At 42.7% G+C, this 57,671-nt stretch carries 42 protein-coding genes (2 of these 42 running past the window's edge); 29 read left to right on the top strand and 13 right to left on the bottom strand.

The annotated features are described in order from the left end of the window. Positions 1-1,453: the 3' portion of an outer membrane protein assembly factor BamB family protein gene (locus tag AC1DUD_RS08165; protein WP_477373435.1), read on the top strand. It extends 758 nt beyond the left edge of the window; the window shows 1,453 of its 2,211 coding nt (coding positions 759-2,211); the start codon falls outside the window, past its left edge; its stop codon occupies positions 1,451-1,453. A gap of 9 nt (positions 1,454-1,462) precedes the next feature. After that, the gene (locus AC1DUD_RS08160; RefSeq protein ID WP_477373433.1) at positions 1,463-1,909 is read left to right on the top strand and encodes a hypothetical protein; all 447 of its coding nucleotides are present in this window, start codon (positions 1,463-1,465) and stop codon (positions 1,907-1,909) included. 161 nt (positions 1,910-2,070) lie between these two features. On the opposite strand, the gene AC1DUD_RS08155 is transcribed toward AC1DUD_RS08160, so the two are convergent. After that, entirely contained in the window at positions 2,071-3,351 is a 1,281-nt protein-coding gene (locus AC1DUD_RS08155; protein WP_477373431.1) for a hypothetical protein, read from the bottom strand. 133 nt (positions 3,352-3,484) lie between these two features. Here AC1DUD_RS08155 and AC1DUD_RS08150 point away from each other — a divergent pair, with 133 nt between their 5' ends. From AC1DUD_RS08150 to AC1DUD_RS08130, 5 genes are all read left to right on the top strand, one after another. Further along, on the top strand, positions 3,485-4,135 hold the full coding sequence (locus tag AC1DUD_RS08150; RefSeq protein ID WP_477373429.1) for a hypothetical protein: 651 nt from the start codon (positions 3,485-3,487) through the stop codon (positions 4,133-4,135). Between the two features lie 16 nt (positions 4,136-4,151). Continuing rightward, positions 4,152-4,799, top strand: coding sequence for a LamG-like jellyroll fold domain-containing protein (locus AC1DUD_RS08145; RefSeq protein ID WP_477373427.1), 648 nt, complete (start codon positions 4,152-4,154; stop codon positions 4,797-4,799). A gap of 8 nt (positions 4,800-4,807) precedes the next feature. Beyond that, on the top strand, positions 4,808-5,644 hold the full coding sequence (locus AC1DUD_RS08140; RefSeq protein ID WP_477373425.1) for an alpha/beta fold hydrolase: 837 nt from the start codon (positions 4,808-4,810) through the stop codon (positions 5,642-5,644). Positions 5,645-5,917: 273 nt separating this feature from the next. Beyond that, positions 5,918-7,126 carry a glycoside hydrolase family 88 protein gene (locus tag AC1DUD_RS08135; RefSeq protein ID WP_477373423.1) on the top strand — a complete coding sequence of 403 codons (1,209 nt, stop codon included), beginning with the start codon at positions 5,918-5,920 and terminating at the stop codon, positions 7,124-7,126. A 15-nt stretch (positions 7,127-7,141) separates the two neighbouring features. Beyond that, the gene (locus tag AC1DUD_RS08130; RefSeq protein WP_477373421.1) at positions 7,142-7,726 is read left to right on the top strand and encodes a TMEM175 family protein; all 585 of its coding nucleotides are present in this window, start codon (positions 7,142-7,144) and stop codon (positions 7,724-7,726) included. A gap of 4 nt (positions 7,727-7,730) precedes the next feature. Here AC1DUD_RS08130 and AC1DUD_RS08125 read toward each other — a convergent pair whose 3' ends face one another. Beyond that, positions 7,731-9,173 (bottom strand): hypothetical protein, encoded by a 1,443-nt coding sequence (locus AC1DUD_RS08125; RefSeq protein ID WP_477373419.1) that lies wholly within the window; start codon positions 9,171-9,173, stop codon positions 7,731-7,733. A 115-nt stretch (positions 9,174-9,288) separates the two neighbouring features. On the opposite strand from AC1DUD_RS08125, the gene AC1DUD_RS08120 reads away from it, so the two are divergent. Then, a complete protein-coding gene (locus AC1DUD_RS08120) occupies positions 9,289-11,271 on the top strand; it encodes a PI-PLC domain-containing protein (protein WP_477373417.1) in 1,983 nt (660 codons plus the stop codon). Between the two features lie 13 nt (positions 11,272-11,284). Here AC1DUD_RS08120 and AC1DUD_RS08115 read toward each other — a convergent pair whose 3' ends face one another. From AC1DUD_RS08115 to AC1DUD_RS08090, 6 genes are all read right to left on the bottom strand, one after another. Further along, the gene (locus AC1DUD_RS08115) at positions 11,285-12,844 is read right to left on the bottom strand and encodes an FG-GAP repeat domain-containing protein (RefSeq protein ID WP_477373415.1); all 1,560 of its coding nucleotides are present in this window, start codon (positions 12,842-12,844) and stop codon (positions 11,285-11,287) included. A 30-nt stretch (positions 12,845-12,874) separates the two neighbouring features. Then, a complete protein-coding gene (locus tag AC1DUD_RS08110; RefSeq protein WP_477373413.1) occupies positions 12,875-14,212 on the bottom strand; it encodes a vanadium-dependent haloperoxidase in 1,338 nt (445 codons plus the stop codon). Positions 14,213-14,362: 150 nt separating this feature from the next. After that, on the bottom strand, positions 14,363-17,674 hold the full coding sequence (locus AC1DUD_RS08105) for a VCBS repeat-containing protein (RefSeq protein ID WP_477373411.1): 3,312 nt from the start codon (positions 17,672-17,674) through the stop codon (positions 14,363-14,365). A gap of 157 nt (positions 17,675-17,831) precedes the next feature. Next, positions 17,832-19,457: a SusD/RagB family nutrient-binding outer membrane lipoprotein gene (locus tag AC1DUD_RS08100; protein ID WP_477373409.1), complete on the bottom strand. Its 1,626-nt coding sequence runs from the start codon at positions 19,455-19,457 to the stop codon at positions 17,832-17,834. Positions 19,458-19,464: 7 nt separating this feature from the next. Then, positions 19,465-22,644 (bottom strand): SusC/RagA family TonB-linked outer membrane protein, encoded by a 3,180-nt coding sequence (locus AC1DUD_RS08095; RefSeq protein ID WP_477373407.1) that lies wholly within the window; start codon positions 22,642-22,644, stop codon positions 19,465-19,467. A gap of 364 nt (positions 22,645-23,008) precedes the next feature. Next, positions 23,009-24,667 (bottom strand): L,D-transpeptidase family protein, encoded by a 1,659-nt coding sequence (locus tag AC1DUD_RS08090; protein WP_477373405.1) that lies wholly within the window; start codon positions 24,665-24,667, stop codon positions 23,009-23,011. 511 nt (positions 24,668-25,178) lie between these two features. Here AC1DUD_RS08090 and AC1DUD_RS08085 point away from each other — a divergent pair. Continuing rightward, positions 25,179-25,823, top strand: a complete 645-nt coding sequence (locus AC1DUD_RS08085; RefSeq protein ID WP_477373403.1) for a redoxin domain-containing protein — start codon at positions 25,179-25,181, stop codon at positions 25,821-25,823. Positions 25,824-25,973: 150 nt separating this feature from the next. On the opposite strand, the gene AC1DUD_RS08080 is transcribed toward AC1DUD_RS08085, so the two are convergent. Beyond that, entirely contained in the window at positions 25,974-26,906 is a 933-nt protein-coding gene (locus AC1DUD_RS08080; protein ID WP_477373401.1) for an AraC family transcriptional regulator, read from the bottom strand. Between the two features lie 155 nt (positions 26,907-27,061). On the opposite strand from AC1DUD_RS08080, the gene AC1DUD_RS08075 reads away from it, so the two are divergent. Both AC1DUD_RS08075 and AC1DUD_RS08070 read left to right on the top strand, forming a co-directional pair. Continuing rightward, entirely contained in the window at positions 27,062-28,564 is a 1,503-nt protein-coding gene (locus tag AC1DUD_RS08075; RefSeq protein ID WP_477373399.1) for an aldehyde dehydrogenase family protein, read from the top strand. Between the two features lie 108 nt (positions 28,565-28,672). Continuing rightward, positions 28,673-29,047, top strand: coding sequence for a DUF779 domain-containing protein (locus tag AC1DUD_RS08070; RefSeq protein WP_477373397.1), 375 nt, complete (start codon positions 28,673-28,675; stop codon positions 29,045-29,047). Positions 29,048-29,166: 119 nt separating this feature from the next. Here the strand turns inward: AC1DUD_RS08070 and AC1DUD_RS08065 are convergent, their stop codons facing one another. After that, complete coding sequence (locus AC1DUD_RS08065; RefSeq protein ID WP_477373395.1) at positions 29,167-30,399, bottom strand: alpha/beta hydrolase-fold protein; 1,233 nt, start codon at positions 30,397-30,399, stop codon at positions 29,167-29,169. A 179-nt stretch (positions 30,400-30,578) separates the two neighbouring features. On the opposite strand from AC1DUD_RS08065, the gene AC1DUD_RS08060 reads away from it, so the two are divergent. From AC1DUD_RS08060 to AC1DUD_RS07995, 14 genes are all read left to right on the top strand, one after another. Continuing rightward, complete coding sequence (locus AC1DUD_RS08060; RefSeq protein ID WP_477373393.1) at positions 30,579-31,265, top strand: hypothetical protein; 687 nt, start codon at positions 30,579-30,581, stop codon at positions 31,263-31,265. An 87-nt stretch (positions 31,266-31,352) separates the two neighbouring features. Then, complete coding sequence (locus AC1DUD_RS08055; protein WP_477373391.1) at positions 31,353-32,894, top strand: MFS transporter; 1,542 nt, start codon at positions 31,353-31,355, stop codon at positions 32,892-32,894. Positions 32,895-33,075: 181 nt separating this feature from the next. Further along, positions 33,076-33,657: a hypothetical protein gene (locus AC1DUD_RS08050; RefSeq protein WP_477373389.1), complete on the top strand. Its 582-nt coding sequence runs from the start codon at positions 33,076-33,078 to the stop codon at positions 33,655-33,657. Positions 33,658-33,900: 243 nt separating this feature from the next. Then, entirely contained in the window at positions 33,901-34,482 is a 582-nt protein-coding gene (locus tag AC1DUD_RS08045; RefSeq protein WP_477373387.1) for an RNA polymerase sigma factor, read from the top strand. Between the two features lie 177 nt (positions 34,483-34,659). Further along, entirely contained in the window at positions 34,660-35,826 is a 1,167-nt protein-coding gene (locus AC1DUD_RS08040; protein WP_477373385.1) for a FecR family protein, read from the top strand. 224 nt (positions 35,827-36,050) lie between these two features. Beyond that, on the top strand, positions 36,051-39,485 hold the full coding sequence (locus AC1DUD_RS08035) for a SusC/RagA family TonB-linked outer membrane protein (protein WP_477373383.1): 3,435 nt from the start codon (positions 36,051-36,053) through the stop codon (positions 39,483-39,485). A gap of 9 nt (positions 39,486-39,494) precedes the next feature. Then, positions 39,495-40,988: a RagB/SusD family nutrient uptake outer membrane protein gene (locus AC1DUD_RS08030; RefSeq protein ID WP_477373381.1), complete on the top strand. Its 1,494-nt coding sequence runs from the start codon at positions 39,495-39,497 to the stop codon at positions 40,986-40,988. 19 nt (positions 40,989-41,007) lie between these two features. Continuing rightward, on the top strand, positions 41,008-41,862 hold the full coding sequence (locus AC1DUD_RS08025; protein WP_477373379.1) for a DUF4843 domain-containing protein: 855 nt from the start codon (positions 41,008-41,010) through the stop codon (positions 41,860-41,862). Between the two features lie 11 nt (positions 41,863-41,873). After that, complete coding sequence (locus tag AC1DUD_RS08020) at positions 41,874-43,310, top strand: PKD-like family lipoprotein (RefSeq protein WP_477373377.1); 1,437 nt, start codon at positions 41,874-41,876, stop codon at positions 43,308-43,310. A 20-nt stretch (positions 43,311-43,330) separates the two neighbouring features. Beyond that, positions 43,331-44,083 carry a basic secretory protein-like protein gene (locus AC1DUD_RS08015; protein ID WP_477373375.1) on the top strand — a complete coding sequence of 251 codons (753 nt, stop codon included), beginning with the start codon at positions 43,331-43,333 and terminating at the stop codon, positions 44,081-44,083. Positions 44,084-44,157: 74 nt separating this feature from the next. Beyond that, positions 44,158-44,307: a hypothetical protein gene (locus AC1DUD_RS08010; protein ID WP_477373373.1), complete on the top strand. Its 150-nt coding sequence runs from the start codon at positions 44,158-44,160 to the stop codon at positions 44,305-44,307. Positions 44,308-44,314: 7 nt separating this feature from the next. Next, positions 44,315-46,192 carry a protein-disulfide reductase DsbD domain-containing protein gene (locus AC1DUD_RS08005; RefSeq protein WP_477373371.1) on the top strand — a complete coding sequence of 626 codons (1,878 nt, stop codon included), beginning with the start codon at positions 44,315-44,317 and terminating at the stop codon, positions 46,190-46,192. Positions 46,193-46,202: 10 nt separating this feature from the next. Next, positions 46,203-46,748, top strand: a complete 546-nt coding sequence (locus AC1DUD_RS08000) for a TlpA family protein disulfide reductase (RefSeq protein ID WP_477373369.1) — start codon at positions 46,203-46,205, stop codon at positions 46,746-46,748. 144 nt (positions 46,749-46,892) lie between these two features. After that, positions 46,893-49,748, top strand: coding sequence for a M16 family metallopeptidase (locus AC1DUD_RS07995; RefSeq protein ID WP_477373367.1), 2,856 nt, complete (start codon positions 46,893-46,895; stop codon positions 49,746-49,748). 67 nt (positions 49,749-49,815) lie between these two features. On the opposite strand, the gene AC1DUD_RS07990 is transcribed toward AC1DUD_RS07995, so the two are convergent. The 3 genes from AC1DUD_RS07990 to AC1DUD_RS07980 form a co-directional block, all read right to left on the bottom strand. Next, positions 49,816-52,314, bottom strand: coding sequence for a TonB-dependent receptor (locus AC1DUD_RS07990; protein WP_477373365.1), 2,499 nt, complete (start codon positions 52,312-52,314; stop codon positions 49,816-49,818). 128 nt (positions 52,315-52,442) lie between these two features. Then, positions 52,443-53,330 (bottom strand): DMT family transporter, encoded by an 888-nt coding sequence (locus tag AC1DUD_RS07985; RefSeq protein ID WP_477373363.1) that lies wholly within the window; start codon positions 53,328-53,330, stop codon positions 52,443-52,445. After that, complete coding sequence (locus tag AC1DUD_RS07980) at positions 53,331-53,858, bottom strand: GNAT family N-acetyltransferase (RefSeq protein WP_477373361.1); 528 nt, start codon at positions 53,856-53,858, stop codon at positions 53,331-53,333. A gap of 72 nt (positions 53,859-53,930) precedes the next feature. Between AC1DUD_RS07980 and AC1DUD_RS07975 the strand changes: the two genes are divergently transcribed. From AC1DUD_RS07975 to AC1DUD_RS07960, 4 genes are all read left to right on the top strand, one after another. Then, positions 53,931-54,794: a LysR family transcriptional regulator gene (locus tag AC1DUD_RS07975; protein ID WP_477373359.1), complete on the top strand. Its 864-nt coding sequence runs from the start codon at positions 53,931-53,933 to the stop codon at positions 54,792-54,794. A gap of 388 nt (positions 54,795-55,182) precedes the next feature. After that, positions 55,183-55,533 carry a hypothetical protein gene (locus tag AC1DUD_RS07970; protein ID WP_477373357.1) on the top strand — a complete coding sequence of 117 codons (351 nt, stop codon included), beginning with the start codon at positions 55,183-55,185 and terminating at the stop codon, positions 55,531-55,533. 115 nt (positions 55,534-55,648) lie between these two features. Continuing rightward, complete coding sequence (locus AC1DUD_RS07965; RefSeq protein WP_477373355.1) at positions 55,649-57,061, top strand: TolC family protein; 1,413 nt, start codon at positions 55,649-55,651, stop codon at positions 57,059-57,061. A 4-nt stretch (positions 57,062-57,065) separates the two neighbouring features. Continuing rightward, positions 57,066-57,671, top strand: partial view of an efflux RND transporter permease subunit gene (locus tag AC1DUD_RS07960; protein ID WP_477373353.1) — the start only. The gene runs 2,571 nt beyond the window's last position; 606 of the gene's 3,177 nt are visible here — the first part of the coding sequence; its start codon is at positions 57,066-57,068; its stop codon lies off the right edge, out of view.

Genomic DNA, 57,671 nt, shown 5'->3' with positions numbered 1-57,671 from the left:
CGCTTACAAAAAGTTTGGCGGAGCTAACAACTGGGCAGGCATGGCTTTGGATGAGAAGCGGGGAATGGTGTATATCCCAACGGGCTCCATAGGTGGCGATTTTTATGGTGGCTTCAGAAAGGGGCAAAACCTGTTTGCCAATTCATTGCTGGCGCTTGACGCTACTACAGGCAAGTTGAAATGGTATTACCAATTTATACACCATGACCTTTGGGACCGTGATTTGCCCGCCAACCCTAACCTGATAACCATTGTTAAAGACGGTAAAAAGATAGATGCCGTAACCCAGATCACCAAACATGGCTATGTATTCATGTTCGATAGGGCTACCGGTAAACCCATATTCCCGATAGTGGAAACCCCTGTGCCAACAAAAGCCCTGCCCGGTGAAGAAGTTTGGCCTACGCAACCCTTCCCAACTTTACCGCAGCCCTTTGCCCGGCAAGCATTTAATCCCGAAGATGTTACGGACCGTACGCCAGAAGTTCACCAGGAAATGCTGGCTAAATATAACCAGGTAAAAAACCGCATTATGTTTACGCCGCCAAGTAAAGAGGGGGGATGGATCTTCCCAGGTTTTGACGGCGGAGGTGAGTGGGGCGGCGCAGCTGTTGACCCTGAAAGCCAGGTTTTATATGTAAACTGTTCAGAAATACCATGGGCACAGGTAATGATAGATGTTCCTAAAACCAATACTAATGATCATTCGGCGCTGGCATTGGGGCATGTAGTGTATAATACCAATTGCATTGGCTGTCACGGCGCCGAGCTGAAAGGAAACGGCACATCTTATCCATCGTTGGTAAACATCGGCAAAAAATACACTGCCGACCAGGTAAGCGGTATTATTGCCAGTGGCCGTAACATGATGCCGTCCTTTAAACAAATTTCGCCTGCAGACAAAAAGAACTTGCTGGCTTTCCTGCTCAAAATTCCGGAAGCCAAAGCCGCAAAAGAAATAGCCAAAGAACCAACCAGTGATCGTACAACCAGTTCGGCAGCGGAGAAGAAAATGGTTGATGAAATACCTTATGCTATGAATGGTTATAACCGCTTTTTAGATAAGGACGGCTATCCGGGCATAAAACCACCATGGGGTACGCTCAATGCTGTCGACCTTACATCTGGCAAACTGCTTTGGAAAGTACCGCTGGGTGAATTTGCCGAGTTAACCAAGAAAGGGATCCCGGTAACGGGTACAGAAAACTATGGTGGTCCACTGGTTACTAAAGGCGGCCTGGTGTTTATTGCGGCAACCAAGGATGAAAAGATCCGTGCGTTTGATAAACGTACCGGTAAGGTGGTTTGGGAAGCACCATTGCCCGCAGCTGGTTATGCTACCCCGGCAACCTATTCAATTGATGGTAAACAGTACGTTGTTATTGCCTGCGGCGGCGGAAAAATTGGAAGTAAGTCGGGAGATAGTTATGTTTGTTTTGGATTATCCGATTAACACCTCATTATGGATTTATTTGAAGCAGTTTTTGATTTATACGAGCAAATAAGGCTAAAGGCCGAAAATAATTTTCAGGACCTGATCAAATGCCAGTACACTCAGCAATGTTACAGCGATAACGGCGCGTTTTGTCTCGTACTGGAGATCTCTGTTTTAAAAAATATCTCCGATGATGATTATGGACTGGTATTTTCCATCAATGCCCAAACAGAGCCTAATCACCCCGATCATAAAAGTGATGCCAAAGGCATATTTTTAATTGCGGATGTACATCATGGCGATAATAAAGTGATCAGTAGTTTGGATCAGCTTGTTTTTGATCCGCAAAATGATGCTGAAGTAAGAGAGGCATATGCAAAAATTGAGCATTTTATTAAACCTTTTACTACAAGTGTGAGCGATTTGCTGGTACAGGGATATGATGTTAAAGTGGAAGATAATTCGGTAAATTAGGGTTCTTAAAACGGAGTCATTGCGAGGCACGAAGCAATCCCAAACTATACAGGGCGGACCTGCTAATCGGAGATTGCTTCGTGCCTCGCAATGACGATTTTTTAAGTCTTTTAAGCCCATCATGTAATACTAACAGTGGAACGCTTGAACTTGTCCGTTTTTTAAAACTGCTCCTCATAAACACCCCCTCCCGGTGTTTCCAGTTTATAGCTTTTAACCTGCCCTGGCCCTTCAAACTCAAACCGGATGCCTACAATGCGGCCCATGGTATGGGCTTGTTTAAATTCAAAAATTTGCTTGTTGTTGAGATAGATCCTCAGGAAATGATCTTTAACGCTGCACCTCAGGTTTTGAAACTGCGACATGTCTGTACCAAAGGCGCTCAGATCATGATCTTTACCGCCAACCCATTCTTCGCCGGTTAAAATACCCATATCGGCTATGCACCCTTTGTTTACTATGGGGATTACAATGGCAGTGCCATTGCCCAAAATGGTAAGATCGGCTTTGGCACAGGCCGATTGACCGGGCGTGGAGGTGTTGCGCAAAGTGCAATCCAGAGTAAAGTTATCGGCATTGATGCCCGGAAATTCGCGGATGTTGGCAAACTTTACCCAGGTATTGTTAAAAACAGGTGTCCCCAGCTTTTGTTGCATTAAATCAGCAGTGATCCCCATAAAGCCCTGCCCTTTAATTTCTTCGGACGAAAGATAAACAGGTATGGGCTGATGGTCAAGGATGCCTTTCCAGCCTTTGGTTTTGATAAACACCGATGTCGTTTTTTTTACATGTTTATCTACAATGAGCTTAGCAATAAAATAGCCCGGATCGTAATAAATTGAGGTAAACTGTTTGCCATCTCCTGGCACCTGCTCCCGGCGACTGGGATCCCACGACTGCTGGATAAAAACACTGTCGGATTGAAATGCCGAAACATCGTAATTAAACACCACGGAGTTGGGCAAATCATCCGAAACCTTTTTGTAGCTGAATTTTATGGAAGCCGGATCAACGGGTTTATTGCGTTTGCTGCTCATAAAAAACAAAGCGCCAAGCACCAGTAGTGCAGCACTGCCTAACCACACATACCGTAAGCGGGGTTTTGGGTGTGGGATCACCGGTGGGGGATTCAGGTCAATGCTTTCAACGGGTTGTTCAACCACGCCGTTAACCTGGTGATGCTGCCTGAAATCGCGCCAGCTGCTGTAGTCAAGGAAACTTGCAAGGGCGTTTAACGTTGCCGCGTTAGGGAAACTTTCGTAGCGTACTTTGCCCCAAATCCTTTTCAGGGTTGATACACTGAGCTGCACCCGTGTTTTATCAAAAATTTGCTGGCTTAGCTGCTCAAAGTCATCATTGCCCCAAATACTGCTATCGCCCCAGTTTAACATTTGCTCAATAAGCTGCCGGCATAGCAAAAGCAATTGTTTTTCCTTTTCCATTGATCTACAGGTAATAATGTGGTTTAAAAATCCCTAAAATGCTTTGAACAAACTTGAACTTAACTTGAAACGCCGCACACGCTTTATTGTAAAGGCAATTTGCAAGTTTTGATTAAAGTTAAAACCAAAAACCATGAACAACAAGATTTTATTGATTGCCATACTAAGCATGACGCTTGGCAGCAATTTTTGTTACAGTCAGCAGAAAAAAGTTACCTATGATATTAACCGCCTGCTCAAGGAAAATAAACTGATCAGGCCCTACACCCGCCAAACCGTTACAGAACTTACCGATGGCAGTAAGCAAGGCCTTACTTTGGATTATATCGTATGGCTTAAAGATGTAAACTTTAAAACAGGCACTATTGATATAGACCTGCGCGGGAAGGATGTTTTTCAGCAGAGTTTTTTAGGCATAGCCTTTCATGGAGTTGATACCACAACCAATGATGTTATTTATTTCCGCCCTTTTAATTTTCAGTCAACCGATACCCTGCGACGCAAACATTCGGTACAATACATGACTGCTCCGGATTTTCCCTGGGATAAGCTCCGGAAAGAACATCCCTTAGTTTATGAAAACGAGGTGAGCCCTTCCCCGCTGGCTACAGCCTGGTTCCATGCACGCATTGTGGTTAATGCCGATGATATTGTTGTATACGTTGACCATTCAGACAAACCATCGCTTACCGTAAAAAAACTGAACAACCGGCAGGGTGGGCTCATCGGCCTCTGGTCGTCCGGACTGCCCGGTGATTTTGCAAACCTTGTTATCACCCAATAATTATAAATCGATCATCATGAAAAAAATAATCTTAATGTTAGTACTGTTTGCGGCTGTGAAAACGCAGGCACAGCAAAAATACCAGGTGCATAACCTTTCGGTAGTAAACCCCAAACAATGGATCATCCCTAAAAACGATACGCTTGATTATGAACTGGGTACTTTTGATGGGCAAAAAGCGCTGCTCATCAGGCGGAAAATTCAAAACTACAAATCGGCCAGTTTAGCCTACAAACCCGGTTTAAATTTTAAAGACGGTATTATTGAAATGGATGTGGCCTGCACCAATCCCAAGGGCGGTTTTGTAGGCTTGGCTTTTCATATCCGGGATGCCCATCATTATGAAACGGTTTATTTCAGGCCGGGATCATCGGGCACTATCAACGCCATCCAGTATATGCCCGAAAAGAAAACCGAATTTAACTGGTGGGATTACGAGGCAACAAAGTACCAGGCTAAGGCTATAGTTCCGCTAAATAAGTGGTTCCATATTAAGGTAGTGGTACAGGGCAGTAAAATGGAGGTTTATGTAGATAATGCCGCAAAACCGGCCATGGTGTATACTGCGCTTGATCCATCATTAAAAAGCGGTGCGGTAGGTTACTGGCATGGCAACTGCCCAACAGGCGCGTATAAAAACCTTGTTGTAAAAGCTTTCAATTAAATACTGTTATGAAAGAGATCTTATTAATGCTGCTATTTTTTATACCTGCAATTGTTAAAGCACAAAATATCCCTTACGGCAATAACCCCGCTGCAGGGAATTACTTGAAAGTAAAGGATGGTACCCGCATTTATTATGAAACTTACGGAACAGGTAAGCCATTGGTATTGTTGCATGGCGGACTCTATGGCGAGATCTCGGAATATGAAAACCTGATCCCGGTGTTGAGCAAAAACTTTATGGTGATAGCCATAGCTACCCGGGGGCATACCAAATCGGAGATAGGGCATCAGCCCTATACTTATGAGCTGATGTCGGATGATGCTTATGCGGTGATCAGGCATGTTACAAAAGACAGTGTTACTCTCATCGGTTTCAGTGACGGGGCGGTAATAGCCCTTGACCTCACCATTCGCCATCCCGATTTGGTGAAGAAGCTGGTGTTTGCCGGCGGCAATGTTTCAGCGGCAAGCTACCGCCCTGGCGAAATGGATGAGTTGAAACGCTTATCCGGCGCATCGCTTGAGCGTGATGCACCTGATTTTGTACGCGAGCGAAAAAAACTGATGCCCGAGCCCGAACGCTGGGGAGAGTTTGTCGATTTGCTTAAACATGCCTGGATCAATCAAACTACAATACCTCCTGAACAAATAAAAAGTATCAAATGCCCGGTGCTTGTTACTGCCGGCGACCGTGACCAATATAACCCTATTGAAAGTTTTGTAAGCATTTATAAACTGCTGCCATCGGCACAACTGGCCATCATCCCCAATTCTGATCATATCATTTTTTACCGGCAGCCGGCTTTAATGGAAACAATGATTATGGGTTTTGTGATGAAGTAGGGGGATAATTATTCTCCCTTGATTGCGAGGTACGAAGCAATCCCCGATAAGCAGAGCGGCTATACAAGTTTGCCCTGTATAGCTTGGGATTACTTTGTACCTCGCAATGACGATTAATGATGAGGTGCAAACGAAAAACCATCCTCACTACATCGATGTAGTAGAAAAATATAACCAAATGCGTGCCTGGTGCTTGTTTTTGTGCGTGTAAAACCTGCACTTTTATAAATAAAATGTGCCCTGCATAAGCAATTAACCAGTTATATACATTCTATGAAATTTAAACACCTGTACAAATCAACAATTACTGCATGTTTATTAGCGTTGAGTCTCCAGTCATTTTCTCAAAATAGTTTCAAACCCCAAAAGGATGTATTGGCGACGATCAAAAAAAACTTTGCTGATGCCGATGTACAATACAAGTATATGGCCAAACAATTTGGGCCGGAGCAGTTCCCTAAAACCTACCACCCTGATAAAGATAAGTTTGAAACAAGTAACAGCAGCTGGTGGTGCAGTGGTTTTTACTCAGGTACATTATTGAAAATATATCAGCAAACTAAAGATGCAGCATTGCTTAGCGATGCTAATAATAATTTAAAAGGACTTGAAAAAGAACAATATAACAAAGGTACACATGATCTTGGTTTTATGATGTATTGCAGTTTTGGAACAGCAAACCATCTCGAACCCAAACCCGAATACAAAGAAATTCTGATTAATAGTGCCAAATCACTTTCAACCAGGTTTAACCCTACTGTTGGCTGTATCCGTTCATGGAATTCAAAGGCCGATGATTTCCTGGTGATCATTGATAATATGATGAATCTGGAACTGTTGTTTTATGCCACAAAGGCAACCGGCGATTCCAGCTTTTATAAAATAGCGGTTACTCATGCTAATACCACTATGAAAAACCACTTTCGCCCTGATTTTAGCTCATACCACGTAATCAATTACGACGCAAACACGGGTGCAGTAAAAGAAAAGAAAACGGCGCAGGGCTTCGCTAACGAGTCGGCATGGGCAAGGGGACAATCATGGGGCTTATATGGCTACACGGTAATGTATCGCGAAACCAAAGACAAAAAATACCTGGAGGAGGCAAAAAATATTGCTCATTTTATACTGACCAATCCAAACCTTCCTGCCGACAAAATTCCTTATTGGGATTATAATGCAACAAATATCCCTAACGCATTGCGTGATGCTTCTGCTGCATCGGTTATGGCCTCGGCTTTATTGGAGCTTTGCCGTTACGTTGATAAAAAAGATGGTCAGGAGTATTTTAATGTTGCCCAAACTATCATTAAAAACTTATCGGCACCGGCATATAAAGCTGATCTGAACACCAATGGCGGTTTTATACTGAAACATAGCGTAGGCCATTTCCCGGCAGGTACCGAAATTGATGTTCCGTTAACCTATGCCGATTACTACTTTGTTGAAGCTATGCAGCGTTATAAGGCTTTTGCCAAATAATGCTATATTTAGCCCATGGCATTAGGTAAAGGCAGATTAGAAGCATTTAGTGATGGTGTAATAGCCATCATTATTACCATTATGGTGTTAGAGTTAAAGGTTCCCCACGGTGAAAGGCTGGAAGATTTAAAGCCGCTTATCCCTGTTTTTTTAAGCTATCTGCTAAGCTTTGTTTACGTGGGTATTTACTGGAACAATCATCATCATACTATGCAGGCCGTGCGGTCGGTAAATGGTAAAATATTGTGGGCTAATTTGCACCTGTTGTTTTGGCTGTCGCTGATACCCTTTGTAACCAGTTGGATGGGGGAGAACCACTTAACCCAATGGCCGGTCTTTTTTTATGGGATAGTGTTGATCATGAACGGGACAGCCTACCGTATTTTAGCGCTTACCCTTATCAAACATCATGGCGAAGACTCAATGATAGCCAAGGCCTTCGGAAATGATTTTAAGGGGAAAATTTCTGTTGGCTTATACGCAGTCGCTATTTTATTTACCTGGTTAAACCCTACTATCAGCGTTGTAATTTACGTGCTTGTAGCAGGGAGCTGGTTTATCCCCGATAAACGTTTTGAGCGCCTACTCGAATCGGAATAATTACCTACAGGTTATGAATGTATGACAGCATTAACCCAACAGAAAATTGCGAGGCTTTGGTATATCCGGGATCACCGCTTAAATAATTAGCTTCATTGGGGTTGTCGAAGTTTACGTTTTGCAAATACTTGTTAGTTGTACCGTATGATAGCAGGAGGCCTGTGCGCAGGTTAAACTTGCGTTTCTTTACATTAGTGCCTATCTGGCAATGATAAATATTGTAGTTACCAGTGTTTGACCGGTACCCCGAATCATCTATACTATAGAGGGCTTTGCTGATATTATTAAAATCGGTGTGAAACGATAGGTATCCCATCAAATCGGGCTTTAGTAGATAGCTTGCACCTATACCAAAGTTAGTTACCGACTTACGGACATCTTTAAATTTTAAAAACTCGGACGTAAAAAGATCATCACCACTATCAACGCCTTTTATAAAGCTTTGACTTTTGGGTGTTATAATGTTGTACTCGCCCACTTTGGCAAAGTATTCAGCAACAACATAAAACTGACCGCCTTTGTAATCATAGGCGTAGCCTAAGGCAGCGCTAAAAGGCGTTTTGTAGTTAACTTTGAGGCTGCGCTGTCTTGAATTAGCCAGTAAATTTACGGTGTCTTTTTCCTGGGGCATTATTAAATCACTGGTTTGGTAATCGCTTAATATGTTTCCGCTGCCTGCCACGTGTAATAATGGTGACGATAAGGTTAGGCCCAAATGATGCCTTTCGTTATCGTAGGCAAATCCACTTTTAAACCTGATCCCCACATTGTAGTAACCTGCAGTATAAGACTCCTGCACATTTGAAAACGGCGGAAGTTCGAAACCAGTGGTGTTATATAATGCCCTTGAACTTACATCATAATCATAATCCTGCTTGCGGATCTGTCCCTCAGCACTGATTCCGATAGCAAAATGGTCGGACGCCTTAAAGCCGCCGCTGATAATACCCGCGGTTTCATTGATACTGTTTACGTTTTTGTACTGACCCAAAAAATATTCGTTGCCGGGGCTGTAGGAATCATCAAGCACATTGAACGTAGCATCGCGCTGTTGGTTAACCCGGTAGTTCATTACCGGGTTGTGGGTTAGCGCATATCCAATAGTAAAAGGGTGTTTACCTTTTAATGATATCGTGGCCGAGATCATTTGGGGGATGATGCTTGTTGATGTTGATTTAAGATTGAGCCCGGTACCTGCACCATTTTTGATATTGATACGCCCATATTGATAAATAGATGCATTGATAGATGCCGTGCTTTTTGTACTGTAAGCCAGTAATGCTGGGTTCAGGAACATTACCCCGCTGTCGCGGTTAAAGGCTATTACTGCGCCGGGTGTTAAGAAGCCTGCCGGGTTATAGCTTGATGACCAATAGTTGGCATCCTGGGCCCTAGTGGCTTGCGTAAACATGAAAACGCAGAGAAAAATGATAAGGATTTTTGTCATAGGTCAGTTTTTATATAAAAATATCATAAATTCACCTAATTAGTTAATAATCAGAGTTGATTTTTTCATACTAAGTAAAAATCCTGTTCTATCCCTTATCTTAAACCTTTGCTTTATGAAATCTTTCAGGACTGTTTTTTTACCTGCCTGTATATTGATGCTCTTAAATATATTGACATTAAAGGCCCAAAATTTGAGTCTTAGTGTTCCTTTAAACTTTTTGCCCGCTGCCAGCACAGATAGAGCAATTGATATCACCAACTTTAAGGGCCGGTACTTTGTTACATGGAAAGAGGCTGGAGCTACCGGTCTTATCCATGTATGTTATCTTGGTAAACAATATGCCACTCAATTTTCGCAGCATGATGCCACAGCGGGTACAGAAGTTAGTGCTTATGCTCCCGTGCTCAGGGTAACTGAAAAACATATCTATGCCTTTTGGCTTGGTACCGATGGTTCTTTGAGATATATCATTAATGACAGCGATACTACTTTTAATACACAAGCCATCAATACAGTGAGTTTTAGCGGTGCGCCGAAATTAAAGCTCGGTATTACGGCTACGGTGGTCAGCGGCAAGGTCATGATCGCATCGCATGCTGATAATAAAAACGACATGGTGGTTGGCCTGCTTGATGCTGACGAAAACGGCGTATTTAAACCTGCTGTTTTGGAAACCATAGCCGACAAACGCAGTACCGACTACCCTTTTATAGTAACGCTCTCTGATAACCGTGCCCGTATCTGCTACACCAATGATGATGGCATGTTTTACGCCGATTATAATCCCGCTGATAAATCCTGGACTAAAAGAACATCTGTAGAAAAATCAAAAACAAAGGTGGCTCCGGCAGTTTATCATGCCTTTAATACTACACGCTTGTTTTATATGTGGAAGGGGTATAAAAAAGATAATTTCATTTATTACGCTTCAGAACATGAACAGAATAGGCCGATAAATGGCTATAAGGTGCCCGATTATTTTAAAACCCCTTACCCGGTATCGATATGTAATGTTGATTCTAAAAAGTTTATTATGGCTTTTGTGGGTGAAGATCAAAAGCTTTACCTAAGTTATTTTACTAACTATAATCCGGCAAGCTGGATGGAGGATACCTTGTTCCCGGCAAAGGGCAACCTTACGTTAAAGGATATTGTTATTCCGGGCGCGCATGATGCTGGCATGTCGGCCTTGAATGGCACTGGAGGTATTCACGGAAGTTCCATTAATCCATGTAATACGCTTACCCAGAAACTAAATATTGGGAAACAGCTAAACACAGGCATCAGGATGTTTGATTTGCGCGTAGGGGTGTTTAAAAATTCTATATATACTAAACATAGCTCGTCCGATTGTATGGCCGAAGCCATGGGCGGGGGATATGGCGAACAGTTTAAGGATATTCTTGATTCAGTTAAAACGTTCCTTAACCGGCATAAAAAAGAATTTATAATAATAACATTCAGCCATTTTTGCCCGAAGGAAGCTTCGGCAGATCATGTGGCCGATACCATTTTCAGCGTACTTGGAAAGGATAAGATCTATAATAACCAATCAAAAAATATAGGCGATATCAAACTGAATGACCTCGCTGGTAAAGTGATCATCACTTTTGAACAATATGCCAACCGCGAGAAACTGATCGACTCCAATTCAATGGCCGATAAGGCTAAAACTTTCCTGAATTTCCGTCGCGCGTATGCGGCTACCAATCAGATAAATAAACTGCTGGCAAGGGAAGAGTCGTTTTTTACATCGATGAAGGAAGGCACCAATAAAAACGACCTGGTACGGTTGGACTGGCAGTTAACCCAAAGCAGTGATGAGGCAGCGCTGATCTGTAATGATTTTGAGGATGAAAAGGTAAGCCCTGTTGTAAACGGGATAATGCTGCTGACCAACGTTGTAAAAAAGAATCAAAGTATAATTGATCTGGCCCAGTCTGGCAACAAATATCTGCCATCTAAACTTAACTCATGGATAGATAATGGGACTATCAATAAAAGCAATAAACCGAATATATTATATGTTGACGCTGCTGGTGCCTGGATAACCGATTACTGTATTGAACTTAACGGAACCCCGCTTTATAACTAAAAGCGTTGCTTTATTACTTCTTTGGCTGGTATAACTGATTGTAAAATACACTCAATCCATACTTGGCCGATTTCCACTTTGCATCAAGCGCTGCAGGGGCAGGTCCTGGACTTTGGGCAAAGTTACCGGTAATGATATCCATATCGCCGTCGCCATCAATATCAGCTTTTTCGAGGGTGAGGGTTTTGATCGGTACCCCGCTTTTTTGAATATATGATTTGAAAGTGAACTGATCTTTGTTCGTGTTTTCGAGGTAAATAAATGATTCATCAACCAGTTTGCCAAACTCCGGAAAAAAGGAAGTTGCTACGAAGTCGATATCGCCATCCTTATCAAAATCTTCGGCCAAAACCCGGGTTACGCCATATATTGGATAGAAGAACTTTTCCTTAAAAACATCGGCTCCCTGGTTTATATGCAGCCTGATACCATGGAATGCTTTCAGGATATTGGAGTAATCGGCATTGTCACCATGTACAGTCACAATATCTGTAAGTCCATCGTTATTGTAATCAACCAAAACCATATCGGTAGTGCCATAATCGGGCGGAAAACGTAATACGCGTTTAGCTTTAAAATTGAGGTTATCCTTCTGGTAGAAAATATAAACACTTTCATCCCCCTGCGAAAACATGGCCACAATATCTTTTTTGCCGTCGCCGTCCATGTCTTTTATATAGCACTTGATAGCGCCGGGTAGGGGCAGCAGCACATCTTCAACATATTTACCGGCTTTGTTCTTTTTAAACAGCGATAATCCACCTGTTTTGTTGCCGAAGTTGCATACTACAATTTCAGGTGTGCCATCGTTGTTCAGATCGTTTATTTCGGTGGAAACAGGGCGGTGCAGTTGAGTTAGCAAGGGAACAGCTCCGGTATCTGCCAGCTGCGCGTATGAGCCTGTACTGAGTTCGGTAGGATATAGTTTGCCTATCTGGGTAAAGTAGGTGTTGTTTTTATAAAAATTAAAATCAACAACAGGGCTTTCACTTTTTATAGTTTTAGTTACTCCCTTACCGTATTGCCAGTTTAAAACCCGGTTGTAAAAATTTCCAATCCACAAGGTTTGCGTATTAGTGTTATACTCCAAGCCTGTAATGAGTGATGGTGTTTGATCATCAACCTGTACATCCTGCCTTACAAACTGCGTAAGAGAGTTGTTGCGGGTGAGGCGTTTTTCATCAAGGCTAACACTATCCGGCGCATTGCTGATGATATAGTCCCTGATCTTAGCCCAATCTGCAGCTGTACAAACTGGTTCTTCGGGGATGATATTATGTTTTTTAACAATGGCGCGCTCCTCGTCGGATAACCCTCTGAGCGGATCGTAACTTGGATAAATGATCCCCATGCGGGCTGCCATAATTGGCAATACGTGTCGCGTCCAGATCTCTTTGGTCAGGCCTGCCGGGTCTGGTGCTAAATGACAAATTGTACAATGCTGCAAAAACAACGCGCGGCCTTCCTCATCTGTTACAATGGAAGCGGATTTTGTTTTTACGGTGAATGAGTTAAGACCCAGGAGCCCGGTAATAATGAAAGGTAATAATAAAACCGTCCCCCTGAATCGCATAATTAAAAGCTGTTTGCTTTTAACTACGTTCTAATTACCCAAATGGTTTACTCCGGCTGCTTTTAATTTTTTTACAACGGCTGCCGCAACATCCCGGCCCTGCTGGTTTCCGTTAACAATGGCATCTTTAAAATGGATACCGCCATAAAAGCGGGACAAAGAGGCTTCTTCAGCGGCCTGCCAGAATGATTTGAAATCACGCGGGCCAACGCCGTAGGGAAGCTCCGAATCGTCGGTGTAAGCGAAATTATCTCCTAATAAATAACTCAACACACCTGCCGACGAGTTTGAAAGCACAGCATGACCGCTCGGATACTCCGGAAAAGGCGGGGTTTGCAGCATAGGCGCCCATTTAATGTCGATGTATTTGTTGATGTAAGTTTCGGGACGGATACCATTACTGCGGTATTTCTCGTCCCAGCAACTGATAAAAGCGTCCATCTCGGTCATGGCCACCAACGTTGCTACTTGTATCGACTTATCAAAACTTAGTCGGGCTTTTTTTACAGCTATGCCAACAATATTCATCCAGTGCCCTCCCGGACTGATCTTTTTAAAACCGATCATCATGTGACCTGACGTGGTAACCGCAAAAGGGTTACAATCCCAAAAATTGGCGATCATGTTCTGCTCGGCCGACATGTTTTTGGATACCTTATATACCGCATAGGCTTCTTTATAAAACTCACTCGTGCTATCATTACTGAAGGCAGCTGGTCTTACGGGCACAAACTGGTCGGACGAATCGATAAACATAGGCCTGATGGTTTTCCAGTTAGGTTCAACCGCCTCCATATACATTGGCGGGGTAGGGAACCAGTTTTTACCACCTTTTATAGGCGAATACCGAAGTTTGCCGCTTAGTTTGTTGTAGTTGTCTGATTTGGAATATTTAATAACTTTTGCAGTCATTTCAGTCGCGGCTGCTATTGATTGCTTAATCACCTCATCGCTGATGTTGTTTTCTTTAAGAAGGGCTACGTACTTATCTTCATCCTCCTGCAGCATAAAGCCCGATGGCAGCATCTGTTTGCCGGTTTCCAGTATGCAGTACATGGCGGCTATACGATAATCATACTTATCGGCCGGGATACTGATCTGGTTATCCTGTGCGTAACTTTTGATGAAATTGTTAACCGGTACTATCTGTTTATTGTTAAGGCTAACCAAATTATAAGCCCCCATGGTTACGTAAGCATAGTAGCGCGAAGCAGCGGGCGGGTTTACCACATCATGGATCATAACCGCTGAAATAGCGTTTACAGCCTTATCAATGTGCAGGTACGGAAGGATGGGCTTTTTACTCTTTTGCGCATAGGCTGTTGTGCTTATCAGCGCCAAAAATAATATGGATATTCGTTTAATCATGTTTTTTTAATCTCTTTCTGAAAGTCATATAAGATAAGAAAATCGTCATTGCGAGGAACGAAGCAATCCCCGATTTGCAGGTTCGCCCTGTATAGTTTGGGATTGCTTCGTTCCTTGCAATGACGGTCTTATTGATACATGGTTTGCAACTTAATATTTATAAAACTGCAATGGCTGGTCAGATACACCCATCAGCACATAATTAGCACCGTTTATTTTTACCTCTGTGGCCGATTTTACATCACCATTTACCGATAGTCCGGCCAGGGGCTGAGTTTGATACGTGAAATTACCTTTACCGTCACCGGTAAGCAGGCAGCCGTAGTTTGCATCAAAGCTGCCCAATTTTAGACGATTATCTGAATGATTGCCTAACAACAGGAGATCTGTTTTGCCGTCGTGGTTAAAATCGCCGCTTAGGATCTCGGATACCGAGGAGTATTGGGCTTGCAAAGGCAATTGACCTTTCACAAACTTGCCACCCCTGTTTAGGAAAAGGCATGTTTCCACTTCGTTGGCAATGAGCTTAGTTGCTTTTGCAAGTTCTTCAGGTGTTAAAATATCCTTCATGGTAGCATCGCAGTAAGCTTTATATGAGGCAAACCGTTTACGCATCGGGTAGATCTGGTCGTTAAGCTCATCGCGGCTTACAAAGGGATAGCTCACACCCTGTATATAAAAATTAAAGAACGGATCGATTGAGCCGTTGTTGTCGAAATCTGCAAAATACATTTCGGCCGGCTCGGTTTGGCTGGCGTGGATTTGTGTGTTTTCGCCAAGGTTACCAGCAATAATATCGGGCTTGCCATCGCCATCCACATCTGTAACGGTCATTGTGTTCCAGAAACCGCTTACAGGGCGCTCAAAGTATTTAGCTGTTTCATCAATAAAACCGGTTTTGGTATTGGTAAATACGGTGATAGGCATAAACTCGCCACATATCACCAGGTCCTTGCGGCCATCGCTATTTAAATCAACCCATTGTGCATCTTTAACCATTCCGATATTACTAAATGGGGCATCGGTAATTTCAAAATGACCTCCGCCCGCGTTAGTAAGGAGGTAGCTTTTGGGTGCCGATGGATAATAGCCCGGCGTAATGTTTGAGCCTATAAACAAGTCTATTTTGCCATCTTCATTATAATCACAGGGGCGCACACATGATTTGCTGCTGCCGGTTAATACCGGGAGGGAGGTGCTTGAAAAACTGAAATTACCTTTGCCATCGTTCAGGTATAGTTTATCTTGTAGCTCGTTGGTGCCCGGCTCTAAAAGGGAATAACCACCTTTTGCAATGTACAGATCAGGGAAACCATCACCATTGGCATCAAAAAAAGCTGCCGCTGATGTGCTTCCCGGGGTCATATCAGATATTTCCTGAACTGTATAAGTACCGCCTGCTTTTTGGATAAAGATCTTGCCGGGGGTATTCTGATCACCTGCAATAAAAAGGTCTTCAAGGCCATCCTTATTTACATCAGCTTTAACTATCACCGGCCCTGTTTTTGAGCTCATGAACAGCATCAATGGCTGGCGCTTAAAATCATTGATATTATTTTCGGTATGGGTATAATCAATAGCGGGTTTAGCTAAGTTGAAGATTGACTTTGCAGTTTTTTTTCCATCGGTTTTAAATGCAGGATTACCTGTTTTATAGGTAATGTTTAAGCGTTGATTAGCTTTTACACCCGTAAGCAACTGTGATGTTTGATCGGGCCAGATGATCCTTACAGAATCGACATGCTGTTGATCTCCTAAACCGAAATTCAAAACGGTTGATACGCATGAAAGATATCCCCTGTTAGGGTTAACCTCCTGGTATTGTACCTGTTTACCGTTGTACACAAACACTTTTGAGCCTATTGCATTGGTATTCCCTTCTGGTTGTTTAAGGTTTATGGCCAGGTAGTTCTTTTTGCCAGTTTCCATGGTCATGTTTTGTAATATGGAAGCCTCGCTGTTGATATTGTTGGTAACCAGGTCAAGATCACCGTCATTATCAAGGTCGGCGTAAACCGAGCCGCTGGAAATACCGCCCTTGGTTATCCCCCAGTCTTGTTTTTTATCGGTAAAGGTGAGGTTATGATTATTTTGAAAAATATAATTTGAAAGGGTAGTGGAGGGCATTGCCTTAACCAGGTCCATCAGCAGGAATGGTTCATGGTCTATTGCTTTTTTGAGCTTGTAATCGCCCCAGTAGCGTAAAAAGTCCTTATTGGTATAATCGCGGAAATAGCCGTTGGAGATAAAAATATCTTTGTAACCGTCGTTGTCAAAATCGGCAATGAGGGGGCACCAGCTCCAGTCGGAATTAGAAACGCCTGCCAGCTGGCCAATTTCGCTAAAAGTGCCATCGCCATTATTAACCTGCAGCATGTTGCGCATATATTGTTTGTACAGGTTTTGGTTCAGCATCAGCTCAAATGATTCATAGTTTTCCTGTAGTTGTAACAGCTTTTGACGGCGGTTATCTGGCGGCAGCATATCAAGCGTCATCATGTCGGGCAGGCCGTCGTTATTGATGTCGGCAATATCAACGCCCATGGAAAACTGGGAGAGATGTTTGAAGCACTTTTTACTTTCTTCGGTAAATGTGCCGTTGCCGTTGTTTATATAGAGGTAGTCAGGTTCGTTATAGTCGTTGGTTACATAAATATCCTGTAAACCATCTTTGTTGATATCAGCAATGGCAACCCCAAGACCAAAGGTGAGTGGATTTTGAATGATACCTGCTTTTTGGGATACATCTACAAAATGGCCGCCCTGATTTTCAAAAAGCTTATTGCTCGCCAGCTCATCGGTTTGGGATTTGGCCTGCGCCAATTCAAGGTTGCTGATTTTTTTTACGTTATGGTTAAGCAGGAACATATCCAGCTTGCCATCATTATTATAATCAAAAAATACCGCCTGGGTACTATAACCCGGATCATCGAGACCGTACTGTTTGGCCATTTCAACAAATTTGTTGTTGCCTTTATTAATGAAGAGCTGGTTGCGGCGTTTGGCGTTATCGCCCAGTCCTGAGTAACATACATAAATATCTAACAGGCCGTCGCCGTTGACATCGGCCATGGTAACGCCTGTTTTCCAGTCGCCGGGTCTGCCCGCCAGTCCGTCGCCGGCTTGCCGGGTAATGTCTTTGAACTTAAGGTTGCCTAAGTTGAGGTATAGTTTGTTTTGACCAAGGTTACTGGTAAAAAAAAGATCTTCGAGACCGTCGTTATTGATGTCGCCAACCGCAACACCGCCGCCATTATACAGGTACTCGTAAGAGAGTACGTTAAGCTTTTCGTCCTCCACCAGGTCATTTCGAAATTTAATGCTGGTTTCTTCGGGCGTGAGCAGCTTGAACAGCGGTTGCTGGGCATTTGCCTTAAAAGCGAAAAGGCTTAGTGCAAAAATAACGCGTAAAGTTTTTGGGCTTTTAATAGTTAAATTAAAGAGGGGAGAAGAACAACACATTATCAACAGATTTTTATTATTCCGGGTTGCAGGGGACTTAAAATTAATGATTTGTATTGGTAATTGCTACCGGATTGTTAATCCTTTTGGTTGTAAAATTAAAAAACAAGGCTATGAAGCCATAGCCTTGTTTTTAACAGAATCTATAATAGGGGTATTATTTATCCCACCAAACTCTTGCGGTGAAAGTATCTCCTCCTGAAAGGTTATTAACAGCGGCTTTGTAGTTTGCACCGTTGGTAGTTATCAGGGTAAGCGGATATATAATGCGACGCGGAATAGAACCGTCAGTGAACTGACCAACGTACTTAACCGGCGTAAGAACCGGGATACCTGTTCTTCTCCAGTTTGCCCATGTTTCATTATGGATAAAGGTTGATGATGTTTCAACATAATATTCCATATTGATTTGCTGCAATGCTGTACCTGGTACCAGTGGGTGCGCGTTTGCATAAGCTGTTGCTGTTGCGGTGCTGATTGTAGCAGCAGCATTAAACTGAGCAAGTTCAAGCTGGTTAGCTATAAGTGCGTTTGAATAGTGCGTAGCAGCAGCGCCTGTGGCCCAGCCTTTTGTAGCAGCTTCAGCTAATAACAACTCGGTTTCGCCATAAGTTAAAAGCATATTGATACCACTTTTATCAACAGGCGAAATGCCACTACCTGAAGTATAATAAACTTGCAACCTTGGACGTGAATATTTACCAACAGGAGCCGGAGCATCATTCGTAACGGCAGGATCAGCAGGTGAAGTGCCCGGATAACCAGGTGCTTTGCTGATATCAGTTGCACCGCCATTAAGGTCATAACCATTTGGCATACCGTGTTGAACTGCCGCATCGTTATTACCTGCCTTTGTTTCATCAGAGTTTGCTGCTTTACCAGTTCCGGATGCAATCTCAGCAATAGCCGAGATCCTTGGATCGGCAGTGGTTTGCATATAGTCGATCAGGGTTTTTGACCAGCGTACTTCCCTGAAATCATCAGGAACGGTTAGGGCATTTATTGTACTGTTTGCATTACCGTTAGCATTATCGGTTTTTACTTTTGCGTTGTCATCAATGCTGGTCATTGTACCGGCGGCATATGCTTTTTCCACATATTTTTTAGCGGTAGCAGCATCAGCCTTAGTTAAACGCATAGCAACCCTTACCATCAATGAATAACCTAACCTTTTCCATTTGGTTATATCACCGCTATAGAAAAGATCAGAGCTTGGTTTGTCTTTTGAAGCATCAAGACCGGCAGTAGCACCATCAAGATCCGCAAGCATGGAATTGTAAACATCCTGCTGTTTGTCAAATTTAGGTGTAAAGATCCCTTGCTTGGCCATACCTGCTTCAGAATAAGGAATATCACCATAAGCATCCGTTACACGCTGTAAAATGAACACTTTCATAATGGTGGCAATTTTATTCAAATTGGCATATTCGGCTTTACCATCTGTAAGGTTCTTCATTTCCTGTACAAGGGTTTCGGCATTGTAACCGCTATTGTAAACCCTTGCTTTGTAGTCATTAAATGAACCCTTATAGATGTATTTGTCACCGTTGCCATAATAATCGTAAGTTGAAGCCAACGATTGTGACCACATGCTTTGATAAAGCAACTGATCATATCCGGTTTGCGAGTACTGGATCTGGGCCTGGGCCAAAAGAAAGTTAGGATTAAATACGGCAGCCGAAGTTTTATTTGGGTCGGTATTTATCTTGGTGAAATCTTTTGTACAACCCGAAACAAGAGCCGCGGCTAAACAAAGGCCGCTATATATGAGTCGTTTTTTCATCTCTCTGTTATTTTTTAAGTTTAAAGTTAACATTTATACCATAGGTACGTGTGCTTGGTAAGCTCGTACCTTCGATACCTGCGTAATTGATGCTGTTTGCAAAGCCCGACTCAGGATCGATGTTGGTGGCATATTTCTTGATTGTCCAAAGGTTACGGCCAACTAATGATACCGTTACGCCATTAAACGGTGTGCCGGTAAGGAAGCCTTTTGTAAAGGTATAACCTGCAGTAACCTGGCGTAACTTAATAAAGCTGCCATTAAGCACGTTAATCGCTGAAACTCTTTGTGCCAGGGCCTGGTAGTAAACTTCAGCCTCAACCGCTTTGGTGTTTTTCTGACCATCTTCGGTTACACCGTCGCCTACAACACCACCTTCACGACCAGGCAAGGTTGATTTATTTAAACCTCTGTAGGTACTGTAATAGTTGGTTGCTGATAAGATTTTATTGCCAAACCTGTAATCAATCAGGAACGATAACGAAATATGTTTGTAGTTGAAATCATTGTTAAAACCACCATAGATCTTTGGCACAGTAGTACCATGAGGAGTTCGCACACCGTCTGACTCAGGAAGGCCGTTTGAGTCAAAAATGATCTGACCCGAAGCGTTACGTTTGTAATCGCTTGCCATAACCTGAGGGCCTGGTAAGCCTACTACAAGTGCAAGATTAGCATTTAATGGTCTGTAAGTACCTAAACCCTGGGTAGTGTTAAGCTCATCAGTTTTCAAAACCTTATTTTTTACATAAGTGAAATTTAATGAGGTTGACCAAGAGAAAGATGGTGTTTGGATCGGTATGCCTTTTAATTCAGCTTCGATACCTTTGTTCTGAATTGATTGTGTAGCGATATAGTGGTTATTATAACCTGAAGAAATATCAAGTGAACCTTTCAGAATCTCATCCTTTGTTTTACGTTGGAAGTAAGCCACATCAAGTCCGGCACGGCCGTTTAGGAATTTCAGCTCAGTACCAACTTCAGTTTCTGTAAGCGTATAAGGCTTCAGGAAGTAGTTGGGTAAATCGAGCGGGAAACTACCTGTAACAGATCCATTAACAGGGTTATTGATATTGTAGTATTGCTGAGTTATATAAACACCAGGCTCGGTGCTGGTTTTAGCATATGAAACGCGTAATTTACCAAAGTCAAGCGCTGGCCAGTGTGTAAACTCCGAGAATATAAAGCTACCGGCTACCGATGGGGTAAAGATGTTTCCGTTACCTTTTACGACAACTGGATATAGTGTTGAGTAGGTATCGTAACGACCAGTGGTACTCAATATCAGGTAGTTTTTAAGTGACAAGTCAACAGTATAATAAGCTGAGTTAACTCGTGACTGATTGAACTGATAGTTTGCCGCATTTTTGGTTTGCAGGTTTGAATAGCTATAAAAATAAGGCAAGATGAACGGCCCACCGCTTAAGCTTGTGTAAGTGTAGCTGTTTCTGCGTTGGTTAGCACCAGCCGAAGCATCGAATGATAAGAAATCTTTGATGATATCGTGTTTTACACCTAACAAAGCGTCATAGTTTATTTCATATTGCTGTGCTGTTGATTGTTCATCCAAACCGCCTGCAGCATTGCTTGAGTAAGCAGTACCGGTAGGAGTTACTTTAAAGCGACTGTCATTAATGTTATCATAACCTATACGAGCTTGTAAATAGATCCATTTTGTGAAGTCGTAACGGGCAGTGATTGATGAAATCAAACGCTTCCTACCTGTATTATTAATGAAGTTATTTGCAGCAAAATATGGGTTAGTAACGTAAATGTCATTGTTCCATTGTTGTTCAGCACCAGTAGCTGTTGTGCCAGGGCTTAATGCAGCCTGATCTTCATTGGCAGCCAGAAACAATACGTTGTTCGGGTTACCCGGGCCGTCACTTAAACTTGGTCTGTTTTTGGAATCTTCAATAAGATAATTGGCTACAACAGAAACGTTTAATTTGTCAGTAACGTTTTGATTAACATTTAAATTGAAAGTTTTCCTGTTTAAATCACTATTCGGAATAATAGAGTTTGCGTGAGCATTAGAAAGCGATAACCTGAATGCACCAGTTTCATTACCTCCATCAAACGATACAGTGTTAGTGAACGTATTGCCCGTACGATAAAAATCGAGGTAGTTGTTTTTGTTTGAATACGGATACATTTTACCGTCAAACTGGATTGTTTGCTTACCGTCAAGTTTTTCGCCCCAGCCTAAGTTACCGGTTGATATAGCACTTGCCACATTAGACGGTCGTACACCATGCTCGCCCTGTCCGTAAACTGTTTGGAAATCCTCGTTATTAACAGGTTTGTCGGCCTGGTAGTTAGAATTAAATTCAACACCAAAGCCTGAATTTTTCTTGCCGGTTTTGGTTGTAATTAAAATTACACCATTTGATGCCCTTGCACCGTATAATGCTGATGCCGACTGACCTTTCAGTACAGTGATAGTTTCAACGTCGTCGGGGTTAATATTGGAAATACCATCACCATAATCCGCACCACCCCATTCGCCTGATGTACCGCGTGATGAGTTATCCATTGGTACACCATTGATAACAAATAATGGTGAACCTGCCGAGCCGCTGGTTACACCACGTAATAGGATCCTTGCAGATGAACCTGGACCACCGTTTACACCACTGATACTTAAACCGGCAACGCGGCCTTCTAATGAATAGGCAACGTTTGATTCTTTTGCTTTATCAAGCAGGTCACCTTTAACGGTTGATACGGCGTATCCTAACTTTTTCGATTCTTTTTTAATACCTAAGGCCGTTACTACAACCTCATTCAGGTTTGTATTAGAGTTTAAGGTAATAGTTATTGTTGATTTACCTCCTGCCGCAACTTCTTTGGTGCCATAGCCAATGTAGCTTACAATTAACACCGTGTTGGGCTGCACATCAAGTGTAAAGTTACCGTTAGCATCACTTTGGGTACCTGTGGTGGTGCCTTTGATCCTAATGCTTACACCTACAAGAGGCTCGCCTTTTTCGTCAACTACCTTACCGGTAAGTTTTGCGAAGTTTAAGTTAAAATTAAAGTTTGAATTGGTTTTTGCTTTTGGCGCTTCAGCAGCCGAAGCCTGAATGTTCAGGAGCACCATACCTGCAATGGCAAATTTACACAGGTTGAGGGATTTTGATACCCATGGCCTGTGTACACCCACCGGGTGTTTGAAAAATTTCATATTTTATTGAATTTAAAGGGAGTTAATAGCGAAGCGCCCTGGAAGCACTGCGCAGTTATAAACATTCAAAAATCTTTTTCGGGGCAGTAATCCCCTCCGGGTAATTATTGCCTGTAGCGGGGAGAGTAAGCTTTTTTTACATAGGCATCAGTTTTCCTGGGTTTATTAATAATGTCATATAGTTTGGTTAACGGATCACCGTGCTAAAGGAAAAGCATCCTTTGAAGGGGCGCACTATGGTGATTTAAAGTGAGGACAATTAAATTTTAGCGATTGCCTACAAACCCGTAAAAAATATTTTACAATTATTATTTACCAGTATTTTAAACTGCCATAAGAAGAAAAAAGGGAGATAAAAGGGCTTTTAGTACTGCCCGCTGCCTGATATGATCATAGATGCAAGCTGATCATCACGGTCATAGATATCCTTGCGGAAATTGAGCAGGTTATCCCTGTCTGTAAAGGCGGTAAAATAGGCTATAAATACAGGCATCTTTTGTTTAAGTGTAACCTGTTGCTCTTTACCAAGATGCATAGCTTTATTAATGCGCAGGGCTGTCCAGGTGCTATCGTATTTTAAAAGAAAGGAAGCCAGTTTAGCCGGTTCGCCTACCCGGATACAGCCATGACTAAATGCACGTGACGATTCGCCGAATAACGAGCGTGAAGGCGTATCATGCAAATAAATACTGTAGCTGTTAGGGAACAGGAATTTAACCAGGCCTAATGAGTTGGCCGACCCCGGTTTTTGCTGAATTACCGGCAAACCGTTTTCACGACCGGTTATCACCATGTTGTGCTCATTAAGGTAATTGCGGTTGCTGCGCATAGCCGGCAATACCTCGTTGCGAACGATGCTTTCGGGCAGGTTCCAATAAGGACTGAATACAACATACTGCATTTCACCGTAAAATATAACCGTTTGATGTACTTTTTGCCCAACTACTACATTGCAACTCCATAATAAGCTGTCGGCGTGGTAAACGTGCAGCTTAAACTCAGGGATATTAACGGCGAGATAATCAGTATTTAAACTTACTGGTAACCAGCGGCAGCGTTCCATATTCACGATGATCTGCTTGATCCTCGATTTGAGCGGTACATTCATTTCGGACATGGTTCCCGGGCCGGGTAAACCATCGGCTGTAAGGCCATGCCTGAGCTGGAATTGGCTTATGGCTGCTTTTAGCTCGTCATCAAACTGTGTGTTTAATGTATCTCCCTTAAAATCTTCCAGTTTGTATAACCGGGTTTTTATTTGGGCAATTATCACTGATGAATCACCGGGCTTCAGTTTTTTGTTGAGTTTGATAGATTCCCAGTTTTCATGTGCATCGAGCTGGCGATATTTGGCGAGGAAATTTTTAAGCAGGTCATATTGGCGATACACCGGCTCTCCTATAGTAGATGCCTGTTTCGATGGTTTTTTTAGGAGTGTATCCAGGTAATCGTCATAAGCTATCTTTTTGCGTGGCAGAAACCAGTTTACCGCACGACTAACCGAATCGCTCATTCCGCGGAAAGCCAGTTTTGAAAACGCGAAATACTGGGCAGTAAGCATTAATTCGGTGCCGATATCAGGTTTTTTGATCTTAGTTTTTGAATGACTATCAAATATCAACGAGTCTAAATCCTTTTGATAGGGGATACCTTTATATATGCCCTCATTTTGCAGGTTCATCAGCCTGTCGTTCAGGTTCCCGGCCTGTTCAATCAATATGCCTTTTTCATACCATGCATAGGCGAATTTACGTTTGCGGTAAAAGCTCTTGAGATCCTGCTCATAGGGAATCAAAGCCGGATGGTTTTGTAGGAATGCTGCAATACGGGTGCTGTCAAATACAAGTTCGGTTTGATTGCTGAAATTACCCGGAATGGTCTTGGTCCACTCCTTAACCATTTTCTTTTTGAGGGAGTCAGTTTTGGAAAGCTTGTGCTTTTTAATGGGATTATTACAACTGGATAGGGCTAAAACGCTTAAAATAAATAAGATGATATGTTGCGGTTTTAGCCTGTTTTGCATAGTTAATTTATTGGTTATACGGAACGCCTGAAACAAAGTTATTGTTTTGCCGGCGTGTAATTCGTGATATAAATCATTTTATTTGGCGCTCAATAGCCAGAAACTTTTGCCATAAAAGAGGTTAAAATGTTTTTTTAAATAAATCCTACTAAGTTTATAGATATTATAGTATATTTGTCGTGTAGCATTCAAAAATATATGGCAAGTAACAGTTCAACCATTAGCAACAAGTATACACCAGCTCAAAGCAGTAGGGAAGTATATATGCCCATGTGTTGCTGTTGTTGATATTTCCCTCCGTATCCGCTGTTACACTTTAATATTTATTGACCTCATTTTAAAGATACATTTATGCACACATCCCGTAATAAACAAATAAGCAATGTTGCCCCGCCGGGTTTGCTCATGCGTTACAGGGTAGTTTATGGATTATGCCGTTGTTGTTGATTGGCAAAAATTTCAACAACAATTACCTAAAAACATTATCCATAACATCATAAATTAATTAGAAATGCAAACCACAAATAATAATAAATATCCTTTTTTTGACCTGCTTGAAGTTGTTGCCGAGCCTGATCTGAACTTTCGTAAGTTGAAATCATTACATCCAGTAAAGGCCGGCAATATCGTTCCTGAGTTTAAATTAAGTAACGATTATAGCCGCTGGCAGCAATTTTACAATGGTGCAGAAACGCACGGCCATATTTCGCAAAGGAATTTATTAAGCAAACCTTTGGTTATCTCTTTTTATTCGCGCCATTGGGGACAGCAGGGTTTGGCACAGCTTAAACAATTGAATAACCTTCAGCATGAAGTTAAGGCAAGCGGTGGCAACCTGCTTATCATTAGTGATGAGCATACTGAAGATCTTGAAAAATGGGCCTGGGAACAAAGCCTCACCCTTAATTTTTACCACGATACTGATAAGGAAATAGCTCAGCGGTTCAGGGTATATTCTGACGATTACCCGGTTTGGGACAGGTTTTCGGGCATTGACGAAAATGCACCGTTATTGGCTACATACATTATTGAACCATCAAAGCAGGTTATCTACAGCCATATCGATTGGGATTTTCTGGGCACTTTTGCAGCCGAAGAAATCATCAGCGCGGTTTATGAATCGGCATTGATCAATAACAGCCGAAAATCAGCTTAAAATATCTTTCTTCTGTTGTTTTAATAATCGCATTAAAGATTGAGTATCTGATGCAAAAGAGATCTTATACGTGTGGATAGTGTATATAGTATACTAAGCCTAACGTGTAAGATTTTCACTTTACGGTTGAAATGAAATTGACAGCTATATTTAATTCAACTGCCCGCCGCGCGACTTCGCTTTGTAATAGCTTGGTGTGATGCCCTCTATCTTTTTAAATGCCCTGCTAAAGTAATTGAGATTATTGAACCCGGCTTTAAAACAAGCTTCAGAAATGCTGTTATGTGGGTTATTCATCAATTGCTTGGCCAATTGCAGGCGCTCTTTAATGATATAATCAACCGGCGAAATCCCCAGCTCATGCCTGAAAGCCCGGAAAAAGCTGGCTTTGCTCATAAAAGCCATCTGGCTCAGGGCGTCAATATTAAGTTTATCACTTAAATGCACCCTTATATATTCCAGCACGTAGGCAAATCGGCTGCCGCTTGATAGCTCATGCAGGCTATCGCTGATCTCGTTGAGGTTTTGCATCTGCATAATACGGATCAGCAATTCCTTTAAAGTGAGGTTGGCCAGTACATCTTTGGTAAGCGCATCGCCGGTACTGATGCGGATAAGTTTGTTGATCAGCTGCGCAAGTTCGTAATTATTAAAAAAGTGGAACTGATTGTAATTCAATTGCCAGATCCGTTTATCTTCTCTCGGATAATTCTCGTTTAAAAAATCAAGCGTATCGGCAATTTCCTGGTGGTTAATGGCAAGGGCCGTGCATTGCGAGGGCTGATTGATAGTGGCCTCCGGGAAATCAATTTTCATGGTGATGTTTGGCGGAACGATAACTGTTTCGCCGGGGAGGTAATCAAAACCGGGTTTATCAAACAGGTGCATCACCTTTTTACCTCGCAGCATACTGGTAATTACCAGGTCGCTGAAAGTTAAGGGCACCAGTTCGCTGCGCTGAAAGGTTTCAAAAACGTTTAGCTCACAATGGTTCATGGTGTAAGCCTTGCGGTTTTCAATCAGCGTATTCAGTTCTTTTCCGTGTGAGAGGCTTAGCGGAGATAACAGGGTTTTGTTATTCATAGCCGTTTATAATTTATACCAAATTAGGCATACTTATTTTGATTAACAAACCGGTGCAAAAAATGCGAGCATTGTGCTACCATTTGAGAGCATAATGCAAATGCCTTACAGCGAGGTAGCTCTACATTAGTGTTACCAAAAAAACATGAAAAATTATGAGCGCTGTTTCTAAACCATCCTTTAAGGATAAGTACGACAATTTTATCGGCGGTAAGTTTGTTCCGCCTGTTAAAGGCGAATATTTTGATAACATTTCGCCCATTGATGGCAAGGTGTTCACCAAAGCTGCACGATCAGGAAAGGAAGATGTTGAACTGGCTTTGGATGCTGCTCATGCCGCATTCCCAACATGGGGCAAAACATCTGCCGCTCACCGGGCATCCTTATTAAATAAAATAGCCGATGTTATTGAGGCAAATCTGGAGTTTTTGGCTGTTGTTGAATGTATTGATAACGGCAAAGCCATCCGAGAATGCCGCGCCGCCGATTTACCGTTAGTGATTGATCACTTCCGCTATTTTGCCGGAGTGATTCGTGCCGAAGAGGGCGGTATTTCCGAACATGATGAATATACTGTAAGTATTTGTTTAAATGAGCCGTTGGGTGTGGTAGGACAGATCATTCCCTGGAATTTTCCTTTGCTCATGGCTACCTGGAAAATTGCGCCTGCGCTGGCTGCAGGTAATTGCTGTGTAGTGAAACCGGCCGAGCAAACACCAACATCAATTATGGTGCTGATGGAACTGGTTGGTGATATTTTGCCTCCGGGCGTTTTGAACATAATAACCGGTTTTGGTCCGGAGGCAGGTAAGCCACTGGCTTCTTCGCCAAGGGTTGCTAAGGTTTCTTTCACCGGTGAAACCACAACCGGTCGTCTGATCATGCAGTATGCATCTGAAAACCTTATCCCGGTTACTATGGAGCTTGGGGGTAAATCGCCAAATATCTTTTTTGAATCGGTTGGCGATGCGGATGATGAGTTTTTTGATAAGGCTGTTGAAGGCGCTGTACTGTTTGCCCTTAACCAGGGCGAAGTTTGTACCTGCCCCTCAAGGATCCTGGTTCATGAAAATATCTATGATAAATTTATGTCGCGGGTAATTGAGCGCACCAACGCTATCATTATGGGTAACCCTCTCGATGGCACTACGATGATGGGTGCGCAGGCCTCGAACGATCAGTATGAAAAAATTCAATCATACCTGAAAATTGGCAAGGAAGAAGGAGCGGAGGTGCTTTGTGGCGGTGAGATTAAAAAGCTGAATGGTGAATTGGAAGGTGGCTATTATATTCAGCCAACCTTGTTTAAGGGGAACAACAAAATGCGCATTTTTCAGGAAGAGATTTTTGGCCCGGTAGCCTGCGTAACCACGTTCAAAACCACTGAAGAAGCCATCGCGATAGCTAACGACACGCTTTATGGCTTAGGTGCCGGTGTATGGACACGCGATGCGCACGAACTTTACCAGGTACCACGCGCTATACTTGCCGGCAGGGTTTGGGTGAATAATTATCATGCTTACCCGGCGCATGCACCGTTCGGCGGGTATAAAAAATCAGGTTTTGGCCGCGAAAATCATAAAATGATGCTTGGTCATTACCGTCAAACTAAAAACATGCTGATCTCATATAATAAGAACAAACTGGGATTTTTTTAACAGTCGATCCCCTGTTTCCAGACTTACGAAGTTTACAAGACTTCGTAAGTCTTTATGCGTTTGAGTATTTCTTCACCCTATCTTCGCTTCCTTGCGTGAAATAAGAAAATGATCAAAAGAGTAACCATAACTCCCGAAGCCTCCGGACTGATAGCCGAACTCAAATCGCGCTTTGGCGATCTGATGTTCCACCAAAGTGGTGGTTGCTGTGACGGCTCATCGCCCATGTGCTTTGAAAAAGGTGAGTTTAAACTGGGCGGCAGTGATGTGAAAATAGGAGAGGTGGATGGCTGTGAATTTTGGATGAGCAAGGATCAGTTTGAATACTGGCAGCATACCCAACTGCAGCTTGACATTACCAAAGGCCGCGGTTCCAGCTTTTCAATAGAGATCCCAACAGGGTTTAGGTTTATGATCCATTCAAGATTGTTTACCGGCGATGAGTTGAAAGACTTGGAGCCGGTGAGTTTTATTGAGGATTGATGACCGTATATATTCAACAAAAACGTCATTACGAGGTACGAAGCAATCCCCAAGAGGAAGAGCCGCTATGCAGGTTTCTCTGTAAAGTTCGCGATTGCTTCGTACCTCAATGACGGTAATTAATTTCCCGCCTGTACCTTATCCAGCTTATCAATAATCTCTTTGGTATACTTTATGGATAATGCTTTCTTGAAATACTTTTCGGCATTGGTTTTATCTCCACGGGCCAAAAAACAATCGCCCATACTGTCGTAAACATTAAAGTTTTTAGGGTAGTTGTCAATATTCACCTGGAAAAACATAGCTGCTTTTTCGTAATCCTTTTGTTGCAGAAATGCGTAGCCTATGCCATTCATCTCGGGCTCAGGCGGGTGTACAGTGTAGCCCCTTTCCGTAGACATTACTTTGTAATGCGCATCTATCATTTGCCTTAGCTGCACGGCAGTATACTGTTTGTCAAAATATTGATTATAAGGCTGGTTTCGCGGAAAGCGATTGTTTTTGAAAATGAAGCGAAGGCCATCATATTCGGCATTAAAGGGAACGGAATTATGATCGTCATCCGGATAGTATTTTTTAGCCCATTGCAGGTTATTTGCTTTATTGGCAGAAAGATCATCAGCCAGTTTCATGATCGACCGGATATGGTGTGATATTTCGGCCGTATCCTTTTTTACCTGTATCGTGTCCATGCCGGGGTTCATGGTGTTGGCAAAACCGAGGAAAAGTTTCCTGCCGTCAAAATTATTTTGTTTAAGGATACCAGCAGTTTGTTTAAGTAAGTTGTCATTGTCATAAAACATACTTGGGTCAATAGCTACATAGGCATTAAAAATCTGTGTATGTTTCAATAACATATTAATCACGGTTAACCCACCTAATGAATGACCGATCATGGTACGATAGGGAGCAGTAGGGTATTTCTTATCTATATAGGAAATCAATTCCTTTTCCATAAAAGCTGCAAAGTTTTCGCCCCCGCCGGATGATTTATCCATTGCGCTGTTGGTCGGTGTAAGATCGCGGGTGCGGTGGCCTGGCGTGTTCAGGATGCCAACTATGATCATTTGTGGGAATACTGTATTACCGGCAGTGGCGCTAAGTTCTTTGATCATGGTAACCAGCGACATGAAATGATCGTCAGCATCTAAAACGTACAAAACCGGAAACTCCGGTTTTGAAAAGTAGTTGGTATCATATCCTGGCGTATAAACCCAAAGCGGTCGGTTTTCTTTGAGGACGTCGGAATGAATTGTATCCACGCGTCCCAAAACTATGGGTTGTTGTGGCGGCTGTGCCTTTAGCAGGTATGCAAGTGTGAGGTGAATAAGTATCAGGATGAGCTTTTTCATGTGGCTGTCGATTTATGAATCAATGATACAGCAACAAAGCACCTTACAGAAGAAAATGGGATGAATGCCCCGGTTAGTGTGATGGAAATAATTGGGGTCTCATTTGCGTTTTACAACTAACAAAAAAACATGTTTAGATGTGTTTTTGTTAATTACACATAATCTATTAAATAATTGCTGTGCTAAATACCTACAATACTGCCCGTAAAAAAAATAGTTTAACAGGGTTTGAGAAAGTGATATTCGGATTAATAGCCGTGTTTACTATAGCGGCTATTGTGCTGTTTTTTGCCGATAAAACATATTTTGAGATGATTTACAACGCTGACGGAGGGTTTATAGGGTATGTTAACGTTTTGTTGCTGATTGTCATCTGCGGAGTATCTGCATTATATATAGTAAGGCTTTCCCGGTACCGCAGTATCCAATTTTGTATTGTTTTAATTTTAACAGGCATATCAAGCCTGATTTTTGCTGCTGGAATAATGGCAGCTTTGCCTGATCTTCTTCACGCACCAACGCATAACCTTTTCAAAATAAATAACACGCTATTGCATACAAAGGACGTAGTCAAAATTAACGAGGCGGGGAAAATTGCTTTCCGCTGGTTGCTGACCGCTGCTGGAGCGTTTTACTTTTTAATGCTTCCGTTTATATATCGGAGCAACTTTAAGGCTAAGCGGTTTATTGATAAAATTGGGATCCCTATTCCGCACCGCAATCATATCATAGCTGTAATCATATTAACTGTGTTGGCGGTGCTGTTTTCCGGAATAAACGAATCAGCAATTTTACAGCTTGATCTCACCGCTATATTCTTGCTGATCCTGCTTTGTCCGGAAAATATCGGCGTTTTCAGGAGATAGCTGTATTTTTTATTCTTCCACTGATCTCTTAATCCGATCATTTACTGCAACTTTGTAATAAACGTACCAATTATAACCTTATAAAACATGGCTACAGTTTCATTGGGCAGCCCGGCCGGTAAATGGATCATGGTTTCGGCTATACTGGCTTCGGCCATGGCATTTATTGATGGTACGGCGCTTAATGTAGTACTACCTGCCCTACAGCAAAGCCTTAATGCCAAAGGTGCCGACCTGTTCTGGATCCTGAATGCTTACCTGCTGATGCTTGCCTCCCTAATTCTGATAGGCGGTTCGCTGGGCGATAAACTGGGCCGGAAGAAGATCTTCATGGTCGGCGTCTTTATTTTTATAACCGGCTCGGCGCTTTGTGGCCTTTCGCCGGGAGTTTTTTATCTCATTGTTTTCAGGATCATACAAGGTATTGGTGGCGCACTGATGATCCCCGGAAGCCTTTCGTTGATCTCATCATCTATTGATGTAAAAGAAAGGGGCAAGGCTATAGGTACCTGGTCGGCCATTACAACGGTGGTTACCATGGGCGGGCCGGTGCTTGGCGGGGCTTTAGCCGATGCCGGTTTATGGCGGTATATATTTTTTATTAACGTGCCCATTGGAGTAGTGGCCTTGCTCATCCTGTGGCGCAAAGTGGCCGAAAGTAAAGATGATGGTACCGATCAATCCGTTGATTTTCCCGGAGCTGTTTCCATAGCATTTGGGCTTGCCTTACTTACGTTTGGTTTTTTACGTATGCCGGCGGTTGGTTTTAATAACTGGCAGGTTTACGGCTCGCTTACGGCAGGATTACTCTTGCTTACAGCGTTTTTGTACATAGAAGGGACAAGCAAGCATCCTATGATGCCGCTGAGACTGTTTAATAGTAAAACATTTAGCGGGATAAATTTGCTTACGTTTTTTCTGTATGCAGGCTTAGGCGGCGGCATGCTATTTATGTCGTTAAATTTAGTGCAGGTACAGGGATACAGCCAGTTGCAATCAGGTTTAACTTTTTTGCCTTTTACGGTGCTCATGATCTCCATTGCACGTTATGCAGGTGCTATTGCCGATAAAAAAGGGCCGCGTTTACTACTTATTGTTGGTCCGGCTTTGGCGGGAGTGGGGTTGCTGATGCTCTCGTTCATAAAACAAACTGCAGGGCCTTCTGATTACTGGACAAGTTTTTTCCCTGGTGTGATAGTTTTTGGTTCTGGTATGTCATTAACTGTAGCGCCGCTTACCGCAACGGTAATGGGTTCGGTGAGTGATCATTTTTCGGGCACCGCCTCAGGCATTAATAATGCCATGACCCGCATTGCCAACGTTTTTGCCAATGCCATTTTTGGTGCATTGGCTGTACTGTTTTTTTCGGGCGCTATGCAGGGCGAATTAAAAAAACTCCCGCTGAACGAAAAGGATAAAAAGGAGGTTATCGCGCAGTCGGCCAATTTGGGAAATGCCAAAGTGCCTGCTAATATTGATGGGGTCAATAAAAAGGCAATTGAAATTGCATATCATAATGGATTTATTTCGGCTTATAGCAATATTATGCGGATTTGTGCAGGGTTGGGGTTTTTAGGTGCACTGATGTCGGTTATTTTTATCAGGAACAGCGCTGTTAAAAAAGAGTGATTTTTCGTAGAGACGCAGCACATGCGTTTGCTTTTGGGCAGGCAGCCGAAAATCAATAACGCAGATGCATGTGATGCGTCTCTGCAAGGGTAACCATATGAAAAATTAAATCAGCTTTGCAACCATTTGTTTATCATCATCGTCTACCTTGTAAAATCAGATCCATCTAAAACTTACCGCTATGCTAAATCTAATATCCCCGCGAAATTTTGTAAAACTATTTGCTACTTGCTTTTTATGCCTTATCACTATCAGCGCGTTTGCACAGGATAAAACCAAAACGATAGGCAATAAGCTGCGGACCGGCTCATCCAACACTTCTTTCGATGCCGTTAAAGGCAGACAAGTTGGCATTGAAATGAATGCAGGTAAAAAACCTGTTCAGTTGCTCAGGCTAAGTTTCCACACCCAGAACCGTTCAAACGATAGTATCCCATTTAAAGTAAATGTTTATCAAATGGCCGGGAAGTTTCCAAACGAAGCTAATTTGGTTAAAGACGAAATAAAAGGCTATATCAAAAAATATAATAACCAGGATAATCACCAGCTAATTACAGTAGATCTATCGCCATATAATGTTAAGGTAGCCGGAGATATTGTAGTTTCTATTGAATTTTTGACAACTAAAACCGGTTCAAATATTGGTTTTGCCTGTGGTTTGTTTAACGGCGGCACCTTTCACAAAGACCTTGAAACCGAGCCATGGAAAAAGATCCCGGTTGTAGGCGTTGATTTTAATGTGTTGGTGAAAAAGTTAAAATAGATGCTTTAAATCCCCCTTTAAGGATACCCTTTCAAAGAAAAGCTTCTAAAAGACAAAGTCAGAAAGGTCATCAGGGGCCATAATACCAGAATTGGACATCAGACGGTATTGCTGAATAAAAATCGCGTTTACATCTTAGCGATAAAAGCATATATTTGGGTTGGTACATTTAAACTAAACATTAAGCCACCATGATGTTTGTATATGTAAGTTGTATACTGTCTCAAAAATTCTGAAAAACACATGGTCCCTGATGATCTGTATATAGCAGACGATGCTGAACTGCTAACGCTGTTAAGTGAAGGTAATAAACCTGCCTTTGATGCTTTGTATAATAAGTATTGGAAACAGGTTTACAATGCAGCTTATAAAAGGCTTAATGATACCGAGCGGGCGCAGGATATAGCCCAGGATGTATTTGTACAGTTATGGGTGCGCGGTTCGAAATCGCCAATTGAAAATTTGCCTGCCTATTTGCTGGTTGCCGCCCGTAATGGTGTTTTTAAATACATGGAAAAGGAATCGCGCTATGAGGCCCTGCCTGATACCGCACAGGAAATTGAAAGCCCCCTTGGCCGCGCCGATGCCAATGTACTACATGACGAGTTTTTGAAAGCTTTTAATGAGCTCATAGATACCTTGCCTCCCCAGCAACGCATCATATTCAATTTACGCTTTAATGAAGGCCTCTCAAGCCAGCAAATTGCCGATCAGTTGCAGATCTCGCCCAAAACCGTTCGCAACCAGATGGGGAAGGCCCTTGCTACACTTCGTAAGTCACTTTTCTTACTTCATGTGCTGCTTTATTTTTATCAAAAAGGTTGATAAAACGTTTTTATTATTGAATTGGTGTATTATTTTCACTCTTGTTGGTATTTTGTTGCGGATATTTTACCTGTTTGGCTTTAAAAGTATGATCTTTTCAAAAAAAAGTTTAAAAATATTTTTAATTGACGTGGGCTATTTTCATTTTGCCGACTCATGTATATATAAAGGATGTAAATGGACGAGGCGAGCAAACAATATTTTATACAAATACTAACAAAATACAGGCTTGGAGAGGCTACGCAGGAAGAAATTAAGTTCCTGCAGGCATATTACAACCTGTTTGATTTAAATGATGATCTTATTACTGATGAGAACGAGGCCGACTATGCACACCTGAAAGACGCCATTAAAGCTACGATTGATCAAAGAATAGCGCAGTACGAAAAAAAGCCCGTTACCCTGCCTTCAAGATCTGGCTGGATCAGGTACGCCATGGCAGCCTCAATTCTGTTGTTTATTTCGGTTGGTGCGTACTTTTTTATTCGCAACAGCCGTAAGGGCGATAATTTTGCAGTAAATACTTATAAAGGGATAGTGCCTGGTACTAACAAAGCTACGCTTACTTTAGCCAATGGTGCAACCATATCGCTTGATGACGCTAACAATGGGCAGATAGCTAAACAAGCCGGTGTTAAGATCACCAAGACCGCCGATGGGCAGATCGTTTACCAGGCCGAGGCGACAGGGCAGGAGCAGGCCGTTCAAAATACGGTTACCACGCCAAAAGGAGGTCAGTACAAGATCATCTTGCCCGATGGTACCAATGTTTGGCTTAACGCGGCTTCGTCAATAACTTATCCAACGGTATTTAAAGGTGCTAATCGTGAGGTAACACTCAATGGCGAAGGATACTTTGAAGTGGCTAAGAATAAAGCAATGCCTTTTAGGGTAAAATCTACCCTGCAAACTATAGAGGTGCTGGGTACGCATTTTAATATTGATACTTATGTTGATGAAGCACAGGTAAAAACCACGCTGCTGGAAGGTTCGGTAAAGGTTATTTCGGCAACCAGCTCCACGCTTATTATTCCCGGTCAACAGGCAGTAATTGACAGGGAAGGCAATGGCGCTATCAGCAAGCGGCAGGCAAACCTTGATAAGGAAGTGGCCTGGAAAAACGGTGTATTCTCATTTGCAGATGAGGATATTCGTGAGGTAATGCGCCAGGTGAGCCGCTGGTATGATATTGATGTGGTTTATGAGGGGGATATGCCCCACGAAAAGTTTTTTGGCGAAATTTCAAGAAGCAGCAACCTGGCCGATGTTTTCAGGATCCTGGAGCTTAACAACATGAAATTTGCGGTAGAAGGCAAAACGGTGAAAGTATCCTACAGTAAATAATATTTAACCTTAAACTTTATACTAACAACTAAACAACAACTAAACGCTAAAACTAAAACAAAACTTAATGGAAAAACAACTACGATAAATCTCAGATACAACTCACATTAACAGACCAAAAAATAACCGGAAGCCTCTCACCGCTTCCGGTTTAAAATAGGTCAGACAGCACAAGATGTCGAAGCCCTGGGCTGCATTTTATTAACCCAATCTTATTCAAAAATATGAAATTAACTTTTCTTTACAACGCCGTATGTGCAATACGGGGGGTAAAGTGCAAATTCTTATTAGTATTGAAACTCACCACTATACTGTTGCTTGTTGGCGCGTTACACTTATCCGCAGCAAGTTATTCTCAAACGGTGACTATATCCGGTAAAAACAAAAGCCTTGAATCGGTTTTTAAGGATATAAAGCGTCAAACCGGCTATTTGTTTTTTTATAGCGAGAAAGTGAATTTAAAAGGCAAAACAGTTGATGCCGATTTTCATGATACGCAGCTTGTTGATGCGCTTAACGCGTGCCTTAAAGACTATGATCTGAGTTTTACTATCGTATCCAAAACCATCGTAATCCAAAATAAAATACCCGAACCCAGGCCGGCCCCGGTTATTGCCATGAACAAAATACCGGTGAGTGGCCGTGTATTGGATTCGGTAAGTAAAACCACCTTGCCGGGCGTAAATATTGCAGTTAAAGGAAGCAAGGGAGTAATAGGCCAAACCAACGAGAAAGGTGAATTTAATGTACAGGCTGATGCAGGGCAAACATTAGTATTCTCGTTTATCGGCTACAAATCGGTGGAAGTTAAGGTGGTACCAGGCCAATCGATTGTAGTTAAGCTTTTACCCGATATTAATAACATTAAAGATATTGTGGTTACCGGTTACCAGGTTATCAAAAAAGATAACTACACCGGTAATGCCATTACCGTAAGCGGTGCCGACCTGAAACGTAATAACCCGCAAAACCTGATCAAAAGCATCGCTTCGTTTGATCCGTCGTTCAAGGTGCTTGATAATAACTTTGCCGGTTCTGATCCCAACAAATTGCCGAAGATAAATGTGAGGGGCGCTACAGCTATTCCTTCCATCAGCGATGATATACTTGACCGTAACAACCTTTCAAGTAATTATAATCTTCCGGCATTTATCCTTGACGGCTTTGAAGTATCGCTTCAAAAAGTAGTTGACCTTGATATTAACCGCATCGAATCAGTTACCTTATTGAAAGATGGTGCCGCTACCGCGGTTTATGGTTCAAGGGCTGCCAATGGTGTAATGGTGATCACTACCAAAGCACCTGTAGCCGGAAAGCTGCAATTATCATACAATTATGAGCTTACATTCAACGGGCCTGACCTGTCCGATTATCATGTGCTTAATGCCAAACAAAAAATTGCTTATGAGCAGTTGGTCGGCCTCTATGATACACAGACATCCACCAGCGGTGATACCAAGCAGGACGATCTTAATGCCCAGCTGTTTACCCGTTTGAAAAATGTAGCCAGTGGTGTTAATACCTATTGGTTATCGCAGCCGTTAAGAAACGCTTATCAGCAAAAGCATTCGGTTTATGCGCAGGGCGGCGATCAGTCGTTTAGGTACGGTATCGATCTGCGTTATCAGACACAGCCGGGTGTCATGAAAGGGTCTGACAATACAAGATATAGCGGCGGGGTTAATTTTACCTATAATCCGAATGCAAAACTTATCATCAGGAACGATCTTACTATTACCCAAGTCAACCAGGCTAACTCTCCTTATGGCGATTTTTCAACTTACGTAAATGCCAATCCTTATTTCCCGATAAAGGACAGCACAGGCAGATTAGTACAGGAGCTCGCAAACTGGCGGGTAAACACCGGTCGCGAGGGAACAGATCAGTATATAACCGAAAATGTTTTTAACCCGCTGTATGAAGCCAGCCTGAGCAGCTTTAATAAATCCGCTTATACGGAAATATTGGAGTCATTCTCGGCCGATTATAAATTATCAAAAAGTTTTAGGCTAAGGGCATTAATGAGTGTAAATAAAACAAATACTACCTCAGACAATTACGTATCGCCATTAAGCAGTAAGTTTTATAATACAGCATCCGATAAATTAAACAATAGGGGTAGTTATGACTATGGGGCTAACGCCAGTCTTAATCTTGATGGAAACGTAACTATCAATTATAACAAGCAACTGGGTGACCATTATTTTAACCTTGTTTTAGGTGCCAATATTTTGGCTTCAAAGGCCGACGTTAAATCGTTTTCGGCTCAGGGCTTTTCAAATGACAGGTTTACCAACATAGGCTTTGCGCGCATTTATAAAGAAAATTCGGGGCCATATGGCGATGTAACTAAGTCAAGAACAGCCGGTGCTTTCTTTTCAGGTAACTACGCGTTCCAAAACAAGTATCTTTTGGATGCTTCTGTAAGGGTGGATGGTTCATCAGCTTTCGGCGCCGACAGACGTTACGCTCCTTTCGGATCGTTAGGTATTGGTTGGAACATTCACAAAGAAAACTTTTTCCAGGGTTCAAAAGTAATAAGCCAGCTGCGTCTTAAAGGAAGCATCGCTACCCTTGGCTCTATCGGCTTTCCTGCATATCAGTCACGCTCAATTTACTTATATGATACCCAGCACTGGTATTCTACAGGAATTGGCGCTACCATATTAGGCTATGGAAACAGTAACCTGGAGTGGCAAAAGACCCGCACCTCTGACGTAGGTATGGACATTGGTTTATTTAAAGACAGGATAGTTATATCTCCAAGATATTACTACAAACTTACCAAAGGGCTAATCACCGACATCAACCTTGCTCCATCAACAGGTTTTACTACATATAAAGATAACCTTGGTGATATGTCAAACAGGGGTTATGAACTTTATCTCGTAGCTCAGGTTTTCCACACAGCCGATTGGAACATAAACCTGACAGGTAACCTTGCTCACAACGTCAACAAAATAGTTAGTATATCTGATGCGCTGAAAGCCTTCAATAACAATATAGATAATTTCCAAACCAATACAGACAATAATGCTTTTTCAACACCGCTAACCCGGTATGTTGAAGGCAAATCGCTTAATACCATTTACGCAGTTAAATCTTTAGGCATCGACCCTGAAAACGGTAAAGAGATATTGGTGAAAAAAGACGGTACCCTAACCTATGAATGGGATGTTAAGGATGTGCAGGATGTGGGCAACACCGCACCAAAGGCCGAAGGTTTTTTTGGCAGCTCAGTATCATACAAAAGATTTTTGATGAGCTTTAGCTTTCATTACCGTTTTGGCGGTCAGTCGTTCAATCAAACCCTTATCGATAGGGTTGAAAATGCCGACCCGCGCTTTAACGTTGACAGCCGTGTATTGGAGCAAAGGTGGAAAAACCCCGGAGACCACACGTTTTTCAAAAACATTACCGACCTCACTGATACTTACGTGTCATCGCGGTTCATACAAAAAGATAACCTGATCGAACTGCAGTCACTATACTTTTCATATGATTTTAACCCGAAGGCTATCCGCAGCCTTGGGCTTCAAAATCTGAGACTGGCATTCACGGCAAACGATGTTTTCAGGGCTTCAACTATTCAGGCAGAGCGGGGTATCAATTATCCCTTCGCCCGCAGCTTAACATTTTCATTATTGGGTTCATTTTAACACATAACCATGAAGAGATATTTAATTTTTATAATTCCATTGCTGGTGTTTACATCATGTAAAAAGTTTTTGGATGTACAGCCAGAATCTGATGTAGCGAAGGAGCAGCTGTTTAATACTGAAGATGGATTTGAGGAGGCGTTAAATGGGGTTTATGCAAGATGCACAAAAGCAGATTTGTATGCAGGAAACCTTACGTTCAGTAACCTTGACATCATGGCGCAAAACTATTCGTTTTCTAATACCGATTATCAAAAGATTGCTTCTTTTCAATACAAGCAGAGCATTTTAAAAGATAAGAACAGCCAGATTTGGTCGGCTGTTTACAATGCTATCGGCAACTGTAACGAGATACTCCAGGTAATAGACAAACAAAAGGCTGTGTTTTCGGGTAACAACTATGCTATCATCAAAGGTGAGGCACTTGCGCTGCGCGCGTATCTTCATTTTGATCTTTTACGCATGTTTGCCGCTTCGTATAAATACAACCCCAATAGCAAAGGGATACCTTATGTTACTAATGTTAGCATTAAAAGTACGCCCTTTTCATCGGTTAGCGATGTAATTAACTATGCTATAATTGATTTGCGCAATGCACGCACGCTGTTAAGTAATACTGATCCTATTATTTCGGCAGCTTATATTGTTGGTTACCCCAATAAAACTTATCCCGCCGGATATACAGGAACTAAGCAAACAGAAACTACAAGTAATACTTTGTTTTTGCAAAACCGCAGGCACAGACTTAATTATTATGGCGTGTGCGGTGAGCTTGCAAGGGTTTATCTGTACAAAAATGATTATCAAAATGCGCTTTCAAATGCAAATGATGTAATAAATGCCAACAAGTTTCCCTGGACACAAAAGGATGATGCTTTTAACAATAACGTTGCGCAAAAAGACAGGATATTTTACAATGAGTTAGTATTTGGCTGGTATGCGCCGTTCGCCAATGATAATGACGCACTTGTTAAATTATTCAGCCAGACAAATACTGCACAATATCAGCCAACACCACTACAGTTGGATAATATATATGAAAAAAGCACCGTTGGTGCCGAAGACTGGCGCTACAGGCAATGGTTTTTTACAGCTACTGACGTAACGCCAAACCGCAGCTACCTGGTTAAATATTTAGTTAACAGTTCGCCGCAGATAAACCTGCACCCCCTTATGGCGCCGGCTTTTCGTTTAACCGAAGCATACTATATAGCGGCAGAGGCAAGTTACGATAGCAATCCAACAAAAGCCATTGAGTATTTAAATACCGTACGTACGCACCGCGGCATTATTGATCCCTTGCCTGCAACTTTAGGCAAAACGGCTTTTATGAATGAGCTGGTTAAAGAAGCCCGTAAAGAATTTTATGGCGAGAGCCAGATATTTTATATGTATAAAAGGTTGAACCTTGACATAGTGGCGGGTAACGGCCAGGTTTATCCTGCATCAAACAGCATATACGTGTTCCCGGTTCCTGACGACGAAGCAGCTTATAATAATTGATCCCAAACCATTTATTACAATGAAAAGAAATATATTTTATGTTTTAGTGGCCGTTGCAGTTCTTTTTGGCTGCAAAAAAGACCAGTTACTCACATATGGTTCCAGGGATAACATTTACCTGAATTATAAGGATAAAGACAAAAAACAGGATACCTCGATATTAACCTATTCTTTTGCTTATAATCCTACCCTGGCTCAGGATACTATCTGGGTTCCGGTAATTATTTCGGGACAAAGGTCAAAAAACGAAAGGAAATTTGCGATAACCGTAGTTGACACGGCTACTACAGCCAAAGCGGGTTTGCATTATGAAGCGCTTAAGCCATCCTACACTATGCCTGCTGACTCGGGTACCATAAAAGTACCGGTGATCATTAAGAATAGTGACCCTGAGCTTGCAAATAAATCGGTAATGCTCACTATAATGGTTTCTGGCGGGCAGGATTTTGACTCGTCGCTGCCGGCGATGTTAAGAAAAAGATCTATCCTTTATTCGGCACGCCTGGAGCAACCGGCCTGGTGGATTTACTGGATGGGTAACCTTGGTACTTATAGCAGGATAAAACACCAGTTATTCCTGATTTCTTCGGGCACCATCGATCTTGTTGATATGTCAAAACCGAATGCTTATCTCCAGATCCCGCGTACGCTTTATTACATAGACAATGTGAGAACTTTTGTGAACGATCCATTTGCCTGGGTAGCGCGATACCCGGAAAAGGGTTATGTACTTACCAAGAGGGCTAATGGAAGTAAGGATTATGATTTTTATAATTCTTCTTCGCCCGATAAGAAGTTTTACCTCAAGTATTACGATCAGGCAGGCAGGTATTTTTTTGTTGATGAAAATGGTCAACAGGTTATTATCAATTAAACACTTAGGTCATGAAATTTAAATCGATAGCTATATTGGCGCTCATAACGGTACTTTATACCTCATGTAAAAAAGACCTGGGCAATTATGTATACTCGCCACCTTCAGAACCGGTAGTTGCCGGTATTAATAACGCCACAATTGCGGCCCTGCTGGGTGATACCCTTATTATAAAGCCTAAGGTTACCCTTGCCGGTGCCGACCCGCTTAAGGATCTTGATTTTGAATGGCATATCACCGTTCAGGAGGAACTCCGGGAAGCGGTTTACAAGGGCTATCCGCTTAAAATGGTTTACAATTTAGGTCCTGGCGATCGTACCAGCAAGCTTATAATCACCGATAAACGGAATGGGTTGTTTTACAATTTTCCTTTCAAAATAACGGGTACAACCCAGTTTTCGGCGGGTAGCATAGTGTTGAGTAATGATAACGGGGTTACTAAACTATCATTTGTAAAACCCGATAAAACGATATTGGGCGATATCTATAAATCGCTTAATAAGGATGATCTGCCTGTAAACCCGGTTGAACTGTATTACTCAAAACCACTGGTTTACCAACCTAATACCAAAGAGGAATACTGGGTATTAAGTAATGATCCTAATAAAAGCGGGGTAGTGCTTGATGCCAGTACATTATTGAAGCGGACGGATTTTTCATCGCAGTTCTTCTCACCGCCTGCCGTGATCAGCTCAGGGTATCTTGAACCGTTTTTGGGCCCGGTACAAATGGGAACAATACCAACAGGCGTGATCAACGGCAAGCTATACGTTGGTGTTTCATCTACAGCGCCCTTTGCTGATGACTACGGCAAGTTTGCAAATGCACAAGCCGGCGATTATAATATGTCGAAATATTTTACGCACGGCAGCTCGTTTTTTATTGGTTACGATCTTAAGGGAAAAGTATTTATCACATTTGGTGCCGATGGTACTTATTCGGGTACTAACTACAAAGTTGATACCGCAAGTACCGGTTTTGATCCCAAAAATGTAGGATACGATAATCTGTTGTTCATGAAACCTATAGAGGGCGGCCCATCTTACGCTTTCTTTAAAACCGCGGCAGGCACCATAACCGAACTGAGTTTCAGCTATCCTATGGGGAGTGACAGGACATTTAGGGGTTTGGGCAAACGCACATTTAAAGGCAGCACCTTAGTTGATGACGATACCAAATGGGTGGTTAATAGCTTGAACGTGTTCTATTTTTCATCAAAAGGGAAAATATATCGCTATAATCCTATTAATGAAGATATAAGGCAGCTTGATGCGGATTTTGGCGGCAAAAAAATATCGATGATCAAGATCAGTATGGACGATAATACCCTTACCGTTGGCGCGAGCGGGGCTGTTTATACTCTTGATGTAAGTATTTCCAAAACCGGCAACATCACTAAAACAATAAGTGGCATACCTGGCGAACCAATTGACATAGTTATTAAATAGCAACTAACCTATCAAACCATATGAAAATAATAAATAGCAGCACGAAAGTTTTTGTGCTGATGGCAACAGCTGTGACTTTAATTAGCGCTTGCTATAAAAGTAAACTGGCTGGTAATCAGGATAAACCTCAGGTTAAGCCGGTTTTTCACGACTACCTGTCACAAGATTCGATTACCAGGGGGCCTTATACATTGATCTTTACCAATTACTCCCCCGATTTTGCTACCGACGCAGGGAATAAAGTAAAAGAACGAATGATTGAAGCTTTTTTTAAGGTTTATGCGGAGGAGTCGGCGATTTATAATCCTAAAACAGCGGTAAAAGTTCATTTCAATATTGATCCATCATATACAGGCGTGGCCGAAACCGGAAATGCTATAGTACGCGTTAATCCGAAATGGATGCTTGCAACCCCTACAGATCTGGACGTAGTTACCCATGAAGTAATGCACATAGTACAAGCCTACAAAGGAAATAATCCCGGTTGGTTGGTTGAAGGAATTGCCGACTACGCCCGCTATACCCTCGGGATCGATAATGCAACTGCAGGCTGGTATTTGCCGGCTTATAGTGCAGATCAGAGCTATACCGGTAGTTACAAAATTACAGCTCGCTTCCTGGTTTGGCTTGATAAGCACGTTAAGGCAGGTATAGTAAAAAGCCTGGATCAGGCTTGCCGTGATAACACCTACTCAGATCAAACCTGGAAATCATTAACCGGTAAAACGGTTGATGAGCTTTGGGTTGCTTATAGTATAAATCCCGCTCTTTAATATCTATACCCGGAACTGTGACAGTACCGGGTATATTTAATTGTTTACGGCTTTTAAAAGTCAAAAAGTAAAAAATGAAATTAAAATTATCGGTGCCGGCCATGTTGTTCACATTTATAGCATCAGCCCCAAAAGCCAACTTTAGCATTATCGACCATATTGGTAAGCTTAATAAGCCGCATGAAACACTGAATGCTAAGCTTGCCGAACTTTTTAATAACTAACCGAGTCATGAAAAAAAAATTATTGCTCCTGCTGTTGTGTATCCTGATACATAGCATCGCCTTTGGTAAAATAGCTGAAAACGGTACAGATAAAATATCGCTTAAAGTATTATATGTGGGATATGATCCCTCAAAACCTAAACCTGAACATATCAACTATTATAGCACATCGGCAGGTGCAATTGATGATGCTTACAAAACCCGGATGGCCGATTTTAAGGCGTTCCTTGAAAGTCGCTTTGATAAGGTGGAGGTAATTGACGTACGGGATTACGACGCCGCTATGTCAGATAAAGCGGATGTTACCATTCTTGATGCTGGTCCGGTAAAGTTGCCTGCCGGTTTTGACCGTCCTATGATCCTGATGCATGAAATGGCGCCTAACGTGGGGTTGCCAATCGGCCTCAAGTTCGATTGGTATTGTCAGTGTTTGGAGGATGATGCGCTGAACATCAAAACAAACCATGCCATATTTAATACGCCGATAAAGGTTAAGCTAACCTTGGTTAACAGACCTACACCGGGATCGTTTTTTAATGGTTTCCAGGGAGCAACCACGCCAAAGGAACTGCCTATGTGGAAGGTGATCAAAGAAGAGCCCGCTGCAAAAGATAAGTATATTATAGGCATGGTAGCCCACGGCGAAGGGTTTAATGACTCGCCCGATGCAGAAGCTATAAGCGGTGGTGTATGTCTGAAAAATGCCGAAGCGGTGGCCTTGGGGCGCCAGGGTAATTACTTTATGTGGGGTTTTTCCGGTTCGCCTGATCACATGACCGATGAAGCTAAGGATGTTTTGGTGAATACTGTTTGCTACATCAAGAAATTTGATCATCAGAAACCCATCATGAAAAAGGTGCAGATCGAGAACCGCGAATGGGTAAACGAAATGATCTACCGCGCGGATAAGGGCCTGTACGAAAAAGCGTTAATAGCGCGGAAAGAAGGCAACGCCCGTCTGCTCAAAATGCAACAGGAACTTAAGGACAGGAAAGCAAAAGGTGAGGATATTGGCAGAGGCAACGAAATGTTTTTGAAAATGCCTGTAACCGATGAGATGCAAAGCTTTGAAGATTATCTGAAAGGCTGGACGGGCAGCGGTATGTACGATATGTTTGGTACCAATACAACAGCTTATCATAAATATTACCTTGCCAACCTTGAATACTTTTACCCGCTTGATGCATACTCTTTACAGGTTGATGAAGATGCCAAAAAACTGGGTATTTCGAATCGCAAAGTAGAGCTGCTTGAAAAATGCATCAAAATGCTTGAAAAAGGGGAGGAGCCTGCACTGGCGCAAAGAGTATTGGAAAGATATACCACCGAAAAATTCGCATCGGCCAAAGAATGGCGTGATTGGCTGACCAAAAACAAGGCAAATCTTTATTACACTGAATCGGGCGGTTTCAAATTCATGGTGAATACTTATAAAACCGAAACAGCGGCAATTGCACCGGCAACATCGGGCGGTAGCAAAACTGCAAATGCCGCTGTGCCAACCCTTGCCGATCCGGTAGCGATTAGCGCGAAACTGGTTGATGGTGCAGCGGGGAAAAAAGAGGTAGTAGTTGACGCTACTATTTTAAATGGATGGCATATTTATGCATACGTACCTAAAGATAGTCCGTTTATACCAACCCAGGCAGTTATTGAGTTGCCACAGGGCATAACAAGCACTGAGTGGCAAAGCTCTGCCGGCGTACCATTTACCGGCGGTGAAGGCATGTTTGTATGGGAAAATAAAGCAACTTTTAAAACCGAAATAGACGCGGCCACGCTTAAACCGGGTATGGTAATTAAATGCGGACTTTACTACCAGGTTTGCGACAATAACAAATGCTTTCCTCCAAAAAGGAAATTAGTTGAGCTACAGGTGTTATAATGTCATCGGCATGAAAAAAAGAATTTTAACAGTGTGTGCTATGGTAGTGTTTGGCTTAGCCGGGGTAAAACAGGCAGCTGCTTTTACGGTGATGCCTGCAGATACCGTGGTGACCAATCCCAATTTGGTGGTTGGCAAAGTGTTGCCCGAGTTTACGCTGCAAGATCCGAATGGTAAGGCCGTCAAACTATCATCAATAAAAGGCCGCGTGGTGCTTATTGATTTCTGGGCGTCGTGGTGTATGCCATGCCGGGCAGCTATTCCGCACCTCAAGGAATTATATCAAAAATATCACGCCAATGGGTTTGAGATTGTAAGTATTTCAATTGATCAAAACAGCAAGGCCTGGAAAAATGCCATGTTAAAAGAGGCAATGCCATGGGAACAGGGGATAGATAGATACGAGGATGGCAAAGATGCATCGGTAATGATGAATGCTTTAGGTATCCAGTCGGTGCCGTTTGCTATTGTGCTTGATGCTGCCGGAAATGTGGTTTTAGTAAACCCAGTGGCAGCGGATATAGATGCGCAGCTTAAAAAGATATTTAACAGTTAAAAATATAAATGGGTAGCATTGGCTATCATAAAGAAGTCCCGGTAGGACGTTTTATTAGTTTTAGTTAATTTAATTTTCCGGAGAGCCGGTTTAATACCGGCTCTTTTTTAAATTAGCGCTAAATCCTAACCCGATAAACAAAATATGAAAAACATAAGAAGTACTATTTTATTGGCCAGCGTAGGTCTTGCGCTTAGCTGGTCGTTTCAGGCAGCGCCGACCTGGGCACAGGTTAGTAAACCTCAAATAACCAAAGCTGTAGCCGAAAAGAACCTGCCGCTTGACCCTGCGGTGCGTACCGGCAAACTACCTAATGGTTTTACCTATTACATACGCCATAACGAAGAGCCTAAAAAACGTGTCACCTTTTACCTTGCCAACAAAATTGGTTCGGTACTGGAAGATGACAGCCAGCGAGGCCTTGCTCACTTTATGGAGCACATGAGCTTTAACGGTACTAAAAACTTCCCAAAGAATGAGCTGGTAAGCTATTTGCAAAAATCGGGTGTACGTTTTGGGGCCGATTTAAATGCTTATACTTCGTTTGACGAAACGGTGTACCAGCTTCCTATCCCGTCGGATAATCCGGAGATCCTGAAAAATGGTATCCAGATCATGCGCGATTGGGCACAGGACGCTACTTTAGATCCTACTGAAATTAATAAAGAACGCGGCGTTGTGCTGGAAGAGAAGCGTTTGGGTAAAGGTGCGCAGGAGCGGATGCAACGGGCTTACCTGCCGGTGATCCTGAACCACTCACGTTATTCATTACGCCTGCCTATTGGTACCGATGAAGTGCTGAACAACTTTAAGCCCGAAGCCATTAAGCGTTTTTATCATGATTGGTACCGCCCGGATTTACAGGCTTTGATCGTAGTGGGGGATATCGATGTGAATCAGATGGAGAAAACGGTTAAAGCAAAGTTTGGTGATCTAAAGAAACCTGCTGCCGAAAAGCCGCGTACCAAATATACGGTGCCATTAACGGGCCAAAATCAGTTCATTGCTATCACTGATAAGGAAATGACGGTAACCGTAGCCCAGGTGTTTATGAAGCAACAAGCGCTTGCTCTGCATACTGCTTCTGAATATCGTCAAAGCATTATTCGCGGTTTGTTTAACAGGATGTCTGGTGCACGTTATGCTGAAATCATGCGCCAGGCTAATCCTCCATATTTACAGGGAGGTGCAGATCTGAGCGGCTTTTTAGGCGGATTGGATACCTATAGCGTATATGCTGTAGCCAAACCCGGCGAACTGGAAAAAGGTTTCAAAACCGCCTGGCGTGAAACCGAAAGGATCAAACGTTTTGGCTTTACCCAAACCGAGCTTGACCGCGCCAAACAAAGCTTCCTGAGCGATATGGAAGCCTCGCTGAAAGAAAAAAACAAAACCAACTCCGATAGTTACGTTAACGAATACCTGCAATACTTTTTAAAAGGAACTGCGGCACCAGGCATAAGCTATGAGTATGATCTGGTAAAAAAAGACTTGCCAGGCATAGCGCTTAGCGAGGTTAATGCGGTTACCAAAACATCAATTAAAAACACTAATCGTGACGTGATGCTGCTGGCACCGGAAAAGGATAAAGCAACCCTTCCGGCCGAAGCGGTAGTTAATACCTGGATAAAAGATGTTGAAACTGAAGATCTGAAACCTTATAATGATGAGGTAAGTAAACAGCCACTATTAGCTAATGCTCCAGCTGCAGGAAAAATCACAGGCGAAACCAAAGATGCTACATTGGGTACTACTACCTTAACCTTAAGTAACGGTATTAAAGTTGTACTTAAACCAACCGATTTTAAAGATAACGAGATCTTGTTCAGCGCTTCGGCACCGGGTGGTACTTCGCTTTATAGCGATGCTGATTTCGAGTCGGCTAAAAATGCTTCAGGTATGGTGGAATCATTTGGGGTAGGTAATTACAATCCTACACAGCTTGAAAAATACCTTTCGGGTAAACAGTTAAGTGTTAGTCCATATATCAGCGAGCGCACGCAAGGTGTTAGTGGCAGTTCAACTCCTAAAGACCTGGAAACCGCGTTTGAACTTATCTACGGTTATTTAACCGAGCCACGTAAAGATGCCGACCTGTTCCAGGGAATTATTACCAGCTCAAAAGCAGGGCTTGCCAACAGACTGAATGATCCTAATGCTGTTTTTCAGGATACTTTAAGTGCTGTGTTGGGTAATCACAACGTTCGTCGTACAGGTCCGAGCATTGCCAAGATCGATCAGATCAGTCTTGACCGCGAGTATGCTATTTATAAAGAGCGTTTTGCCGATGCATCGGGCATGACCTTCACCTTTGTAGGTAATATCGACATTGAAAAAATTAAGCCGTTGCTTGAAAAATACATAGCCTCATTACCGGCTAAAAACCTTGGCGAGCAAGCTAAAGACCTGGGCATCCATATCCCCGAAGGGCAGATAGCTAAAAACGTATATAAAGGTTCGGAGCCTAAAGCCACGGTTGATTTGATCTGGTCGGGCCCGTTTGAATACAATGCTGCCGAAAAGATCCAGCTGGATGCTTTGAAAGAGTGTTTGGAGATCAGGTTGATCGAACGTTTAAGGGAGGATGAAAGCGGCGTTTATTCGCCGGGTGCTTTTGCCAATAACAGTAAATTCCCTACACAACGGTATTCAATATTCGTTTACTTTGGTTGTGACCCTAAAAATGCCGACAAATTGGTAGCGTCAACACTTGATGAGATCAGCAAGATCAAAACCAACGGCCCGGCACAGGTTAACATCGATAAATGGCGCGCCGAAAGTATCCGCAGCAGGGAAACGGCAGTGCGCACCAACGGTTTCTGGCTGGGTTATATAGGTGGACAGATCAACGACAAAGAAGACCTGCACCAATTGGATACCTATACTAAGGATTTGAACAGCGTAACTGTAGAAAGCGTAAAAGCCACTGCTCAAAAATACCTGAGCGGTAAAAATTACATCCGCATGCAATTGCTTCCTGAGGCAACTGCCAAGCCATAAGGCTGGTAGTGATCAGATGTGATTAACAAGAAAAGGCCTGCATTGCGGGCCTTTTTTTGTTAAAAGTCTAATTATTGCTATTGTTGTTGCCACTATCCTTAAGGTCATCGTTGTTGATGGTCTTTTTAGGTTTTTTAGGCTTAGCCTGGGTAAGCCCGCCAATACGGTAACTAAACCTGATTTCAAAGCTCCTTATCTGTGTTATGCTAACAGCTTGCTGGCTGATATTGCCGGAATTAACCACCGTTGGTACGTGGAAGCCACTGGTCAGGAAATTATCGAGCCCAATACCGATACTGCCCTTTTTCTTGGCAAAATACCGGTTAAAGCTAACGTTATATACACCAAAACCTCCCTGGTAGCCCTGTAACTGGATCTGGCGCGAACGACGGAAAGTAAAAGCCTGGATAGAATACTTATCCGACAGATCATAACTACCAAATAAACGATAATTGGCTACCCAACCCTGGTTGTTAGCACGAAACAATGGATCAGGGTCCTGGTTATCAAGGCTAAGGTGATACAGATCAACCCCACCATTGATGCTTAGCTTATTGATTGGCGACAGGTTGAATGACAGGCTCAATCCGTAAGCATTCTGTTTTCCGAGGTTTTGGTACGAAGTTCTGATAGTATCACCACTGGATGTTCTGATGGTTTGAATAGCATCATTGGTATTACGCATAAAGGCAGATACATTGACGCTATTATTTTTGATATGGGTACTGTATCCCAGTTCAAAGTTATTGGTATACTCGGGCGAAAGTGCAGGGTTACCTACTGTAACACTAAGTGGGTTTGAGGCCTGGATATTAGGATTTAAAAACTCAAGCGATGGCCGCTGGATGCGGCGGGTAAAACCAAATTTGATCATATCCCCGTTATCAAACTTACGGGCCAGGTTTACACTGGGCACCAACACCCCATAGTTAGGGATAGTAACCGACGAGCCACTGTTGAAATCGGCTGTGATATTGGTGTACTCATACCTGGCACCTGCTTTTAACGTATAGTTTTTAATGGGAGATAGCGTATACGAAAGGTAACCGGCCGCTACATTTTGCTTATAGCTAAACGCGTTTGACAAATTAGCTGCTGAGATAGGCTGGTAATTAAGAGAGCCATCAGCAGCCGAAAAATAGGTATAATCACTGCTTACAGTCCTGATGATGTCTTTAGCGCCAAACTCAAACAATTGGTTTTTGAATGTAGGTGTCTGGTAATCGGCCTCAAAAGTGAGCTCCTTATTCACGCTGTTATTATTGTTTTTAAGGCCACCAGTTACCGAGCCGTTACTTTGATCGAGGTAGATATTCTCAAAATTGTTATTGCGGGTATTCTGGCTGTATTCGGTAAGGATGCTAAACTCCCGCTCGGGTTTCTTGCCTGTGAGTGTATAGGTTAACGTAGCGTCAACCTGGTTGGAATTATTGGTGATCTCGTTCCGCTGCAGCATAGAACTGGTAAGTTCGTCATTTAGATAACTTTGCGTCAGGAAGTTATTTTGGGTAGAAGGCCGGTTATTTGCTCCTATCACTACTCCTAAACTGAGCGAGTTATGCTCGCTGATATCATAATCCATGCCCAGGTTATATCTGCCGAACAGTGATTTATTTTTGGTTGTGGCGCTTTGTGTGGTTAGATAGGTATCGTTTGAAGTAAGACTGCTCACCGTTTGACTGTTGGTAAAGGAACCGGGTGAATTGTAGCTGCCACGGCCAAAGCCGCCCACCGAAAAGTTAAACTTACCTACTTTATACCCGCCATTAAGGCCAAGGCCCGATCCACGGGTACCGGCCGTACTGTTGATATTAAGCGTAAGCCCCTGAAGTGTATTCTGTTTCAACACGATATTGATGATGCCGCCCGAGCCTTCAGCATCATATTTAGCCGATGGTGAGGTGATCACTTCAACACTCTTAATCAGGTCGGCAGGGATTTGCTTGAGCGCATCCGCAACACTGGCCGACATCATGGCCGATGGTTTGCCATTGATAAGCACTTTGATATTTTGGCTGCCCCTCAGGCTTACATTGCCATCCATATCCACAGAAACCATCGGTACACGTTTCATAACGTCAGAAGCGTCACCACCACGCGCAGTGAGGTCATTTTCGGCATTGTAAACCGTGCGGTCGATTTTTTCTTCAACCAAAGCCTTTTTTGCAGTTACTTGTACTTCATTCAAAACTTTAGCATTAGGACTAAGCAGGATGCGTCCAAGCTTTTTTGTTTCTCCATCGGCCAAATTAACGCTTGATATGGTTTGATCTGCGTAGCTCAAAAAGCTGACCTTGATGCGATAGGTGCCCGCATTTAGTTTCCCGATAGAAAATTTACCGTCGGTACTGGTGAGCGAACCGGAAATAATTTTGCCGCTGGCCTGGTCAATAATGGTCACTGTGGCGTAATCAACAGGTTTGCCACTTACGGAATCGAGTACAACGCCCGTGATACCAGAGCCTGATTCGGTACGGTTAAGTATCGCATTAGTTTTCGCAGTAGCGTTTGCATGGGCCGCAAAAAGCACCGTAAAGAGCAATATGAAGAGGGACAGTTTTTTCATTTTTGATATTTATTCCAGCAAAGGAACCCATAATCAAAAATTTAATAAGCAATAATAGACCGTGAGCAAAAACTAATCGACGTACGAGTAATATCAATCGAAGTAGTTATTAAGCCAAGTCCACCCCGTTAGCCGTTATCTCTTAGCGAAGTTAACCATCCGGGAGTTTTAAGTTCAGAGATGAGGGTAGCCGCCAGGATCAGGCTACCACCCAGCAGCAACCGCCAGGAGAGTTCCTCACCTAAAATAAAGAACGCAGCTATCGCGCCAAACACCGGCTCAAAAAGATAAATAATGGATACCCTTTCGGCACTGATGTAGCGTTGAGCGATGTTTGAAATGGTGTACATATATGCTGTCGAAAACAGTGAGCAGAATATGATACCTGTCCAAAATGAATTGCTTTCCGGCAGCCAGTTGGCCTGTTTGTCTGATAATGCAAGGCAACCGGTAATAGCCGCGCAGGTTGCGAACATAGGCACAATGGTGCTTACGATATTCCGGGATTTGGAGTGCTTCTCGACTTTGATCAGGTAAAAGGCGAAAGCAAAGGAACCGGCAATTGTGTATAGGTCCCCGATATTGATGGAGAGGTCTTTCTTGATTGAAATGACAAATAAACCCATCAGGGCAATTGAGGCGGCAATCCAGATCTTGACCGGGGCGACAGCCCTGTAAAAGATAATTTTCAGCAACGGAATGATGACAACACACATCCCGGCAACAAAAGCACATTGTGAAGCGGTGCTATATTTAATGCCTGACGTTTGTAAACAGATACCGGCAGTGAGTGGCAGGGCTAAGGATATTCCTGTTTTAAGAGCGTCCAAGGTGATAGCTTTGACATGCTTCCAGAATATGACAGACAGGATCAGGGTGGCAGCTAAAAAACGATAACATAAAAAAGTAGACGAGGAAGCTTGCCCGATAGCCAGCTTGGTTATAGAAAAAGATATGCCCCAAAAGGCAGTGCCTAATATCAGCAGGAAAAGGAAAACGTTTTTTTTACCCATCATTTAATTATTTATCAGATTTTTTTTCATCATCAGATCTGTTTGTTCATCGGTACCCAGCCTGAAGATATGCTTGTCAAATTCTACAAAGCCGTTTTTCTTATAGAAGCTTAATGCACGGTGGTTATTTTCCCATACCCCAAGCCATACATAGCTTGCGTTGATCTGTTCAGCAATTTGAATGGCCTTATCATATAACAGTTGTCCCACCTTTTTTCCATGAAAGGCCTGTAGTACGTAGATCCGCTCAATTTCAAGTGCCTGATCATCTTTGATCTCCGTTTGTGCCTCTCCTAAGTTTAGCTTCAGATAGCCAACAACCTCGCCCTCAACTATGGCAAAGTAAAATTGGGATGATTGGTTACCAAGTTCGGCAGATAATTTTTCGGAAGAAAAGCTCGTTGTAAGATAGTCGTTCATGTTTTCTTCGGAATTGAGCGCCGAAAAGCTTTCATGAAAGGTTTGTATACTGATTTGTTGAAGCTTAGCCAGGTCTTTTTCCGTTATCTGTTTAATCGTAAGGGTTTCCATGGAACAAATATATGGTTGTATTAAATGCTATAAAATGCTATTTTGTCATTCATTAATGCATATATTGCATTAATGGATTTACTGCAAATCAGATATTTTTTGGCCCTGGCAAAGGAATTGCATTTTTGGAATACCGCCGGGAAGATGAATATTACCCAATCGGCGCTAAGCCGCCATATTCAGGCTTTGGAAAGAGAGCTGGGCCTGCAATTATTTGAGCGCAATAAGCGTAATGTTAAACTAACTCCTGCAGGCATTTTCCTGAAAGAAAAGTGGGAAACGGAATTAAATAAACTTGAGTTTATTCATCAGTTTGCCCGGCAAATACACCTGGGCGAAAGCGGAACCATCAGAATTGCACATCCCGATTCAATTTCCGGTTCGATCATGCCGGAGATCATGGCCCGGATAGCTCAGGCATTGCCTAAGCTTCAGATAGAATTGGTGCAGTTAATGTACGAGAATCAACAGGAATTTCTCAGGAACTATAAAATTGACCTGATCATCACCAGGGACAATAATAATGCGCCGGGGATCCAATCGAAAAAAATTTATACCGATCATTTGTCGATTGTTGTTCCGGAGGATCATCCCTATCGATCTGTTGAAGATCTGTCGAAAGAAACATTAGAAGGGCAAAAGTTTATTTTACCTGTAAAAGACGAAGGCAGTAGCTATAGTGACATTATCCAGCGGTTGTTTAAGTCATTCGATTTAGTGCCCGATGTTTTTATGCATTCCGAATTTGGGTCGACCATAATTGCAATGGTAAAAAAGGGACTTGGCATCGCCATCCTGCCCGATTCATACATGTATCATGAAAGCCCCGGATTAAGATTTATCAGACTTCCCTTTCAAACCGATTTATATGTAAACTGGCGCGCAGATGACCACAACCCGGTGCTCTCTAATATTCTAAAATTGATTTTGGAGTAGAATATTTTTACCGAACCTAAAGGATCACTCTTCTTCAAGACTATAACGCGGGGTTACTCACTTAAAATAAAGACTTAATTGCGGAGTAGTGTATTCTATTTAAATGAAAACGTTTATTTTATTAACACTTCTTTTTTGCCACTAATTGCATACGTCTGCTTTTAAAATGTATACCAACCGATATGCTTTTCTTCAATAGTTAAGGCGGATGAAAAAAAAAGGCGTTAAACGATAGTATTTGCCTGTTCAACGAATCTCCACTCAAAAGCCTTCCCGGTGGCCTTATTTTAGCTTCATCAAATTTTAAGAGGAAAAACATTCGGGAGGAAATCCCTGAGCTATAAAATTCAGAATGAGTACAAATTTAGATTAGAAATTTGCAATCCAAATGAAAAAGTTACTGAACACCAGCCTTAAGCTTATTCTCATTACAGCCATCTTTATTGGTCTGCAGGGGAGGGTATTGGTACGGTATGCCGGGTTCTTTCAAAAGGGGAAAACGGAATTTTCCTCTTTCAAAGGTGCGCATGGCGTACAGATCCGGGCCGGCATCGTTCACTGTAAGTTACAATGTTATACGCAACATTTCGATGCGCTTGATATTCCACATGTTCCGTTTATAAACTTCCGGTTTCTGCCGTTTATTATAGCTGTAAGCCGGAGTATTCCATACCTGGAAAAGCTTGATCTGGCCGAACACGTCAGACTCCTGCCCTTAAGAGGGCCTCCCATTCAATAATTTCTCATCCTTCCTATTGGCCTTTACCTGCTTATTGCCGGGTAACGAGCGCAATTAGTCTGAAAACTTATTCATGGCTTATAAAGCCTATTGATCATATTTTAATAATTTTTTCATGAAAGCGTTTAACAAACTGCTCATGACCTGCATCTTATTTGCAGTTGGAGTACCTATAGCCAGCGCTCAGGGTAGTGACCCGGTATTAACGCTGCCCACAGCATTGCAAACTGCACTGGCCGGGCAGCAGCTTATCAAAGCTAAAACAAATTATGCCAATGCCTCTTCACAAGGGATAACATCCGCTAAAAGGGATGGCCTGCCTGATGTTACCCTTTCCGCACAACAGGCCTATGGCACAATTAACGGGCTAAACGGGCTTGCTTCCGGTATACCCGGCAACATAACCATTACATCCGGGCCGGTTTCGGGCTCACAAAACTGGAACGCCGCTTTCGCCGCTTTTTACTCATCAAACATTAACTGGAACCTCTTTTCATTCGGACTTCAAAAAGCGCATGTTGCTGATGCCCGTGGCACATACAACGTGGATGCGGCAGACCTTAAACAAACCACATTTGAGCTGCAAACCAAAGTAGCCGGAGCATATCTTAACCTGCTGGCTGCCCAGCGGCTGCATTATTCTATGAATGTGAATTTGTGGCGGGTATCACAGCTGAGGGATGTGATTTTGGCACGAACCCAAAACGGCCTTAATGCCGGTGTCGACAGCTCGATAGCTAATGCAGAATTAGCAAAAGCCCGCATAGCTGTAACTGATGCTATAACATTTGAGCAGGGCAAGGCCCGGGACCTGGCCATACAAATGGGCATTACCCATCAGGATTTTACTTTAGACAGCAGTTTTGTTTCCGCAATTCCAGCTCAGCTCCCTGCCAGGCCAGTTTATGATATCAGCGCTCACCCATTACTTGATTATTACAGCAAACGCGTGATGAGCAGCGATCTTACCGCTGCATATCTCTCAAAAACAAGGCTGCCTAAGGTTACCTTGTTTGGGGCTTTTCAGGAAAGGGGATCAGGATTTGGTACTGGTTACAGCGCAGGCAACCTGTCTGATTTCAGCGGTAGCTATCTGAATGGTATTGAGCCGGTAAGGGGCAATTACCTTGTTGGTATAGGCATTACATGGAATATTACCGATATGAGCCGGGTTAGTTCCCGGTTAAAAAGCCAGCGCTATTATACCGAAGGGTTAACCAATGAGTACCATTACCAGGAAACCAACCTGACCAATCAGCTTGAGGAAGCAAATAAACAACTGGTAAATACCCTGCAAAAATATAAAGAAACGCCTATCCAGCTAAAAGCTGCTAACGATGCCTATCAGCAAAAAAAGATGCTTTATACAAACGGGCTCGCCAATATTGTTGACGTAACCCAAACATTGTATAACCTTAACCGGGCCGAAACAGACCAGGACCTGGCAAGCAATTCGGTATGGCAATCCCTGCTTTATATAGCTGCTTCAACGGGCGATTTAACCCTTTTCTTAAACCAGATCAAATAAAGTCATGAACCTCATTTCAAGTTCTTTAAGAAAACCTATAACCGTTATGGTAGTGGTGATAGGCATTGTTTTGGCAGGTATCATCGCTGCAAAGAATATTAACATTGATATTTTCCCTAATCTTAATTTACCTACCATTTATGTTTCACAGCCCTACGGCGGAATGTCGCCGCAGCAAATGGAAGGTTTTGTATCCACCAATTACCAAAACCTTTACCTCTATGTGAGCGGTATCAAATCGGTAGAAACAAATAATATCCAGGGCCTGAGCCTTCTAAAACTGAGTTTTTATGACGGCACAAATATGGCCCAGGCCGCGGCTGAAGTAACCTCGCTCACCAACCGGGCGTTTGCAGAAATGCCGCCGGGTACACCGCCGCCTATTATTATCCGGTTTGATGCCTCTACCTTACCGGTAGGACAGTTAACCATTAGCAGCCCGAAACGCACCAATAATGAGCTCCAGGATCTGGCCAGCACCTATGTGCGCCCAAACTTTTCAAAAATTCCTGGTTTAACTTCGCCGCCGCCCATTGGGGGGAACGCTCGTACTGTTGTGATCCAAGTAAATCCTGACCTGATGCGCAGTCACAATTTAACACCCGACCAG

Source organism: Mucilaginibacter sp. P4_A11 (genome assembly GCF_056402535.1).
The sequence above is the reverse complement of the archived record's forward strand: the minus strand, read 5'-3'. Positions and strand labels throughout refer to the sequence as shown.

Coding starts and splice junctions, on each gene's coding strand:
- AC1DUD_RS08025 (WP_477373379.1), top strand. CDS start 41,008: ATGAAAAGAAATATATTTTATGTTTTAGTGGCCGTTGCAGTTCTTTTT.
- AC1DUD_RS08040 (WP_477373385.1), top strand. CDS start 34,660: ATGGACGAGGCGAGCAAACAATATTTTATACAAATACTAACAAAATAC.
- AC1DUD_RS08065 (WP_477373395.1), bottom strand. CDS start 30,399: ATGAAAAAGCTCATCCTGATACTTATTCACCTCACACTTGCATACCTG.
- AC1DUD_RS08015 (WP_477373375.1), top strand. CDS start 43,331: ATGAAAATAATAAATAGCAGCACGAAAGTTTTTGTGCTGATGGCAACA.
- AC1DUD_RS07995 (WP_477373367.1), top strand. CDS start 46,893: ATGAAAAACATAAGAAGTACTATTTTATTGGCCAGCGTAGGTCTTGCG.
- AC1DUD_RS08070 (WP_477373397.1), top strand. CDS start 28,673: ATGATCAAAAGAGTAACCATAACTCCCGAAGCCTCCGGACTGATAGCC.
- AC1DUD_RS08005 (WP_477373371.1), top strand. CDS start 44,315: ATGAAAAAAAAATTATTGCTCCTGCTGTTGTGTATCCTGATACATAGC.
- AC1DUD_RS08155 (WP_477373431.1), bottom strand. CDS start 3,351: ATGGAAAAGGAAAAACAATTGCTTTTGCTATGCCGGCAGCTTATTGAG.
- AC1DUD_RS08020 (WP_477373377.1), top strand. CDS start 41,874: ATGAAATTTAAATCGATAGCTATATTGGCGCTCATAACGGTACTTTAT.
- AC1DUD_RS08035 (WP_477373383.1), top strand. CDS start 36,051: ATGAAATTAACTTTTCTTTACAACGCCGTATGTGCAATACGGGGGGTA.
- AC1DUD_RS08055 (WP_477373391.1), top strand. CDS start 31,353: ATGGCTACAGTTTCATTGGGCAGCCCGGCCGGTAAATGGATCATGGTT.
- AC1DUD_RS08125 (WP_477373419.1), bottom strand. CDS start 9,173: ATGACAAAAATCCTTATCATTTTTCTCTGCGTTTTCATGTTTACGCAA.
- AC1DUD_RS08075 (WP_477373399.1), top strand. CDS start 27,062: ATGAGCGCTGTTTCTAAACCATCCTTTAAGGATAAGTACGACAATTTT.
- AC1DUD_RS08120 (WP_477373417.1), top strand. CDS start 9,289: ATGAAATCTTTCAGGACTGTTTTTTTACCTGCCTGTATATTGATGCTC.
- AC1DUD_RS08145 (WP_477373427.1), top strand. CDS start 4,152: ATGAAAAAAATAATCTTAATGTTAGTACTGTTTGCGGCTGTGAAAACG.
- AC1DUD_RS07990 (WP_477373365.1), bottom strand. CDS start 52,314: ATGAAAAAACTGTCCCTCTTCATATTGCTCTTTACGGTGCTTTTTGCG.
- AC1DUD_RS08080 (WP_477373401.1), bottom strand. CDS start 26,906: ATGAATAACAAAACCCTGTTATCTCCGCTAAGCCTCTCACACGGAAAA.
- AC1DUD_RS08090 (WP_477373405.1), bottom strand. CDS start 24,667: ATGCAAAACAGGCTAAAACCGCAACATATCATCTTATTTATTTTAAGC.
- AC1DUD_RS08140 (WP_477373425.1), top strand. CDS start 4,808: ATGAAAGAGATCTTATTAATGCTGCTATTTTTTATACCTGCAATTGTT.
- AC1DUD_RS08045 (WP_477373387.1), top strand. CDS start 33,901: ATGGTCCCTGATGATCTGTATATAGCAGACGATGCTGAACTGCTAACG.
- AC1DUD_RS08150 (WP_477373429.1), top strand. CDS start 3,485: ATGAACAACAAGATTTTATTGATTGCCATACTAAGCATGACGCTTGGC.
- AC1DUD_RS07965 (WP_477373355.1), top strand. CDS start 55,649: ATGAAAGCGTTTAACAAACTGCTCATGACCTGCATCTTATTTGCAGTT.
- AC1DUD_RS07970 (WP_477373357.1), top strand. CDS start 55,183: ATGAAAAAGTTACTGAACACCAGCCTTAAGCTTATTCTCATTACAGCC.
- AC1DUD_RS08135 (WP_477373423.1), top strand. CDS start 5,918: ATGAAATTTAAACACCTGTACAAATCAACAATTACTGCATGTTTATTA.
- AC1DUD_RS08105 (WP_477373411.1), bottom strand. CDS start 17,674: ATGTGTTGTTCTTCTCCCCTCTTTAATTTAACTATTAAAAGCCCAAAA.
- AC1DUD_RS08030 (WP_477373381.1), top strand. CDS start 39,495: ATGAAGAGATATTTAATTTTTATAATTCCATTGCTGGTGTTTACATCA.
- AC1DUD_RS07980 (WP_477373361.1), bottom strand. CDS start 53,858: ATGGAAACCCTTACGATTAAACAGATAACGGAAAAAGACCTGGCTAAG.
- AC1DUD_RS08115 (WP_477373415.1), bottom strand. CDS start 12,844: ATGCGATTCAGGGGGACGGTTTTATTATTACCTTTCATTATTACCGGG.
- AC1DUD_RS08110 (WP_477373413.1), bottom strand. CDS start 14,212: ATGATTAAACGAATATCCATATTATTTTTGGCGCTGATAAGCACAACA.
- AC1DUD_RS07985 (WP_477373363.1), bottom strand. CDS start 53,330: ATGATGGGTAAAAAAAACGTTTTCCTTTTCCTGCTGATATTAGGCACT.
- AC1DUD_RS08050 (WP_477373389.1), top strand. CDS start 33,076: ATGCTAAATCTAATATCCCCGCGAAATTTTGTAAAACTATTTGCTACT.
- AC1DUD_RS08160 (WP_477373433.1), top strand. CDS start 1,463: ATGGATTTATTTGAAGCAGTTTTTGATTTATACGAGCAAATAAGGCTA.
- AC1DUD_RS08100 (WP_477373409.1), bottom strand. CDS start 19,457: ATGAAAAAACGACTCATATATAGCGGCCTTTGTTTAGCCGCGGCTCTT.
- AC1DUD_RS07975 (WP_477373359.1), top strand. CDS start 53,931: ATGGATTTACTGCAAATCAGATATTTTTTGGCCCTGGCAAAGGAATTG.
- AC1DUD_RS08085 (WP_477373403.1), top strand. CDS start 25,179: ATGCAAACCACAAATAATAATAAATATCCTTTTTTTGACCTGCTTGAA.
- AC1DUD_RS08010 (WP_477373373.1), top strand. CDS start 44,158: ATGAAATTAAAATTATCGGTGCCGGCCATGTTGTTCACATTTATAGCA.
- AC1DUD_RS08130 (WP_477373421.1), top strand. CDS start 7,142: ATGGCATTAGGTAAAGGCAGATTAGAAGCATTTAGTGATGGTGTAATA.
- AC1DUD_RS08095 (WP_477373407.1), bottom strand. CDS start 22,644: ATGAAATTTTTCAAACACCCGGTGGGTGTACACAGGCCATGGGTATCA.
- AC1DUD_RS08000 (WP_477373369.1), top strand. CDS start 46,203: ATGAAAAAAAGAATTTTAACAGTGTGTGCTATGGTAGTGTTTGGCTTA.